Here is a 57671-nt window from a genome sequence, read left to right on the forward strand (position 1 = left end):
TACTGTAACTATTAATCCATTGCCGCCATCACCAGTTGTAACATATAATTCCCCAGCAATTATTTGTGGAGGCTCGCCAATTATTTTATCCGATAATTTATCGACAAACGTTAGTTATCAATGGTTTTTTAATAATAACCCGATTAACAACGCAACAAACAATTCTTACGCAGCTACTCAAAGTGGAACATACAAGTTAGTTGTATCTGACTTAGCAACAGGATGTTCAAGTACTTCCCAAAATGTTATTGTAGGCGAAATGCCAAAAATAATACCGGAAACTATTGTTACCTGTGGCAGTAGTACAACTATTTCTTTAACTAATCCAAATTTTAATTATTCTTCTTTGCCTTCATCTTGTAGTGTAAATATGAGTTCTGCTTCTATTGTCACTTCAACTCTGAATTCCTCTGGAGGACCTAAAGAAATTGTTTGTTATGGTGGGATTGTGAATTATGGCGGTGGCGGTGGACGCACATTTTTAGTGAATTATGGAGGAACAATTAACAGAACAGGTGGAGGAGGAAGTCAGATTTATTATATAAAATCTGGAGGTATTTTTAATAATTCAGGCGCAGGAGGAGGAAGTAATATACTTTATTACGAGTCTGGAGCAATTATAAATTCTACCGCGGGCATGAATACTATCGTTCAATGCAACAATATTGGCGTTATCTATCCCTCTAATACAACAGCATTGTGTAATAATTTAACGTATCTATGGTCAAATGGCGACACAACGCCAACAATTACTGTAAACCCTAGCGTTTCAACCACCTATTCTGTAACGGTTAGCAATGGAGCTGTTTCTTGTACAGATCAAGTGCTTGTAGTTCCAGGACTGGCAAATCCATTACCTCCAACTATAACTGCTTCAGGACCAGTTGCATTGTGCCAAGGAGAGTCTGTAGTGTTAACCTCGTCCTATCCTACAGGGAATGTTTGGTCTAATGGAGCAACTACTCAATCTATTACTGTTACGCAAAGTGGTTCGTATACCGTTTCTTATGGTAGTTGTTCAGTAACATCTTTACCTCAAGTAGTTACTGTTACTACCCCCCCAAATAATCTTACCATTTTATCCTCCGGGCCAACATCTTTTTGTGAGGGAGGTTCTGTAACGTTAAGTTTAAATAGTTTATCCTCAGTTCGCTATTTAAAATTTGAATCGTATTATTCTTCCGACAGCGGTCAAGTCAACGTGCATGAAATTCAAGCTTTTTCTAATGGGGTTAATGTTGCCTTAAACAAACCAGGTTTTGCAAATAGCTATGAATATGGTAATTGGGCAAATAATGGGATTAATGCCATCGATGGGAATTCAGGAAGTCGTTGGTCTAGTAATCGAAATGACCCTGGTCCAGATATAAATAATCCTCATTATATTGTAATTGATTTAGAAAGTCAATTCAATCTAGAATCTATACTCTTAGATATTAGTAGTTTTCAACAAACATTTAGTTTTAAAGTTTCTCAAGATAATATAAACTGGATTGAAATAGGTTCAGGTAATTCTGTTTCGGGAAGTTTTACCTATACACCTACTCTAACAAATTATTCTAGTTACTTATGGAGCAATGGCGCAACCACTCCATCTATCACAGTTTCAAACAGTGGTGCTTATTCAGTTACAGCATATATTGGTACAACATGCAGTGTAGTTTCAAATACGTTAAACGTTTCGGTAGCTTCAGCACTAGCACCGCCAACTATAACCACTTCAGGACCAACAACTATAAATCAAGGAGGATCAATTGAATTAACTTCTTCCTATCCTACTGGAAACTTGTGGTGTAATGGAGCAACCACTCAATCAATTACCGTATCACAAATAGGTTCGTATTCTGTTTCAGTTTCAAATGGTAATTGTACTTCGACCTCTCTACCAGTTGTGGTTGCATTTAATAACACACAAACACTACCTTTATTACAAAATTTTGAAGATCCAACAACTTACACTAGTGTTGTAGGATTTGAAGGAGCTGGAGCAGCTATTGTTTCTGGGATTATTTCATGTTCAGCTACTGGGAATGTATTACAAGGGACACAAAATATGGGAGGTCAAATATGGCAAGGAATAGAATTTATTTTGACTACAAAAAAGGCAAAACTAACTTCAAACAAAACAATGCAAGTAGATGTATTTGCAAATCAAGCATTAAATATTTTAGCTAAAGTTGAAATGGGAGGCCCAATTTCAGCAAATGGTCAAGCCTATACTACACCGGGACAATGGCAAACGTTAACATTTGATTTTTCAATCCCGATGGATCAAACATTTGTTGCTAATGGGGAATATGAAAAAATTATTTTCTTTGGTAATTGGAATTCTACCAACACGAATTTTAACAGCCCTCCTGTGGCTTTGACCTATCAAATAGATAACATTAGAGCTGAGCAAGTTTGCTTAGTAGCACCAGCAGCTCCCATTGTGACATATACCTCTCCAGCAGTTATTTGTGATGGAGGGTCTTTAACATTGACAGATAATTTATCAACAAATGTTAGCTATCAATGGTATCTAAATGACAGTCCAATAAGTAATGCAACAAATAATTCATACACCGCCACTGTTCCAGGGACTTATAAATTAGTAAACACCAATTTATCATCAAGCTGTTCAAGCACTTCCCAAAATATAATTGTAGGAGAAATGCCAAAAATAGTTGCAGACACAATTGTGACTTGTGGAAATAATACAACTATTTCTTTAACAAATTCTAATTTTAATTTTTCAACTTTACCGGCAACATGCAATATTGATATGAGTTCTGCCTCTATATTGACTACCAATCAATCTGGGAGTGAAAGTGGACATAGAAAAATAATTTGTAATGGAGGTATTTACACAAACAATGGTAATAATAACAAGTATGTTGTTGAAAACGGCGGGACTTTAAATTTTAATGGTGGCAGTGGTGCTTGTGTTGCATATATAAAATCAGGAGGGACTTATAATTTCATTAGTGGTGATTTCCCTACAATTACGATATATTATGAACCTGGAGCGATTATTAATGCAGGTATGACTCAAACCATTCAATGCAACAATATTGGCGTAATCTATCCTTCTAATACAACTGCATTATGTAATAATTTAACGTATCTATGGTCTAACGGTGCTACAACACCAACAATTACAGTAAATCCGAGCATTGAAACTACATACACTGTAACGGTAAGTAAAGGAGCTGTTTCTTGTACAGATCAAGTACTTGTCGTGCCAGGAGTAGTCAATCCATTACCGCCAACTATCACTACTTCAGGACCAACTGCGCTGTGTCAAGGAGAGTCTGTTGTTTTAACTTCATCGTATCCTACAGGAAATGTTTGGTCTAATGGAGCTACCACACAATCCATAACAGTCACACAAGGCGGTTCGTACACAGTTTCTTATGGAAGTTGTTTAGTTACGTCTTTGCCTAAAGTAGTTACCGTTACTACGCCCCCAAATAGCATAACCATTTTACCCTCTGGTCCAACAACAATTTGTCAAGGCTCTACGGTTTCTTTATCCTTAAATAGTTTGTCTGCAATTAGATATTTGAAATATGAATGTTATTCTAATCCTGGAGGACAAGCAAGGGTTGCTGAAATTCAAGTACTTTCAAATGGGGTTAATTTAGCTTTAAATAAACCCGGTTATGCAAGTAGTTATACTGGCACTGGCACTTGGCAAACAAATGGTAAAAATGCTGTTGATGGTTTATCAAGTACGACCTGGACAAGTAATAGTAGTTCTGTACCGAGTACTACTAATCCACAATTTATTGTAATTGATTTAGAAACATCTCAAGTAAATATAGATTCTATTCTTTTAAACATTGGTAGCTTTACACAAACATTTAGTTTTAAGGCTTCTCAAGATAACATAAACTGGGTCGAAATAGGCACTGGGACATCCGTTTCTGGAAGTTTTACCTATACACCTACGCTAACAAATTATTCTAGTTACTTATGGAGTAATGGCGCAACAACACCATCAATTACAGTTTCTGAGAGCGGTGTCTATTCTGTTACAGCATTTATTGGTACTACATGTAGTGTGACTTCTAATACTATTGCTGTAACTGCAAACGCAGTACCAACAGTGCCTACAATATCCGCTTCAGGGTCAACGTCTTTATGTCAAGGGGAATCGGTTGTGTTAACCTCTTCATATCCTACAGGAAATACTTGGTCTAATGGCGCAACTACGCAATCTATTACTGTTATACAAAGTGGTAGTTATACCGTTTCGGTGGCAAATAGTAATTGTAGTTCGGTTTCACAACCTGCAGTAGTTACTGTTACGCAAGTACCTAGCAGTATTAATGTAATTCCTTCGGGGCCTACAACAATTTGTGCAGGTTCATCGGTTTCATTATCCTTAAATAGTTTATCTGCTATTAGATATTTAAAATATGAATGTTTTTATAGCGGTACTAATAGAGCAAGGGTTGCTGAAATAGAAGCAATTTCAAACGGTGTTAATGTTGCTTTGAATAAACCAGGTTATGCAAGTAGTTATATCACTGGCACTTGGCTAACAAATGGAACAATTGCTGTTGATGGAAATGTTAATACCGTTTATTTGAGTTCAAATGTTCCAGTGCCTAGCAATAGCAATCCTCAATATATTGTTATTGATTTAGAGACGCAATATAATCTTGAATCTATACTTTTAAATATTACATCTTTTACACCACAAAGTTTTAGTTTTAAAGTTTCACCAGATAACATAAATTGGACTGAAATAGGTTCTGGCACATCAGTTTCCGGAAGTTTCACGTTTACTATTCCTCAGGATACAATTAATTATTCAGGTTATTTATGGAGCAATGGTGCAACAACCCCATCAATTACAGTTACAGAAAGTGGCGCTTATTCTGTTACAGCGTATATTGGCTCTACTTGCTCGGTTACTTCCAACACAATTAATGTATTGGTAAATCCTATACCTGTAACCCCTACAATTTCAGCATTGGGTCCTATTAATATATGTCAAGGCGAATCGGTAGTTTTAACCTCTTCATATGCAACAGGCAACCTTTGGTCTAATGGCGCTTCTTCGCAATCTATCACTGTTACACAAAGCGGTTCGTATACCGTTATTAATGGTGGATGCTCGGCTCCTTCTGATCCAATAGTTGTTGCAGTAGCATCACAAACATCCACTTTATCTGCTCCAGATAATATAGTAATTACTACTTCTCCAAATCAATGTGTAGCCAGTAATGTTAATTTAGGTTTACCTATTGGTCAAAGTTGTACAAATTATACCATTACAAATAATGCTCCTTCTAATTTTCCAATTGGAACTACTATAGTAACTTGGACTTTGTTAAATGAAAATGGCACTACAATTACAGCTAATCAAAATGTAACAGTTAATTTTAATTTTGACAGCACTAGTATATGTTATGTTACAAGTGATGAAACACTCACAAATAGGAATAGAATTTATATTAATAATTCTAATAATAATAACGTTCTAGAATATCAAATTTTAAAGGAAGTTAGTACAAATGTTTATGATGTTATTGGTAGTATCCCTCCAAACCAAAATTCATATTTAGACATAACTTCAAATAATTTGACTAACAGTAATAAATACAAAGTTAACACAGTTAGTATTTGCAATTCAAGTGATTTAAATTCCACTATACATCGTACAATTTTATTACAAAGTGGTTTAGCAGTTAACAATGCTGTTAATTTAAATTGGAATCCCTACGAAGGAATTAGTTATGGCACTTTCAAGATTTATAGAAAAATTGGTTCTGGAAATTTTGAGTTAATTGACACTATTTCAGCCTCTAATTTAATGTATAATGACATTAATGCCAATACTTTAACAAATACATATGAATATTACATAAGTATTGATGTTCCGGCTTGTAATTCTACTCCAGGAGGTAGAACTTCTGAGACTTTTACATCTAATCAATTAAGGTCTAATATTTTAAATACTAGCAGCATATTGGGATTGTCAAATCAATTGTTAGATTTAGGAGTAATGATATATCCTAATCCATCTTCAGACATCTTAAATATTAAAATAGAAAATACTTTAACCTATCTTAAAACAGAAATTTATAATATAATTGGGCAAAAAGTATCTGAATCTCAAAAAACAAATTTGGATGTTTCAAATTTACCAAATGCTTCATATTTTGTTAAAATTATAACTGAAGAAGGCACTGCTTCAAAAACATTTATAAAAAAATAATACCAGGTGGGACCACAAAAAAACAAAAAGCCTTACAGCAATGTAGGGCTTTTTTTATGGCAATTAGACTAGCAAAACATAGAAAAAGCAATTAATAAAGAACGGAACTTTAACAAGTGCTTCAAAAAAATACAAATGAAGCGCCATTATTCTTCAACGACAATCATAAATATAAAGCTTCTTTTAAAAAAATATGTTTGTTAGAAATTATAAATAAAATTATTGACAAGGAGCAGTCCGAACTGTAGAACTAAAATCCCAAGTTACTACTGCGTCTTTAGGTGAAACATCTGAACCAGTTTTTACATAGGTATTTGCGGTATTCATTTTGTACCATGTATTTGGTAGTGGTTGATACGAAATAGAATTGCCTGTATTATCAACGAAACTCATAAATATATATTCTGAACTTGTTAAATTTGTAACATTAGTGGACGGACAATTAGCTATTGCCACGCCATAAAAAGCTTTATCAGTTAAATCTTCAGGGGTTGGTGTATTATCAGTTTTGCTACATGAGGTAAAAATTATAGTATAAAGTGTAACTAACATTAAAATTTGAACTTTCTTGATTGAAATAATTTTATTCATTTTTTTAAAATTTGGAGTAAATATGATTCAAATATAGTAATATTTAAATTAAATTGATGATATCTAATATTTCAATAAATTATTGTTAATCAAACTTTGTTTAAAATTTTCTTAAAATTGTTAAACAAAATAAATTTTTTATATTTTTGTGCAATTAAAATTACATCATCATGAAAAATATTAAATTTTTACTTCTATTTATTAGCATTTTGACCACTGTATTGGTATCGTGTTCATCTGGAGATGCAACTGTTGAGACACAAAAAAGTTCTGCTCTACGAATTTATTTAAATGAATTTAAAGGAGTAAATAACATTTCAGGAAAAAGTGTCGCTACTGATTCTACAATGTGTTATGAGTTTGTTTACCCATTAACGCTTGCTTACAACAACGCAACAACAGTAACTGTTTCTAATGAAACAGAATTAATTGCAGTACTTGAAAGCGAAACGAGTCAATTGTACATTAATGGAATTGCATTTCCATTTAATTTAATTGCTCCAGGAAGTACTACTCCAATTACTATTTCAAATGAATCAGAGTTTTGGAGTGTAATCAATGCATGCAATATGAATTCTTATGATGATTATATTGCACCGGGATCTTGTTATTCATTCGTTTATCCGTTTTCATTTTTAATGAACAACAACCAAACGGTTACAGTAAACAACGATCAAGAATTAATAGACTTAGCATCACAATCAAGTGATACTAACTATATTGTCAATTTGGTATATCCATTTTCTGTGAATAATAACAATACAGTTACTCAAATTAATAACGAGTATGAGTTTGCACAGTTAAATAATGATTGTGATGATAACTCTAATTGTAATTGCCCAACAGATGTAAATCCGGTTTGTGTTAATGTAGGTGGAGTAATTATTCAATTTCCAAATGCATGTGTTGCAGAATGCGCGGGTTATACCGCAGCAGATTTTGTAAATTGTAATTAATAAAGAACATAATTTTAAATAAAAAACTCCAGCAGCAATGTTGGAGTTTTTTTATTTTTTAATATATATTTTAATAAAAAAATTTGTTGCACTACGCCCAATGAAAATAATCTAAACATTTTGTTGAAGATTAAATTAATTTACAATCGGTCAATTGATTATATTTATTTTAATATAAAATATTTAGTAATATTGCATATATTTTGTTAAAATTATTAATCAAAATAAAATATAAATTTAATAATTGTTTGAATTATGGGGGCTAAGACTAGAATATTTTTGACTGTTGTATTGGTATTGATTTTAATTATAAAATCTAATGCTCAAAATGCATTAGATAACGCTGGATTATCAGGGAACACTAATGCCTCTGTTGCCTATTCTTTGAGAAAGTTAAGTTCCAATTATTCAGGCCCTTTAGTTAGAATATTAATAGGTAATTCATTTTATGATGTATATCCTGATTCATCTGCCAATCTTTCTTTTTCTTTATCTTCTCAAATATCTGCTTCTTATTCGAATTATAATGATGCTAAAACCGGTGCAACAGCTACTTTATTAAGCAGTATAGTTAGTGGTTCAACATCTGCAAGAGTTGCTATATGGTATGATCAAAGCGGTAATGCAATAGATGTAATGACCTCTTCAACTAATGGGCCTATATTAATTTCATCTGGAGCTATTCAAACCATGAATGGTTTGCCAACTATATATTTTGCAGGCGTAATTCAAGGAACTACTCATTTATTATCAGCAGCAACAGTTAATTTCACATCTCAAACGGCGGCTACAATTAATGCAGTTGTTCAAAATGTGGGGAGTTTAAATTATATTTCAGGAATCCTATCAACAGGTAATTCAGGAGGTTGGGGTTTAATTTATGATCCCAATAATATGGGTTATTGGATTGATGGTTCAGGATGTACTAATGCTACTTCAAGTGATATATTAAATGATAGTAAAATAGTGACAGGTGTTATTGATTTGAACGCCGCTACTTCATCAATTTATGAAAATGGTGTAGTAAAACAAACTAGAAATTCAATTTGTCAAATTGCGCATTCTCCTTCAGATAATATTTGTATAGGCATTAGAGCGGCAGATGGAGGTGCAAGAATATTTGATGGTTACATTTCAGAAGTAATTCTTTTTCCTTCTTATTTAAATTCAACTGATAGAACGGCATTAGAAACCAGTCAAAATACAGCATATTTTTCTCCTAGTGTTTCGATAACTTCAAGCGCTTTAAATAATAGTGCTTGTTTAGGAACTTCGGTTACTTTCACAGCTACTTCTTCCAATGCAACCAATCCTTCATTTCAATGGTATAAAAATGGAACTGCAATTAACGGCGCAACAGGAACTACTTATACTACAACATCTTTAGTAAATAATGACGTCATTAATGTTGCAATGACCGTTGTAACGAACAACGGAAATGTAATTTCTAGTGGATTAATTCAGTATTTAAACGCAAACGATTCGTCAAGTTATAATGGTTCTGGAACTACATGGAATGATATTATCAATAATAATGATGGAACAGTTAATCCTGCTACATTTAATACATTAAACGGATATTCGTATTTTGATTTAAATAATGAAGTAATTCCAGCTCCTGTTACAAAATCTTCTTCAATGACTTTTTCAGTGTGGGCAAAAACCACTAATCCACAAGGGATGTTATTTAATTCTGGATCTGATGGCTCAGGCCCAGATCTGTTTTTTGATAATAATCAAATTTGCTGGAATGTTTGGGATAGTTTTAGTTCGCCTTTTAATGTGTCAACTTCAATTATTGATACCAATTGGCATAATTATACCGTGGTAGTTGATGCAGCCTCAAATAGTTCTAAATTGTATTTTGACGGGGTATTAGAGGGCACTGGCCCATACCATATTTCTTCTAGTACCGATTTATTTATAGGTGCTGCTGGTAGTGGCGGTGGCTATTATTGGAATGGATATGTTTCTAGTTTTCAAACATACAACAGAGCACTTACAGCAGCTGAAGTATTATCGAATTACAATGTTTTAAATGGCATTGCAACATATTCTAGTAATTCTATTTCGATGTCACTTTCAGTTGGGGCAATTAATTCTACAGCAGTTAAATTATCTACCGGGGCCACCTCTGTCATTTCATTACCAAGTAGTTCAAGTTGGTATGTTGTTACTGGCGGAAACGATAATCATGCATTATTTCAAATTACTTCTGGGCATGAGTTAAGTTTTATTAATCCAATGAATTATACAAATGGTCAAAATAACACTTATTTAGTTACGGCAACTACAGGTTGTCAAACAAGAAATCTTACAGTTTCAATTAGTCCGTTTTGCGGTACTTGGCAAACGCAGGGAAATAATGGGTTATCTCAATCAAATCCAGGAGAAAGTGCCTATCAAATAAAAAGAGACTATCCAAATTCTACTGATGGGCTTTATTGGATAGCTAACCAAAATATAAATAGTAATATTCCATTTCAAATTTACGCCGATATGACTACAAATGGTGGCGGTTGGACTTTAATAATGTGTAGCAATAGTAATAGTGGTTGGACTGGAGCTAATGCTATATTATGGAATGAAAACAATCCAACTTTAAATGGGCAGTATTCTATAATTTCGTATGCCGATTATATTAAAAAGAGCACTACCGGTTTTCAATATATGATTGACGCAACTTCAAGAAGAAGCTACGGGGGAATTTGGACAGCTAACCAAGCCTATAGTTTTACAAGTAATTCATCTGGAAATACAGATATTACCGAAAATGTAAAATTCAGTAATTGGGATTATGGTTGTGATGATGTTGAATTTAGAATGCCATGGCACAACCCTGGCGGACCAGGATTTATTACTACAGATGGATCCTGTGGTGGTTGGTGGGGAACCCTAATCACTGATGGCGGATGGAGCCCGGCTCCATGGATGGCTAATTATAATAGTAATCCAGGCATCATTTGGTATTGGGTGAGATAATAATATTATAAAACCAAAAAAGCCTTACAGCAATTGTAAGGCTTTTTTTATTCTATATTAATTTATTGAATTAATTTTTAATAAACTTCTTAATCGCTTGACCTTGAGAAGTAATTATTTTGACAAAATAGGTTGAGGTAGGAAGTTGTTCTACAGAAGTTTGTAATTCTTTAAATTCCATAACTTTTTGACCTAAGTTATTGAAAATTTCACAAGAGATAATATCATTTCCATCATTCAACTTAATGCTAAGTTCTTTGTTTGTTGGATTTGGATATATATTTACTTGGCTAGATAGATCAAAATCATTAACAGACATGGTATTTCCGATTATACCTCTATTAGATTTAATTTCTGTTAAATTGGCAGAATTATTTTTTCCTGTTGCAATACAATTTGATAAACTAATTGAAACATAATATTCATAATTATTTTGAGTGATATTTGTATTTAAATCATTGTAAGATAAGTAAGATAAACTTGAAGATGGAATTGTAGTTAATTGCTCGAAAACACCAGTATTTATTTTTCTATAAATTTTATAATCTCCATAAGTTATTCCTAGATATGGTGTCCAGCTTAAGTTAACGGAATTACCTACTGCTACATTGCTTTGAAGTAATATTGTTTTATGAAATGTTTGATTTGTATTAGATGTGTTACATATGGTATTTGTTTTAACTTTATAACTATAACTTTGACTTAGATTATTTGATGAATTATCTAAAAATGATGTTTCAGTTGGAAGTAATGTTCCAATTGATGTAAATACATTTGCACTAGTTTCTCTAAGGATTTCATAATTTGTAACATTATTTCCATCTATGTTATTAATGAAAATTCTATTTTTTGTAGGCTCTGTTGAATCGCTTGTAATATAACAAACAGAAGCATTATCTGAATTTACAGTTACAGTTACTAATTGATTATTTGAAACACTTGTACCATTAGCATCCGTTAAAGTCCATGTTACAACAGTATCACCAACAGGAAATAATAAAGGGGCATTGTTGGACACTGTATAAGTTAAGCAACTCTCTGCAATTGGAGATCCTAAATTTACATTAGTAGCTTCACAAGAGCCTTGATTTGCAACCAGAGTTAAATTGCTTGGTGCAGTAATCGATGTTGGTAATGAAGTTGCTCCATTTGAAGTTGTAACTGTAACGTTTTGTGTGGAAGTTAATGTTGTCCCATTATTATTATCTAAAGTCCATGTTACTAAAGTAGTACCTAAATTAAAAACAGATGGTGCATTATTGCTTAATGTATAGCCTGAACAACCTTGCGCTGTTGGCGTTCCTAAATTTACATTAGTAGCTTCACAAAATCCATTGTTTGCTACAACAGTAATATTAGAAGGAGCCGATAATGTTGTTGCGTTTAGGATATCTCCTGTAATTATCCAACCTCTGTTATTAATTAAATTATTTCTTGAAGCGGTATTACAATAGGTTACATTAATTGAGCTTAATTGTTTGTCTGTTAATTGTAAATTATCAAATTGTGATAATAAGGCATCATAATTTGCAATGCTCATAGGTGTGTAATCAATAAAACCATTACTGGATGTGGTTAATATTACATCTGGGTTGAATTGCCAATTACTGAAATTCTGATTTATATTGGATTGTCTAAACATTCCTCCCATATTTATAACATTACTTACATCCCAACTATCTAATGGCTGGTTAAACGCTTGAGCATTAAAAAACATCTCATTCATATTTTCTATATTGCCTACATTCCAACTATTTAATGGTTGATTAAAGGAAAGGTTTGCTCGGAACATTGCGCTCATATCGGTTACACTAGAAATATTCCAACTTGCAATTGGTTGATTAAAACTGGTGTTTTCAAACATGCCTGACATATTTGTGACATTTAATACATTCCAATTATTTATCGGTTTATTAAAAGGAGAGCCTCTAAACATGCCTAACATATTAGTGACATTTGATACATTCCAATTATTTAATGGTTGATTAAAAGATGAAAAAGTAAACATATTATTCATATTTAACACATTACTCACATTCCAATTTTCAATTGGTTGGTTAAAATTTGAGCTTTCAAACATTCTTGACATATCATTTACATTGCCAACATTCCAAGAGCTAATTGGTTTGTTAAAGGGGCAATTTAAAAACATCAAAGACATATTAGACACACTACTTACATTCCAATTACTTATATCTTGGTTAAAAGTTGAGCTTTCAAACATTCTTGACATATTATTTACATTGCCAACATTCCAAGCTCCAATGGGCTGGTTAAAGGGAGTGCTGTAAAACATCATAGACATGTTATTTACATTACTTACATTCCAAGATCCGATTGATTGATTAAAGGGTGTATCAAAAAACATCTGATTCATATTAGACACATTAATAACATTCCAGTTTCCAATAAATTTGTTAAAATTTGAGCTTTCAAACATTCTTGACATGTCATTTACATTTCCAACATTCCAAGACCCAATTGATTGGTTAAAGGGTGAATTAAAAAACATTAATGACATATTTGACACACTACTTACATTCCAATTATCTATGGGTTTGTTGAAACTTGAAGCAGCAAACATGGCATACATGTCCGTTACATTGCTAACATTCCAATTGCTTAAATCTTGGTTAAAAGTTGAAGTATCAAACATTCTTGACATATTGGTTACATTACCAACATTCCAAGCCCCAATGGGTTGGTTAAAGGGAGTGCTGTAAAACATCATAGACATATTAATTACATTACTTACATTCCAGTTCCCAATAGGCTGATTGAAACTTGAATCAAAAAACATATCATGCATATCATTTACATTACTTACATCCCAATTTCCTATAGGCTGATTAAAATTAACGCCATAAAACATTGCCCTCATGTTAGTAACACTACTTACATCCCAACTATTTATGTTAGAATTAAAACTTGTACCATAAAACAAAGCACTCATATCCGTAATTCCACTAGTACAAGTTGTAGCAGCATTTTGAGGTGTAATTTGATCTCTAGTTCTTTTTTTGTAAGTGATACCATTAACAACTCCTTCTTCACCAACAGCTGCAGTTGGACATAAACAAGTAACGCCATTTGAATGCAGAGAAAATTGTGCATTAATAGGTTGGCTTATTAAATATACTACTACTAGTAGCAATGAAGCGTAAATTTTTTTCATAAGTTTAAATTTTTAACAAAAATACAAACAATTAATTAAAAATTAAGATATTAGAAAAAATTCTCAATTTTCTGAGAAGTATGCAAGGTAATATTTTGCAAGAAAAGTAACTATATAAAACCAAAAAAGCCTTACATTGCTGTAAGGCTTTTTTTTATTTAATTTCTTTCCCTTGGCTATCAAAAAAATGATATTCTAGATACGTATACGCATCACGAGGGATAATTTTAACCCATTTTTTATGTTCAAAAAACCATTTTGAACGAATAGAAGGAAACCCTTTCTTTAAATAGGCTGCCACAAAAGGGTGAACATTTAATTTCACTTTATTATGGTCTTTGATAATTTTTTCAAGAGAGAATGTAATTTTATCTATAATTTGAATTGGAGCATCTACATCTCCGCTTAAATTATTTGGATTTTCTTCTCTTGTTTCAATATTAACTTCTGGTCTTACTCGTTGTCTTGTAATTTGAACTAAACCAAATTTACTCGGCGGTAAGATTTTATGTTTTGCCTTATCATCACTCATTTCTTCTTTCAAGAAATTGTAAAGAACCTGGCGGTTATCAGGGTTTTGCATGTCAATAAAATCAACTACAATAATACCACCCATATCGCGAAGTCTTAATTGGCGTGCTACTTCTGCAGCTGCAATCATGTTTACTTCTAGTGCGGTATCTTCCTGATTGGTTGCTTTGTTAGAACGGTTACCGCTATTTACATCAATAACATGTAATGCCTCGGTATGTTCTATAATCAAATAAGCTCCTTTACTCATAGAAACGGTTCTACCGAATGAGGTTTTTATTTGACGCTCTATATGATATTTTTCAAATAGTGGGGTATCATTTGACTGATAGTATTTCACTATTTTTTGTTTTTCGGGAGCTATTTCGGCTAAATAGTCCTTTGTTTCCTGGTACAACTCTTCATCATCAATATGAATACCTGTAAAGGTGTCATTAAATACATCTCTTAATATTGAGGAAGCTTTGTTTAGCTCTCCTAATACCTTTGACGGATGATGAGCGGTTGGTAATTTTTTACACATTGCAGTCCATCTGTTCATAAGATTCTGCAAATCTTTTTCTAATTCTGTTGTTGTTTTGCCTTCTGCTACTGTTCGCACAATAACGCCAAATCCTTTTGGTCTGACTGCTTGCACCAATTTTTTTAATCGGTCTTTTTCGGCACGGTCTTCTATTTTTTGTGAAATAGAAATACGATCAGAAAAAGGGACAAGAACTAAAAATCTACCTGCAAAAGAAAGCTCCGTGCTTATTCTTGGGCCTTTGGTAGAAATGGGTTCTTTAACCACTTGCACTAATACCGATTGATTAACGCTTAGCACATCTGCTATGGCGCCGTCTTTATCAATCTCATTTTCAAACTTAAAGGTTTTTAGTGAAAAATCTTTTATTTTACCTGTGTTTACAAGTTTTATGAATTTCAAATAAGAATGTAACGCAGGACCTAAATCGTGGTAATGTAAAAAGGCATCTTTTTCATAGCCTACATTTACAAATGCCGCATTAAGTCCGGGAACTGGTTTTCTAATTTTGGCAATAAAAATATCACCAACTAAGAAATTATCCCCTGTTTCTTTTTCTTTGTGTAATTCAATAAGTTTTCCATCTTTTAATAAGGCAAAATCTACAGCATCTTCACCACTACGGATGATCAATTCTTTATTCATGTTGTAAATTTTTATCCATGTTAGGTTATAGTTTGTAGGTTATAAATTGTAGGTTTTCACCTCCAATTTCTAACTTCCAACTTCCAACTTTAACACAGATGGATTAAACATTATTTCAGGTATTACCCGGTGAATTTTAGTTGGTAGTTGCAGTTTTCAGTTAGCAAACTGTTAACTGTTACTGAATACGGGTTACTAAAATTCTTTTTCAATGAACGTTTAAAAAGAAAAAAGTAGTTTAAAACTACTTTTTCTTTTTGTGACGGTTAGCTCTCGCTCTTTTTTTACGTTTGTGCGTCGCTACCTTATGTCTTTTTCTTTTTTTACCGCTTGGCATGGTATAATTTTTTTAGATTAATAATAATTTTTTTAAACCGCTATTTCGGTTTTAGTTTTTACTCCTTCTACAAATACTTTTGCAGGTTTAAATGCTGGAATATTGTGTGCTGGAATTTTAATTGTAGTATTTTTTGAAATGTTTCTACCTGTTTTTTCAGCTCTTGTTTTGATAATAAAGCTTCCAAACCCTCTTAAGTAAACATTATTACCATTTTCTAATGATTCTTTAACTTCTTCCATTAATGCTTCAACGGTTGCTTGAACATCTCCTTTTTCAAGGCCTAATTTTTCAGAAATTTTCGCTACGATATCTGCTTTCGTCATTTTCTTTAATATTTTAATATTTGTTGTAAATTTTTTTAAGAGTGCAAATATAGTAATTAAAAAAACAATATTTCAAGGATAATTGATTAAAATTTAATCACATAATGAATTACTTTTACCATTTTAGATTTTAAGATGCATTTTTATAACTCATTATTGGCTTGGTATTTACAAAACAAACGTGATTTACCTTGGCGAAATACCACCGATCCCTATCCTATTTGGCTTTCGGAAATTATGCTGCAACAAACAAGGGTTGCACAGGGATTACCCTATTATTTGAGTTTTATGGAGGCTTTTCCCACTGTTTTTGATTTGGCTAATGCCGATGAAGAACATGTATTAAAGCTTTGGCAAGGATTAGGCTACTATTCTCGCGCACGAAATATGCATCAAACCGCCAAAATTATTGCTCACGATTTCAACGGATTTTTCCCGAATAATTATACTGATTTATTAAAACTAAAAGGCATAGGTCAATATACCGCCGCAGCCATTGCCTCTTTTGCTTTTAACGAAGCGGTTCCTGTAGTAGACGGAAATGTTTTTAGGGTGCTGGCTCGGTATTTAAATGTAGAAACCGACATTGCATCGGCTGCAGCCAAAAAAGAATTTACAGCTTTAGCCAAAGAATTAATGCCCCATGATAATCCTGCTTTATTTAATCAAGCCATCATGGAATTTGGCGCCTTGCAATGCACTCCCAAAAATCCAAATTGCAATCAATGTGTTTTTAACTCCAGTTGTGCCGCTTTGCAAAAAGGGCTAGTAGCGCAACTTCCGGTGAAGTTAAAAAAGACGAAAGTTACCAATAGATACCTTAATTATGTTGTATTATTAGACCATGCCAATAACACCCAAATAAATAAAAGAACCGAAAAAGGAATTTGGCACAATTTATACGAATTCCCTTTTATTGAAACTGAAATGGAATTGGATTTTGATGCTATTTCCAATTTAATTTCTACAAAATTTGGTGAATTGAATATTGAATCTATAGTGCAATACAATCCCAATATGGTAATACATAAGTTGTCGCATCAAAAACTGCATATTAACTTTTATAGGGTTCAAGTTCGTGACGAAATTGCAGCCGGAATTCCTTCAGACCAAATAAAAAAACACCCATTTCCAATAGTAATTTATAATTTTATTGAAAAATATTCTATTTAATTTGTAATTTTGAAATACAATAAAAGTCTTTTATTATGTATGGAACTTTAAATAAAGTAATGTTAATTGGTCATCTTGGCAGCGAAATTAAGATGCATTATTTTGAAGGCGGCAACAGTATTGGACGATTTTCATTGGCAACAAATGAGGTTTACATTAACAAACAAACCAATGAAAAGATTACTTCAACCGAGTGGCACAACCTTGTTGTAAGAAATAAAGCAGCCGAAATATGTGAAAAATATCTTTCAAAAGGAGATAAAATTTATGTAGAAGGAAGAATAAAATCGCGCCAATGGCAAGCAGAAGATGGAACTACCAAGTCCACCACAGAAATTCAGGTTACCGAGTTTACTTTCTTGAATGTAAAAAAAGATACAGAAGCAAATAGACATTTGCAGGATTCTGATTCAAAAAACAGTACATTTGACAACTTGAATCCTCCAATTGAGAATGATTTACCTTTTTAAATAACTAATATTATTGACTTTGGACCCAGAGCCCAGTATTACACAATTTAGTTTTGACTCCAATTTTTTCATTGGAATTTTAGGAATAATTTCCTTGTTGTTTTGCACTGCAATGGTTGCAGCTGCAGAGGTAGCACTTTTTTCATTATCAAAAAAAGATTTATCCGACTTATCTCAAAACAATCCAACTAAATACAATGTTATTCATAAATTATTAGGAAAACCTAAAAAATTATTAGCAACCATATTAATTGCAAATAACTTCTTGCACATAGCCGTTGTGGTTTTGTTTTCTTTTTCGTTAGACAAATTGTTTTCAATGATTGCCATTCCTGCAGTAAAATTTGGAGTAGAAGTGCTTTTGGTTACTTTTTTAATTTTACTTTTTGGAGAGGTACTTCCAAAAGTTTATGCAAGTAGAAACAATAAAAAATTCGCAGGTTTTATTGCGTATCCTATTTTATTTTTAAGTAAAATTCTTTCTCCTATTAGTTATCCATTAAAGGGAATTAGTGGTTTTATACAAGAAAAATTAGGGAAACAAAAAACCAATTTTTCTGTTGATCACCTGTCACAAGCGCTTGAGTTAACTTCTACAGATGAAACATCGCATGAAGAACAAAAGTTACTTGAAGGAATTGTTTCTTTTGGAAATACAGACACCAAGCAGGTTATGAGTCCACGAATTGACATTTTTGCTCTTGAAATTGACGCTCCTTTTTCAGAAGTTTTACCTCAAGTTATAGAAAAAGGTTACTCTAGAATTCCGGTTTATGAAGACAATATCGACACCATCAAAGGCGTTCTGTTTGTAAAAGATTTAATTCCACATATTAATTCAGTAGATTTTGACTGGAAAACCTTACTTCGAGAGCCGTTTTTTGTTCCTGAGAACAAGAAATTGGATGATTTGCTAAAAGATTTTCAAAGTATGAAAAGCCATTTGGCTATTGTTGTTGATGAATATGGTGGGACTTCGGGATTGGTTTCTTTAGAAGATGTAATTGAAGAAATTGTTGGAGATATAAGCGATGAATTTGACGAAGATAACATTAATTATTCTCAAATAGATGAGAAGAATTTTCTCTTTGATGGGAAAATCAATCTAAAAGATTTTTATAGAATTATCTCAGTGGAGGAAGATTTATTTGAAACCCGAAAAGGAGAGGCAGAAACTTTGGCCGGTTTTATATTAGAAATACTAGGAAATTTTCCAAAAAAAGGGCAGAAAATACCTTTTGAAAATTGTCTATTTACCATTGCAATCGTAGATAGAAAAAGAATAAAACAAATAAAAGTAACCGTTGATGGGTAAATTATTTATTTATATTGGAACATCTTTATTTAGTGCATTATTGCTTGTTTCATGCAAAAATGAAGTCTTACCAAAGCCTTCTAGTCAGTTGCGATTGAATTATCCAATTGCTAAATATGCTGCTTTTGAAAATCATTGTCCGTTTACCTTCAATATTAATTCAGATGCGGAAATAAAAGAAGATAAAAATTGCGGATTTACAATAACCTATCCCAAAATGAAAGCAACAATTTATCTTACTTATAAGCCTGTAAATGGCGATATAAATAAATTACTTCGCGACGCTCAAAAGCTTACGTATGAGCATGTAATTAAAGCAGATGATATATTGGAACAACCTTTTATAAACCATGAAAAAAAGGTGTATGGAATGTTTTATAAAGTCTCTGGGAACGCAGCAACCAACGCGCAGTTTTATGCGACAGATAGTGTTAAACATTTTTTAACAGCATCAGTATATTTTTATGCTAAACCTAATTTTGATTCGATTATGCCTGCGGCAGATTATATTCGAAATGACATGCAAACCTTAATGGAAACAATAAAATGGAAATAAAAAAGGAACTCATTGAGTTCCTTTTTTATTTGTTACTTTGTTCCAATCTTCACATTTGATACTTTGTAAGATTGTCCATCACCTATAGCTTCAACAGTTTTTACAATATCTTCTGATTTAAGTTTGTCAAGATCAAAATTTACCGTTGCTAGTTTTTTGTCAAAATCTACTTTGGCATTTTGAACGCCTTCCATTTCAGATAGGCTTTTTTCGATGGTTTTCGCACAACCTTCTGGGCAAGTCATACCGTCTATTGTAAATGAAGCGGTTTCAGGTTTTACTGCAGCGGCAACTTCTTTTTTAGCATCCGATTTTGTTGCAGTTTCATCTGATTTTGAATTATTGTTTTTACAATTTACAATTAATAAAGCGGCAACTGCTATTACTATAATTGAATTTGAAAATTTCATGATTATTATTTTAGAATTGGGATAAATTATTTATTACTACAAAATTACTGTAATTTTTATTCGACAATTCATAAAATTATGTCAAATTTGTCACTTAAAATGTAAAAAATGCAAACCAAGCAACTTCAATGGACACTATTAGTAGTTCTTTCCTTAATTTGGGGAAGTTCATTTATATTAATTAAGAAAGGACTTATCGGATTGTCACCCTACCAACTGGGGGCTTTACGCATTATTTTCACTTCTCTTTTTTTGTTAATGATTGGTTTTAAAAGCTTGACTGAGATCAAAATGCACCAATGGAAATACATTGCTATAACCGCATTATTTGGCACATTTATTCCTGCGTTTCTATTTGCTATTGCTCAAACCAAAGTGAGTAGTTCTATATGTTCCATATTAAATTCACTAACTCCTTTAAATACTTTATTGATCGGTTTTGCAGTATTTGGACTTTCTTTTAAAAGGAGTCAATTTATTGGTATAATTATTGGTTTAATAGGTACTGCGGTATTAATTTTTAGTGGTAAACAAGAGACATCTGATAACAATTACTATGCAATATTGGTAATTATTGCTTCGGTTTGTTATGCCATAAATGTGAATTTGATAAAGAAATTACTTTCTGATGTGAAGCCTTTAAGCATTACCACAGGAAATTTTGTAGTGCTTTTAGCACCAGCATTGGTGGTTTTATTTTCAACTGATTTTATTTCCATTTGTACTTTACCTCAAACCCAACATGCGATGCTCTATATTATGGTGCTTGGAATTGTAGGAACGGGTATTGCAAACATTTGTTTCTTTAAGTTAATTCAAATATCTTCACCTGTATTTGCTTCATCGGTTACTTATTTAATTCCGATTGTAGCATTCTTTTGGGGGCTTTTAGACAATGAAATGCTGACACCTTTTCAGTTCTTCGGAGCATTTGTAATCTTAATTGGAGTTTATTTAGCTAATAAAAAGTAATTTTTAAGACATAAAAAAAGGCCGTCAGTTTTGACGGCCTTTTTTATTTCATTTAATTATGATTATTGAAAATCAGCATCACTTACACCTTCGTTAATTTTAACTTCAGACATTTTGAAATCCAATTCCATACCTTGATTAATGATAATTTCAAAAGGAACTTTCACACCTTTAACTTCTCTATAGTCAGTATAGTTAGTGCTTACCGTCATTTTCTTATCTCCTTTTTCAACCAACTTAGATTCAGCAAGTTTTAAACCTGTTTTTACATCATAGTATAAAGTTGTTTTACCATTTTTAATTGCATAGGCATCAGAACCGTTCATTGGCTCAATTCCATCTAAAACTAAATCTGTTTTGTTAACCAAAAGTAATTCTTCAAATGTAGTAGCAGAAGCTTTTTTCTCTGCCAATTCCTCAGCAGTTAATTCTTTTCTTTGTCCTTGATTAACAGAATAACCACCTTTAGTATTGATTACTTGTTTAGTTAATTCACCCATTCCTTCCATTTCAATCTTTAATGAAGATTGACCTTTCACATCTTTTTTAGTTGTGTATTTTAAAGGAGCAGGAGCTTGAGGAATGCTTCCAGAACCAACACTTGAAATAGTTTTTACAGCAGCAACTGCTTTTGCACCACCAATAGCTGTGATGTAAGCATCTAATACTGTTTTAACAGTAACTCCAGCTGGTGCAGGTTTTTTCATTTTTGGTTTTTCAGTAGGGTTACCAAATTTGTCAAAATAGAAAATCGGAATTTTTAATTTCTCTAATCCCGGAATTACATCAGTTCCTTTTCCTGTAACCAATATTCTAATATTATCAGCAAGAACATATTTATTCATTACACGCATCACATCGTCAGCTGTAACGGCTTGAATATTTTTGATGTAATTTTCGTAAAAATCAGCTGGTAAACCTTCCGTTTCAATGTTAAGCGCATAACGAGCAATAGTTTGTGGTTTTTCAACTTGCATTACAAATCGGCCAACATAACCTGCTTTTACATTATTTAAAGCTTCGTCTGTTACTTTTTCAGTTCTGATTCTTTTGATCTCTTTAATGAATTCTACAACTGCACTATCAGTAACCATGTTTCTAACTTGAGAATTGGCTTTAAATTTAGTTACAGTATATTTATTTACTCCAATACTTGAGCGTGCGCCGTAAGTCCATCCGTGAGCTTCTCTCAAGTTCATGTTTAAGTAACTATTAAAGTCACCACCCAATACTTGATTAGCCACAATAACTGGAAAATAATCAGGATCAGATAATTTTAAATTCACAGAGTTTACCAATGAAATTTCTGACTGCACCGCATTTGGCATGTCAACAAAGTTGATTTGAGTGTATTGAACATTTTTTGGAGCAGTGTAAGAAATATTTGGAGCACTTGCTTTTACCCATGAGCCAAATAATTTTTCAACCATTTTTTTAGTTTCTTTGAATTTTACATCTCCAATTACTACTAAATAAGCATGCTCTGGAACAAAATAAGTTTCATAGTGTGATTTTACATCTGCAAGGGAAACATTATTAATAGTTTTTTCTGATAAATATTCTCCCGCTGGATGTTCTATACCAAATACTAAAACATTCTCTACACGACCAGCAACTACAGGAACACTTTTTTCTTGTGTTTTTAAACCTTCAATTAATTTGTCTTTTTCTTTATCAAATTCTTCTTGAGTAAAGTTTGGGTTTAATGCACCATCTGCCATTAACTCTAAAATTCTTTTTGAATATTTAGAAAGACCACTTGCATAAGCACCATTAGTGCTAAAGTTGATATCAGCTCCTAAGAAATCTATTTCTTCATTAAAAGCATCTTTGGCAATTGCCATAGAACCATTACCAATTAAACTTCCTGTTAATTCATCAACTCCTTTTTTATCGCCTTCGGCATAAGGAGCATTATCAATAGATAAATTAAAAGAAACTCTAGGCAACTTGTGATCTTCTACAACTAATACTTTTAAACCATTTGTCATTGTAAATGATACCGGTTTTTTGATATTTATTGTAGGAGCTGGTCCTGGTTTTGGTTGTGGTCTGTCTTGTGCTTGCATAGTCATAGTTAAAAACAAGCCCGATAATAATATAATTGATTTTCTCATTTTCTTATTAGTTTATTTGTTTTGCTTTGCCGGTTCGCTTGGGCTCGAGTCAGCTTTATCTTTGGCAGGAATATAATCCAAAAGTAATCTTTGATTTGGATTTAAATATTTTTTTGCAACGGATCTAATTTCTTCCGGAGTGATAGAATTATACATTTCTATTTCGGTATTAATTAAATTTACATCACCATATAATAAATAATAGGAAGCTAAATTATCTGCAATTCCTTCAACGCTTGCATTTCCGCTTACATAATTATTTTCGTATTTGTTTTTTAATTTTTGAAGATCATTTTCAGAAATTAAATCAGATTGAAGTTTCACAATTTCATCATCAACTTCTTTGATAATGTCTTTTGATGTGAAATCTCCTTGAGGCATTCCATAAAGAATGTAGGTCCCGTAATCTTCTTGGTTGTAGCTAAAAGCACCAATTTGAAGTGCCATCTTTTTATCGTCTACAATTTTCTTGTATAATTTAGAACTTTTACCGTCACTTAAATAAGTAGAAATAAAATCCAAAACTCTAGCGTCTCTAGTTTTCATAGATGGTGTTCTGTACGCAGCAACTACCATTGGTTTTTGAATGTTTGGATCTTCAAAAGTAGCATTAATAGGCTCTGTAATTGGATCTTCTACATAGGTTTGACGCACAATAGCTGGTCCGCTTGGAATAGATCCAAAATATTTCTCAACCCATTCTTTTGTTTGAGTAGGGTTGCTAATATCTCCAGCAATAATTAATACGGCATTGTTTGGGATATAGAATTTTTTATTGAAAGCTTGAAATTCTTCTAAAGTTGCAGCATCTAAGTGATCCATTGAACCAATAGTAGTCCAACGGTACGGATGTTTAGTAAACATGTGCTTTTTCACTTGCGGAATTAATTGTCCGTAAGGACTGTTATCATAACGCAATCTTTTCTCTTCTTTTACTACTTCATTTTGAGTATCCACTCCAATTTGATTAATTACCGGATGCATTAATCTTTCCGATTCCATCCATAATCCTAATTCTAAATTGTTTGAAGGGAAAACCTCGTAGTAGTAAGTTCTGTCTTCTGTAGTGTTGGCATTATTTGTCCCTCCATTAGAAGTAACAATTTTAAACCATTCGCCACGTTTAATGTTTTCTGTACCTTCAAATAAAAGGTGTTCAAAAAAGTGAGCGAAACCAGTACGATCTGGTTGTTCGTCTTTAGCACCTACGTGGTACATAACCGAGGTTATTACTACTGGCGCTGATGGATCGTTATGTAAAATAACGTGCATTCCATTTGCTAAATCATATTCCTCAAAAGCAACCTTTTGGGCATGAGCTGTTCCTCCGAGCATAAGCATTAAACTTAAAGCGATTAAAGATTTTTTCATAAAACTATTACATAATTAGTTGATAGTGCAATTAGTATGTCTATTGCAAAAAAAGTTACACGAAGGTAGACAAATTTTTATATATAAATGAAATAAGGGTGTTAAAAAATAATTACTTACGTTAAGAATCATATAATTAACAAAAAAAACTTTTTAAAAATTGAGTTGTAAGTCTAATTTTTATTTATATATTTGCATCCTTAAAAAAATTAACTAAACAATTTGTTATGTACGCAATCGTAGAGATAGCAGGGCAACAATTTAAAGTAAGCAAAGACTTAAAGGTTTATGTTCACCGTTTATCTAATGAAGAAGGTTCAAAAGTTTCTTTTGACAAAGTTTTTTTATTAGATGACAATGGCACAATCACTTTAGGCGCCCCAGCTATAGAAGGTGCTTCAGTAGAAGCAAAAGTGTTACAACACTTAAAAGGTGATAAAGTAATCGTTTTCAAAAAGAAAAGAAGAAAAGGTTATAAAAAAAGAAATGGTCACCGTCAGTATTTAACGCAAATCCTTATTGAAGGTATTAGTGCTACTGGTGGAAAGAAAGCGGCTCCTAAAAAAGAAGCAGCTCCTAAAGTTGAAAAAGCAGTAGAAGAAGTAGCAGCTCCTAAAAAAGCAAAAGCGGCTCCTAAAGCAGAAAAAGCAACAGAAAAAGTAGCAGCTCCTAAAAAAGCTAAAAAAACAGATAGTCAAGAGTAATAACTTATAAAACCAAAACATCATGGCTCACAAGAAAGGTGTCGGTAGTTCGAAGAATGGTAGAGAATCACACTCAAAACGTTTAGGCGTTAAGATATATGGTGGTCAAGCTGCTATTGCTGGTAACATTATCGTAAGACAAAGAGGTTCAAAGCATAATCCAGGAGAAAATGTATATATTAGTAAAGATCATACTTTACACGCAAGAGTTGATGGAATTGTTAAATTCCAGAAAAAAGCTGGCGATAAATCGTTTGTTTCTATTATTCCTTTTGAAGCATAATCTAAATTATTTTAGATACCAAAAAAACCCGTTCTAAAAGAACGGGTTTTTTGTTATTCTTTCATTTTGAATGTATCCATAAACGCTGTAGTGTAATTTCCTGCAACATATTGTGGGTCTTCCATTAATTGTCTGTGAAATGGAATAGTTGTTTTTATCCCTTCGATATAAAATTCATCTAACGCACGCTTCATTTTGTTAATTGCCTCTTCTCTTGTTTGAGCCGTGGTAATTAATTTAGCAATCATGGAATCATAATTTGGCGGAATAGTATATCCTGCATAAACATGAGTATCTAATCGAACTCCGTGACCTCCTGGTGAGTGTAAAACTGTAATTTTACCTGGAGAAGGTCGGAAGTCATTGTAAGGATCTTCTGCGTTTATTCGGCACTCTATTGCGTGTAGATTTGGGAAGTAATTTTTTCCTGAAATTGGCACACCAGCAGCAACCATAATTTGTTCTCTAATTAAGTCGTAATCTACAACTTGCTCTGTAATTGGGTGTTCTACTTGAATACGTGTATTCATTTCCATAAAGTAGAAATTTCTATGTTTATCAACTAAAAATTCTACGGTTCCAGCACCTTCATATTTAATATATTCTGCAGCTTTTACTGCAGCTTCTCCCATTTTATTTCTCAATTCATCAGTCATGAATGGAGAAGGAGTTTCTTCTGTTAATTTTTGATGACGGCGTTGAACCGAGCAATCTCTTTCCGACAAGTGACATGCTTTTCCATAAGAATCTCCAACTACTTGAATTTCGATATGGCGAGGTTCTTCAATTAATTTTTCAAGATACATTCCGTCATTACCAAAAGCAGCAGCCGATTCTTGACGTGCACCTTCCCATGCTTTTAATAAGTCTTCTTGTTTCCATACCGCACGCATTCCTTTTCCACCACCACCAGCAGTTGCTTTAAGCATTACAGGGTAGCCAAATTCATTAGCTAATTTCTCAGCCTGTTCATAAGATTCAAGAATTCCAACAGAACCTGGTACACATGGAACACCTGCTTCAATCATGGTGGCTTTAGCCGAAGCCTTGTCACCCATTCTATCAATCATTTCTGGTGCCGCACCAATAAATTTGATTCCGTGCTCTTGGCAGATTTTAGAAAACTTAGCATTTTCTGATAAAAATCCGTAGCCAGGGTGAATTGCATCTGCATTTGTAATTTCTGCTGCAGCAATAATATTTGGCATTTTTAAATAGGACAAATTACTTGGTGCTGGTCCAATACAAACCGCTTCGTCTGCAAATTTTACGTGCAAACTTTCTGCATCAACAGTAGAATAAACCGCTACGGTCTTAATGCCCATTTCTTTACAGGTTCTAATTACTCTAAGAGCAATTTCCCCACGGTTGGCAATTAATATTTTTTTAAACATATTTTTTTAATTAGATAATTAGACAATGTGTCAATTAGACAATTTATGAAGAAAGAAAACTTCTAACTTCTAACTTCTAACTTCTAACTTTTTAAGATGGATCTACTAAAAATAATGGTTGATCAAATTCAACTGGTGACATGTCGTCAACAAGAATTTTTACAATTTTTCCAGAGATTTCAGCTTCAATTTCATTGAATAATTTCATTGCTTCAACTACACAAAGCACATCTCCTTTTGCAATTGAAGAACCTACTTCAATAAAAGATGGTTTATCTGGTGATGGTTTTCTATAAAAAGTTCCAATCATCGGTGATTTAATAGTCACATATTTAGAGTTATCCTCAGATGCTGCAGGAGCCGCTGGTGCTGCAGGAGCCGCAACTGGCGCAGGTGCAACAGCTTGTGGCATAGCCTGAGCCATAGGAGCTTGTTGTAAATAAGTGATTTCTGGAGAGTTTCCTTCTAGCGTAGTTCTAATAGTAATCTTTACATCTCCTGTCTCTAATTTTACTTCTGCAACTCCCGAATTGGAGACAAATTTTATTAGATTTTGAATTTCTTTTAAATCCATAATTAATTGTTTTAGTTATAGTTTATTTTTTGTTATAAGCCCATTTAAGGTAGATAGAACCCCATGTAAATCCGCCGCCAAAAGCAGCAAAGATAAGGTTATCTCCTTTTTTAAATTTATCTTCAAAATCACTTAGCAACAAGGGTAATGTTGCTGAAGTGGTGTTCCCATATTTTTGAATATTTACCAATACTTTATTTTCATCAAGGTCCATTCTAGAAGCGGTAGCGTCAATAATTCTTTTGTTTGCTTGATGCGCAATTAACCAATTTACATCCTCTTTAGTTAAATTGTTGCGTTGCATAATTTTTTCACTCACATCTGCCATTCCTGAAACTGCATATTTGAAAACAGTTTTTCCGTCTTGGAAAACAAAGTGTTGACTGTTTTCAACGGTTTCTTTTGAGGCTGGAAGTATAGAACCACCAGCATCAATTTTTAAATATTCTCTACCAATTCCGTCAGAGCGAAGGAATTCATCTTGTAATCCTAATCCTTCATGGTTAGGTTCAAATAATACAGCTCCAGCTCCATCTCCAAAGATGATGCAGGTTGCTCTATCAGTATAATCAATAATTGATGACATTTTATCGGCACCAATTAATAAAACTTTTTTATATCTACCCGATTGAATATAGGCAGCAGCAGTTGACATTCCGTAAAGAAAACTAGAACAAGCAGCTGATAAATCGTATGCAAATGCATTCACAGCGCCAATTTGAGTTGCAACATAAACTCCGGTTGTAGCTACTGGCATATCAGGAGTTGCAGTTGCCATAATTACTAAGTCAATTTCGGCAGGATCAATATCCCCTCGTTTAATTAAATCTTGTGCAGCTTTTATTGCTAAATAAGAAGTTCCTTTTCCTGGTTCTTTAAGTAATCTTCTTTCTTTTATTCCGGTTCTTGTTGAAATCCATTCGTCATTAGTATCTACTAAAGTTTCTAGAACTTCATTAGATAAAACAAAATCTGGAACATACCCACCGACAGCGGTAATTGCAGCTGTAATTGTATTCATATTGTTGTTTTAGCGCCTCTTTAAATTTGAGGTTAAAAAGAGGTGGAATTTACAAAAAAATATTTAGTTATAGTCCAAAATTTACAAAAAACAAAAAACTCCCACAGAGTGAGAGTTTAAATGTAAATTTAAATATAGATTAAGCAACAGCTTCTGATTTATCAATAACCACCTGTCCTCTATAGTACATTTTACCTTCATGCCAGTAGGCTCTGTGGTATAAATGTGCTTCTCCTGTAATTGGACAAGTTGCAATTGTTGCTGCAGTTGCTTTGTAATGTGTTCTTCTCTTATCTCTTCTTGTTTTGGAGATTTTTCTCTTAGGATGTGCCATTTTACTATATTATTTATCCGTTAATAGTTGTTTTAATTTGTCCCATCTTGGGTCAATATTTTCTTCTTTTTTATTTTCTAATTTTTGTTCTTTTATTGTAAGTTCAGAAAGTTTTTGCAATGCTTTTGTTTGTAAAGTTCCATCTTTTATACCTGGATGAATTCTTTTTAACGGAACCGATAGTACAATCATTTCATAAATATATTGTGCAATATCTATTTGATGTTCGCCGTGAGGCAATACTAATAGTTCTTCATTATCATCATTGAATTCTTCCCCAAATGTTACTACTAAATTAATTTTCCCTTTAATAGGTAAATCGAAAATCTCATTAGTTAAATCACAAGGAACAGTTACGGTGCCTTTGTGTTTAAAGGAAAGCTCCAACATGGTGCTTTTTTTTTCTAAAATTACATTTACTTGAATAGCACAATTTTCATATTCGTGGTATTCAAATTTTTCAAAGAACGCTTGATTAATTTGAAATTCAAATGGATGTTTTCCTAACTTTAATCCTATAAAAGGAATTAAAAATTCATTTGTAACTTTCATCATTTCATCAATTTGCCCTAACTGAAGATTCAGCTTTGGGAGTGCAAAGATATAAATTTATTGTAAATCTAAAAGACTTATCAGCATTTTTTTGAAACTAACTACTTTTCTTTTGTTTTTAGAGGGTTTTTAGTCAAATTGGCATACTCATTTCTTGAGTTATAAATGTCAATTGCCAGATAAACAGCTTCTTTAAATGATCCAAAATCGGCCACTCCTTTTCCGGCAATTTCATAAGCAGTTCCGTGATCTGGAGAAGTTCTAATTTTATTTAACCCTGCAGTATAGTTAACCCCAACGCCAAATGACAATGTTTTGAACGGAATTAATCCTTGATCGTGATAAGATGCTATAACGGCATCAAATTTCTCATATTGTCCACTTCCAAAGAAACCATCAGCTGAATACGGCCCAAAAGCAAAAATTCCTTTTTCAAATAATTTTTTTATTGCAGGTTTCATTATGGTTTCTTCTTCATTTCCAATAATTCCGCTATCACCTGCATGTGGATTCAATCCTAAAATAGCAATTTTAGGTTTATTTATTTTGAAATCTTGTTTAAGAGACAGATTTATAGTTTCAATTTTTTGAGTAATTAGCTTTTCCGTTAAGTGTTTTGCTACATCTGTAACAGGCACGTGATCTGTTAACAATCCAACCCTTAAGTTATCTTGAACCATAAACATTAAGGCATTTCCTTCTAATTCTTTATCTAAATAATCGGTATGTCCTGGAAATTTAAACTCATCCGATTGGATGTTGTATTTATTAATTGGCGCAGTTACAAGAACATCTACCAATCCTTCTTTTAAAGCTGCTGTAGCTGAAGTAAATGATTGTATAGCATATTTACCAACTGCTTCATCATTCTGACCGTAATTTATATCAACTCCTTCTTTCCAAACATTTAGCACATTAATTTTTCCTTTAACTAATTGGTCAATTCGATCAATCCCGTGAAGTGCCACTTCAGAATTTAAGTTTCTTTTTATGAATGATACTATTTTCACATTAGCAAAAATTACAGGCGTGCAAAGCTCTAACATTCGATTGTCCTCAAATGTTTTTAGAATTACTTCGCTTCCAATACCGTTTAAATCTCCTATTGAAATTCCAACGATAATATTTTCTGCTTTTTTCATAGGAGTTATTTCTTATTTATTGCTAATTTTGAAATGCAAATTTAGTAAAATAAAACGACAAATGTTTACAGGAATTATTGAAACCCTCGGAATTGTAACAGGCCTTAACAAACAAGATGGAAACTTGCATATTTCGGTAAGTAGTTCCATTACAAATGAGTTAAAGATAGATCAAAGTGTTGCCCATAACGGGGTTTGTCTTACGGTTATAGCTATTGAAAATGATATGTATACAGTAACCGCCATTCAAGAAACAATTGACAAAACTAATGTTGGAAATTGGAATGTTGGAGATAAAGTCAATTTAGAACGTGCTATGAAATTAGGCGATAGGTTGGACGGGCATATTGTTCAAGGACATGTTGATCAAACGGGCATTTGTAAATCAATAGTTGAGACGAATGGGAGTTGGCTTTATACATTTTCTTACGATGCCTCTTTAAATAATATCACTATCGAAAAAGGATCAATTACTGTTAACGGCGTGAGTTTAACGGTAGTAAATTCTTTGCTAAATGAATTTAGTGTTGCAATAATTCCGTATACCTACGAACATACTAATTTTCATAATTTTAAAGAAGGAACAAAAGTTAACCTTGAATTTGATGTTATTGGGAAGTATGTTTCAAAATTACATTCACTAAAGTAAAAAATTATTGCAATTATTGAATCTGAAAATCAAAAAATTAACAATTCTATGCCGTAATTATTTTATTATAAAGCACTGCATTTCCATCTGTTAATAGTGATACAAAATGACAAATATGCAACAACCTTTCATAAAGCGTTTCTTTTTTTACCAAATGTTTTTCAGGGAGAATTTTTAGCAATAAAGAATCAAAATTGGTTTTGGAATTATCAAAATCATTGTTGTATGCAGTGCAAAATTTATCCAATAAATTATTGATAATTTGATATCCGGTAATTTCTTTTTCAATTACTTCTCGACTTTGATAAATCTTCTTAACGCTAAGCTGAATGATATCATCTATTTGCGCTTTATATTTACTTTTATCCATTAAAGCATAAGAAAATTCCCCTTTTAATATGGCTTCTTCATTTTCTATAAAAACGCGTACCGCATCATTAATTAAATTTCCAATTGCCAATGCGCGCAGGTAGCTTATTCGATCCTCTTTATTAGTTAAGGTTTGGTATTTTGGAGTGTCAATAGTGTCTTTTACTAATTTTATTAAATATTCAAGGGCAAAATCTTCCGAAACTAAACCCAAGTTTATTCCATCTTCAAAGTCAATAATGGTATAGCAAATATCATCAGCAGCTTCAACTAAATAGGCCAACGGATGTCTTTCATAGCCAACATCATCACCTGTTTTATTTGGGATTAATCCCAATTCTTCAGCAACTTCTTTAAAAAACTCTTTGTCTGATTGAAAAAAACCATATTTTTTATCAGAGATATTTTGGGTTGGTTTTTTGGGTAAACTTTCTTTTGGATATTTCATAAAAGCGCCTAACACCGCATAAGTTAATCGGACACCACCTTCAATTCCCAAACGTGAACTTGTTAATACTGAAAAGCCATTGGCATTACCTTCAAAATCGATTAGGTCTTGCCACTCTTTTGCGGTTAATTGATCTTTGTATTTTTTGCCATTTCCAATAGAAAAATATTCTCCTATTGCTTTTTCTCCCGAATGTCCAAAAGGCGGATTTCCAATATCGTGGGCTAACGAAGCCGCTGCTACAATGGCTCCAAAATCATTGGCTTGAAATCCGTGAATTTCTTTTAGATGCGGGTATTTTTCAATAATCTTTTTTCCAACCAATCTTCCAATTGATCGGCCTACAACTGAAACTTCCAAACTATGCGTTAATCTGGTATGCACAAAATCGGTTTTAGAAAGCGGAATAACTTGCGTTTTATCCTGCAAACTTCTAAAAGGTGCCGAAAAAATAATTCGATCGTAATCTACTTCAAATCCCAGTCGAGTGTCATCTTGCTCTTTGCGTAATCGCTTGCTTGTGTCCCCTTGTCTTTTTAAGGATAATAATTGTTCCCAATGCATCATAGTTGTATGTGTTTATTTCTTATCGTTAGCCAAAAAGAAATTTCTAGATTTTTTTGGATATTGATTGTAGCTTTTATCACTCGGATTTGCAATAACCGTTTTTATATTAATCTCGTCGCCTAGTTTAAAACTGGCTTCGGTATATTGGTAATCTAATAAGTAGTCACCACAAAAATAATTTCCGTTTTCATCCTTTTCGATAATTCCTGTATAAACGCCTTTTTCTTTTGCCATTGTTTTTTATTTATTCAAATGTACGAATCTAAAACAAAAACAGCCATCTATCGACAGCCGTTTTATATTTGAATTCTAATACTATAATTTAATTAAGAACCACACATTTCGCAGTCATCGCCTCCGCTTCCGGCAGCATTTCGAGCGCGTTCTACCATTGCAGCAAAATCTTCTGCAGTCATTTCTCCGTTTTCAACTGGAGCAATAACTTCTACTGCATCAGCAGCAGGTTTATCTACAATAATTGGTTCTTCTTTCTTATCGTTATTTAAAGTAAACTTAATAGCATCAACTGCCGCTTTCGTTCTTAAATAATACATACCTGTTTTTAAGCCGCTTTTCCATGCATAAAAGTGCATCGAAGTAAGTTTTGCATAGTTTGCATCTTGCATGAACAAGTTCAACGATTGCGATTGGTCAATGAAGTAACCTCTATGACGACTCATGTCAATGATGTCTTTCATAGACATTTCCCATACTGTTTTGTATAACTCTTTTAAATCTTCTGGAATGTTTAGATCTTGAACCGATCCGTTGTTACGCATCAATTCTTGCTTTAAAGATTCTGTCCATAAACCACGCTCAACCAAATCATTTAATAAATGTTTGTTTACAACAATAAACTCTCCAGATAATACTCTACGAGTATAAATATTTGATGTATATGGTTCGAAAGCTTCGTTGTTTCCAAGAATTTGAGAAGTAGATGCAGTTGGCATTGGAGCAACTAAAAGTGAGTTTCTAACTCCGTTTTTCATTACTTCTTTTCTTAATCCAGCCCAATCCCATCTTCCAGAAAGTTCTTCATCTTTAATGTTCCATAAGTTGTGTTGGAATTCTCCTTTAGAAATTGGAGAACCTTTAAAGCTAGAATAAGGACCTTCTTCTTTTGCCATTTCCATAGAAGCCGTTACCGCAGCAAAGTATAACGTTTCAAATATATCTTGGTTTACTTGTTTTGCCTCATCACTTGTAAAAGGCAAACGCATCATGATGAATGCATCTGCTAATCCTTGAACTCCCAATCCAACTGGACGGTGACGCATGTTTGAATTTTCTGCTTCAATTACTGGGTAGTAATTACGGTCAATTACTTTATTTAAGTTTTTAGTAACTCGTTTGGTTACATTAAACAACAGTTCGTGATTGAATTGTCCGTTTTCAACAAACATTGGTAACGAGATAGAAGCTAAGTTACATACTGCAATTTCATCTGCAGAAGTGTACTCCATAATCTCTGTACAAAGGTTGGATGAACGAATCGTACCTAAATTCTTTTGATTTGATTTTCTATTTGCTGCATCTTTATACAACATATAAGGAGTTCCCGTTTCAATTTGAGATTCTAAGATTTTCTCCCAAAGTTCACGAGCCTTAACTGTTTTTCTACCTTTTCCTTGCGCTTCGTATGAAGTATATAAAGCTTCAAATTCTTCACCATAAACGGTATCTAATCCTGGGCATTCGTTCGGGCACATCAAAGTCCAAGTAGTATCTTCTTCTACTCGTTTCATGAATAAATCGGAAGTCCACATAGCAAAGAATAAATCTCTTGCACGCATTTCTTCTTTTCCGGTATTTTTCTTTAAATCTAAAAAGTCAAAAATATCAGCATGCCAAGTTTCCAAATAAATTGCAAAGCTTCCTTTTCTTTTTCCACCACCTTGATCTACATAACGAGCCGTATCGTTAAATACACGAAGCATTGGAACAATTCCGTTTGAAGTTCCGTTAGTACCACGAATATAAGATCCGGTTGCACGAACATTATGAATTGCTAAACCAATTCCTCCCGCCGATTGCGAAATTTTTGCAGTTTGTTTCAATGTGTCATATATACCATCAATACTATCGTCTTTCATTGTCAATAAGAAACAAGACGACATTTGAGGCTTAGGAGTTCCAGCGTTGAATAAAGTTGGCGTTGCGTGCGTAAAGAATTTCTTTGACATTAAGTCGTATGTTTCAATTACCGCTTCCAAGTCATTCATGTGAATTCCTACAGCAACACGCATTAACATATGTTGCGGGCGCTCTACAATTTTGCCATTAATTTTTAGCAAATACGAACGCTCTAAAGTTTTAAATCCAAAGTAATCGTAATTAAAATCACGGTTGTATATGATGTGAGAATTTAAAAATTCTGCATTTTCCTGAATTACATTATGTACCTCTTCCGAAAGTAAAGGTGCTTGTTGATTAGTTCTCGGGTTTACATAATGATACATTTCGTTCATTGTTTCCGAGAAGGATTTATTAGTATTTTTATGCAAGTTAGAAATTGCAATTCTTGCAGCCAATTGCGCATAATCTGGATGCGAAATTGTCATTGACGCCGCAGTTTCTGCAGCTAGATTATCTAATTCCGACGTAGTAACTCCGTCATAAAGACCTTCAATTACTCGCATTGCCACTTTTACAGCATCTACCAAATCATTTAAACCATAGCATAGTTTTTTAATTCTATCTGTGATTTTGTCAAACATTACTGGCTCTTTGTGGCCGTCTCTTTTTACTACGTACATAATTTTTCGTTTTTTGAAATAGAAAATCCCTTCTCTATTTCGGGTTATTTGTTAATTTTTTGAAGCTTATCCAGCTTTCCGTTGCAATCTTTTATTTTTTTCAATGAAAAAATAAAAGGATTTTCTCTGCAATCTGGGCTAACCCAAATTGTAACTAAAATTTTAATTGATGAAATATAGTTCCGAATTAAAAATCGGCGTCGAAACTAATTTTGCCAGATTCTGAATCCGAATTCATAACTCCAGCTTTTTGGTATTCGGCAACTCGTTTTTCAAAGAAATTAGTTTTCCCTTGAAGTGAAATCATGTCCATAAAATCAAATGGATTCGAAGAATTATAAACTCTATCACATCCTAATTCTACTAACAATCTGTCCGTAACAAACTCTAAATATTGCGTCATTAACGCTGCATTCATTCCAATTAAACTCACAGGAAGTGATTCGGTAATGAATTTTCTTTCAATATCTAACGCATTGGTAATAATTTCGGTAATTCTTGCTTTTGGCACTTTATTTACCAAATGGTGGTTGTGTAAATGCACTGCAAAATCACAATGAAGACCTTCATCACGAGAAATAAGTTCGTTTGAGAAAGTCAATCCCGGCATTAAACCTCTTTTTTTCAGCCAAAAAATAGAACAAAAAGAACCAGAAAAGAAAATTCCTTCAACAGCGGCAAAGGCAATTAGTCTTTCAGCAAATGAATCGGATTCAACCCAACGAAGAGCCCAATCTGCCTTTTCTCTAATTGCAGGGAAATTATCTATTGCATGAAATAACTCGTCTTTTTCTGCCTCATCTTTTACATAAGTATCAATTAAAAGAGAGTAGGTTTCACTGTGGATGTTTTCCATCATTAATTGAAACCCGTAGAAAAATTTTGCTTCAGGATATTGAACTTCACTTACAAAGTTTTCAGCTAAATTTTCGTTTACGATACCGTCAGAAGCAGCAAAAAATGCTAAAATATGCTTGATAAAATATTTTTCATCTGCACTTAATTTGTTATTCCAATCATTCAAATCGGTATGTAAATCAATTTCTTCGGCAGTCCAAATACAAGCCTCTTGCTTTTTATACCATTCCCAAATATCGTGATGCTTTATAGGAAAAATCACAAAGCGATCTTTGTTTTCTTTAAGAATTGGTTCAATGAAAGACATAATCTATTTATTTAGGGTTTTTTACTTTTTTCAACTGTTACAAAGGTTGACAATTTTAAATAAAAATGAAAGTCAAACTTATTCACAATCGCCTTTAGTTTTTAACAATGTATATAAATTAAGGGTTTCCAATGGTTTTGCATTAATCCCTTGTTTAACAGTTGTTTAAGTATATAGAAAAATACTAAAATCCAATAAAATAAGGGGTTTGTAGTTTTAAATTCAAATTTTTTATTTTAAAAAAAGCAAAAAAAAATCACGGAACAACCGTGATTTTTCAATTTATAAAATGAAAGAAATTTATTTTGCAGCGTCTTTATCAATATAGGTTTTATTTCCGTTTTTATTGATGTAATATTTGCCTCCATTTGGTCCAGTAAATACTTTATTTCCGTTATACATCCCGGATGCTTTATCACTAACTTTTGTTGCTTTTTCTTTAACAGATGTTACTTTTTCTTTAGCCTCTTTTTGAGAAGAATCAACTTTGTCTTTTACAGCTTTTGTTTTTGAATTAACTTCTTTTTCAACTTTTTGAACTTCTTTTTTTGTTCCTTTTTTAGTTTCAGTTACTTTTTCTTTAACGGTTGTTACTTTTTCTTTTTTTTCTTTCACCACTTTTTCAGCAGTTGCTTTTGTTTTTTTAGCTTTTGTTTTTTTGTCTTGTGCATAAAATGTATTTGAGAAAACAAAAACCAAACACAATAAAATCAATTTTTTCATAGGATTAATTATTTTAAATTATCCTAAAAGTTACGGATTGTTTTAAAAAATATAGCAATTTTAAAGTAGGTGTTGCCGAAAGTTTTTTTCTGAAATTCAGGTAATTATTAATTTCAAAGTTTGAAAATTTTTAAAATTGGATTCAATATTATTTTATCAAACACTTGTTTTTAAACGGTTTACAATTAAATAATAATTAAAAAAACGCTCTTAATTGCACATTACCTGTGTGAATAATTTGACTGTTGTCTGATTTTCGACCTTGATAATTAATATTTAAATCTAAATATTGCGTAAGGTTTTTCTGTACAAGCAAGCGCCAAGTTGAATTTTTTCCTGCCTGTAATCCTTCAAGCATTTGAAATGCAACTGGAGATAATTGGTCGCCAATAAATGCATTGTCATATAAGGAGTATTCTCCGTTTATAGTAATTTTCTTTTCTCCAGAGTAGGTAAAAGTAGCTCCAAGTCGTTGTTGTTTTAATTGTTCTAAATTATTAATGGTATTTTCCTTGTTTTTGTATTCATATATAAAGGACAAACTGACATTGCTATTAAACAAATACGAAATTTTTGGGCCTACTGAATAATTATTTATTTCGAAATTTCTCGAAGCATAATTATCCGAAACACTGGATGTTTTTGATTGAGAGGTGTCTAAATTAAACAACCAACTCTTTTTATATAAATGGGCATATTGCAATTGATTGGATTGCGAAGTATTTTCTTGCGACCCTATAGACAGCAAACTTTTTACATGACTATTTAAAAAAGTATACGTAATGGAATGGTCTTGTTTTCCGCGATTATAAAACAAACTATTTCTGAAATTCGTGTTCAATCCTAATAAATTATCCGAGCTAGTTGAAAATGGATTGAGGTTAAAATTATATGAATCTCTTAGAATTTTTCGATCTATAGAAAACGATGTTTGGTTGTAAAAATAGGATAGCACTTTTTTAAATCCTTTTTCATTTATCCACTGCGATGGTGATAATGTAATAGATTGCGAAAATTTATTTTGATGGGTTTTAACAAAAATTTGATTTGGTAAAAACACCCGAATGTATTTGGCCTGATCTGGAAATGGCGCTACTTCAAACTCTTGTAATTCTTGAATTCCGTTGCCATTGTAATCGTTCCACATGAAAACGCCCTGCCCAGGATTGACTTGTAAATAGGTAAATTCTTGCTGGGCAATGGTTCCCGAAGCCGTTTCGTAAGCCGAAGTAACTTGAATTTTTTGTTGAAAATAAGAATCGTTATACAAAATTCTAGAATTCAATGAAGGCTCTGTGCTCCTTGTCGGATCAGTATAAGTTAAGCGTCTGTAATTTACAAATGCCGATAAATTGGTTCTTTGATTTTGAATTAATTTCGATTTAATATAATAGGAGTCGGAGGTATTAACCCGTTTCAAAAATCCATTCTGCACACTATCGTTGGTTCGATGTAAATAACCCGCTTCGGCATAAACTTTCAAGCTGTCTCCGCGTCCAATAAAACTTCCAAACTCAGCATATTTTTGACTCAAAGCACTTAAATTATTGGTCGCGACTAATTTTTCTTGGTTGTCTTCTGCACTAAAACTTCCGCCAATCCAATTTTTTTTAAAATGATATTTTGCTAAAGTTTGATTTCGAGCAAAAGTAGAAGTTGAAATTGTGCCCGAACTTTTTAGGTAGCTTCCATTTTGGGAAACTACCAAATGATTTTTTTTAATATTTGCCTGAATCAAATTTCGAGTACCCGAAAAGCTGTCGGCAAAATCTAGTTTTTCTAATTGGTATTTAATTGCTCCGTTTTCTTTTAAATCAAAATTCAAACCGGTAACAAATAAACTTTGATTTCCAGATGGATTGACAATGTTCCAATCACGGTTGAATTCTATAGTAAACAAGCGCTCAATGGTTTTATAATTACTTTGAATTTGTTGAAAATTTGCAAATGCATCCACATTAAATTTACCAGAATACAATCGTTGTTTGGCATTAAATTTTGCGGCAATTCCGTGGTTATTGGAATCATCTAGATTGGAAAATAAATTCATATCATTATTGCTTACGCCCAATTCAAAATCAAAATTTGTTTTTTCTGAAGGATTAAACTTTCCTAAAACAGTAGCAATTTGAAGTTTGGTTGGCGCCACTAATTTGGTTACGGGCTCATAATTTCCTTGAAGAATTCCATTTATTGGAGCAATATATTCATAGATTTTTCCAACAGCAGCGCTATTTGAAAGAATATAATTTCCTAAATTATTTCCAACCAAAGTAAATTTCACATTGTATAAAACATCGGTAGCAACATTCGAATATTGAAAGACTTCGATTCCTCCTAAATTGATTTTTTTGTACAATATTTTATTTTCAGAATAACTGTCTATATATGCAGAAGGTGCCGCCATTAATAAAGAATCGTCTCCAGCATTCATTAAAACATTGACCTGGTCAGTGGTAAGATTTTGTTGCAGTGGTTGATTTTTCACATCATTTTCAGAGTACAAAAATCCGCCAATGCTCCATTTTTCTTGTTCGTGCGTGGCTCCTGCATAAGTAACAAACCGGGTATAACTTCTTTCGGAATATTGGTATTCAATCACAATTCGCATTTCGGAAGTAATTGGAAAAAGAGAAGTAAATTTGATTTCTCCTGCGTTATAATCAATTACATAATCGTTGTTTTCTCCTCTTTTAAGTAGTATTCCGTTCACATAAACCCGCTCCGAACCTGAAATCACCAAAACATACAATTCGCCGTTATTACCTTTTAACTTATAAGGACCCTGATTTCCCTCTTTTCCTGTGAAACTACTTTTTGCATATTGTCCTCTAACTAGAGCGGCCGAAGCAAATATATCCGTTTTGTTTTCAGAGGTTCCAAGGGTGAAATGCGTTGATAATCCTTGTACTTTCTTATTAAAATTTAGAAATTTGGATTGCCTATTTTCTAGAAATAAATCTCCGGCTCTAATGCTCCACTTGTCCGAAAATAATTCGATAAAAATTTGATCAAATTCATCTAATTTTTGCGAATAACCACCACTTTGCAAAGGGATGTTGGTGTCTTGTATGGAAGCTCTAATCGAAACTTTATTTGAAATCCTTCCGGTAATTTGTAAATCGAGATTAGAATTTAGTGTTGAATTTTGGTTGTTACCAATGGTTATTCCACGGGTAATACTTCCTGAAGTATTGAGGCCATCAAAGGGCTTGAAGGGTTTTATATTTTCTCTTTTTAGAGCATATAAATTTCCCGCTTCATTTGGGATTATTCTAGCATCATCATAAATCGAATAGGATTTGGTAAGAAATTCCGGAAATTTTAAATACCGAATGGTAAGTGAATCTTGGGCAACATAATTGTTTTTAAAAATTAATTTGCCCTTTTGAAAATCCATTTTATAAAATGTGGTATCTACAAGATTTCCTTGTTTGTCAATAATCTTAAAAAAAGATTGATTGATACTTACTTTATCAATGGTGATGGTGTCTTTTGAGAAGGCAATTTTTTTGTTTTTATAGGGTGTTTCTATTTCTTGAGCAAAAATGCCCGAAAAGCAGAATAACAACATCCATAAAAAACTATTTTTTAACATAAATAAGATAACTCCTAAATGTCAAAAGTAGTATTTATTATCCGAAAAATTGTTGAGGAATTTATTCCTTGGTAACCACCTGCATGGTTTCTCTAGAAATTTGTTTCAATAATACCACTTTGTCTTTTTCTACCATTTCGGCAGCGTCTTTAGTAAAGTGACGAATGGTATATAAAGAGACATTTTCGTTATACGAAACCTTAAATTTCTTAGCAAGAATTGCTTTTAATTCGTTGAAATTTTCAAATTTATCTTCCATACATACCGAGAAACTAATCGCCGAATTTTGAATTAAGCTCACTTTCATTTTGTATTGGTGAAACAAAGAGAAGATTTCGCTGATGTTTTCCTCCATAATAAATGAAAAATCAATAGAAGATAAGGACAGCAACAACTGGTTTTTCTTTACAATAAAACACGATGTTTTAGGTTCTAAATCTTCGCCTTTAGAAACGCTAGTTCCAGGCAGTAAAGGGTTGATAAACGATTTTACATACAACGGAATTTCTTTTCTTTGAAGTGGTTGTAATGTTTTTGGATGAATAACAGATGCTCCATAAAATGCCAATTCAATAGCTTCTTTGTAGGATATTTGATTCAGTAAAACCGCATTTTCAAAATACCTTGGGTCGGCATTCATTACCCCGGGAACATCTTTCCATATTGTAACGCTTTCAGCACTAAGGCAATATGCGAAAATTGCAGCCGTATAATCAGATCCCTCACGACCTAAAGTAGTTGTAAAATTATTAGCATCCGAACCGATGAAGCCTTGTGTGATGTTTATGGTTTTTTTCTTAATCCCTTTTGAAATTAATTTTTGAGTCTGCTCCCAATCTACATTGGCATCCCGATAATTAGTATCGGTTTTAATGAAATTTCTAACATCTATCCAATTGTTTTTAAGTCCTTTTTCATTTAGGTAATAGCTCACAATTGTGGTAGAAACAATTTCTCCGTAACTGATTACTTGATCGTAAACAAAATTGTAATTTGGCGATTTATTACTGCGTAAAAAATATTCTAAATCGGCTAAGTGGCTATTTACAGTAAAGAACACTTCATGATCTTCATCTTCAAATAAATCTAACAATATTTGGTTGTGGTATTTGCGCACTTCTTGTAATGAGGCATGAAATGCACTCGATTTTTCAAAGTAGTTTTTAATCACAACTTCTAGCGCATTAGTAGTTTTTCCCATTGCCGAAATCACTAAAAGCACCTCTTCAGCACCTACTTTATTTAATAAATCAAATACATTTTTTATTCCTTCTGCATCTTTTACAGAAGCACCACCAAACTTAAAAACTTTCATGTGCTTAAAAATTCCAATTGTTTAATTCCAAATTTAAAATATTTCCCAAAGCTATTAAAAACAAATTTAAAAGTTACGAATTTGATTTTAAAAATGCTGCTATTCCTTGTTCATCCATTTGAACTAAACGCCAATCTGATAAAACTTTAGCGCCCGTTTTTTCATAAAAATCGATAGCATTTTGATTCCAATCCAATACCGCCCATTCAATTCTTCGAACTCCGTCTTTTTCACCTTGTTTAATCACTTCTTTGTAAAGTGCCATTCCGGCGCCAATTCCGCGTTCTTTTTCTCTCACAATTAAATCCTCAAGATGAATTGTTTTTCCTTTCCAAGTAGAGTAACGATAATAATACAATGCAATTCCAATAATTTGATCATTTAATTCCGCAACAAAACAATGAAAAAGTGGATTTGGTGAAAACCCATCTCTTACTAAATCTTCTTCAGTCACCACAACGGCATCAGGTTCTTTTTCAAAGACCGCTAATTCTTTAATTAAAGATAAAACAGCGGGCATGTCAGTTGGGGTTCCTTTTCTAATTATCATAGCTATAAACAGTAATTATTTGATTTTTGAATCAAAACAAAGGTAATTTTAATTTTGTAAAAAAAGATGACATAATTCCCTACATTTCTTATGTTATTTTTAAATATTAAATTACATTTGCGGTCTAACTACAACGATTTCGTAAAATGGAAAACAAGAACACTACTTTGGGTGAATTCATCATTGAAAACCAAAATGCTTTTCAATATTCTTCTGGGGAATTATCTCGAATTATTAACTCGATTCGGTTGGCCGCCAAAGTGGTAAATTATAAGGTAAATAAAGCCGGGTTGGTTGATATTGTAGGCGCTGCTGGAGAACAAAACATTCAAGGGGAAGACCAGCAAAAACTAGATGTTTATGCCAATGAAGTTTTTATTCAAACATTGATTAATCGCGAAATTGTATGTGGAATTGCATCTGAAGAAAACGATGATTTTATTACCGTTGCCGGAAACGATCAAAGCCATAACAATAAATATGTAGTTTTAATGGATCCTTTAGACGGGTCGTCCAATATTGATGTGAATGTTTCTGTAGGGACTATTTTTTCGGTATATAGAAGAATTACTCCTTTGGGCACACCAGTAACCGTTGAAGATTTTTTACAAAAAGGAATTAACCAAGTTGCTGCCGGATATGTAATTTATGGTACTTCAACCATGCTCGTTTATACTACTGGACATGGCGTAAATGGGTTTACCTTAAATCCAGCAATCGGAACTTTTTATTTATCACATCCCAACATGCAGTTTTCTAAAGATGGAGTTATTTATTCTATCAATGAAGGAAATTATGTTCACTTTCCGCAAGGAGTAAAAAATTATATTAAATATTGCCAGTTAGAAGAAGGGGATCGCCCTTATACTTCAAGATATATTGGAAGCTTAGTTTCAGATATTCATCGAAATATTATTAAAGGCGGAATATACATTTATCCAACCAGCTCAAAAGCTCCAAATGGAAAACTTCGATTGTTATACGAATGCAATCCTATGGCATTTATTGCCGAGCAAGCTGGCGGAAAAGCAAGTGATGGCTATCAAAGAATATTAGAAATTCAACCAACTGAACTGCACCAACGCGTTCCGTTTTTTTGCGGAAGCTACAATATGGTTAAAAAAGCAGAAGAATTTATGCTTGAATTTAAATAAGAAATATTTTGTATGTTTACCTTTATTAAATTTAAAAGACATTTTATATGGATGAATTTTTAATTTTTGTCAAAGTTGGACTCGAACATGTATTAAATATTCATGCTTACGATCATTTGTTATTTTTAATAGCATTAACCGTTCCCTATGTTGCAAAAGACTGGAAACGGATAATTATTTTGGTTTCCTGTTTCACTTTGGGACATACTATTTCGTTGTTACTATCGGTTTTTAATATCATAACGGTAAAAAGTGATTGGGTAGAATTACTAATTCCTATCACCATTTTTATTGCCGCATTATCTAACATAATTTTTGCAGGTAAGGCTTCAAAAAACGGAACAATTACATTTATAGGCGCAGTTACTGTGTTTTTTGGAATTATTCATGGGCTCGGATTTTCTAATTATTTTAACACCTTATTGCCAGGAAAATCAACAGATAAGTTACTGCCGCTTTTAGAATTTGCACTTGGGATAGAAGGTGCTCAAATAGTAGTTGTAATTGCGGTTTTGATATTAGCATTTATTGCACAAACACTTCTAAAGTTTAATAAAAGGGATTTTAATTTAATAATGTCTAGTTTTGTTCTTGGAGTTGTGGTTCCCTTAATAATAGAAAATCCTATTTGGAAGAAATAAATTGTTTGGTTTATTTTTGGGTTAGTATATTTGCAATCCAAAAAACAAATGAACTTCATACTTTGTATCAAACAAGATGAAAGAAAAAAAGCAAAATAAATATGACAAGGCTTACTTAAGAATTGCTGCCGAATGGAGCAAGTTGTCTTATTGTAAACGCAAACAAGTTGGAGCTATAATCGTTCGTGACAAGATGATAATTTCTGATGGGTATAATGGAACGCCATCTGGATTTGAAAATTGTTGTGAAGATGAAGAAGGGTTAACCCAATGGTATGTGCTTCACGCAGAAGCAAATGCTATTTTAAAAGTGGCTCGATCTACTCAAACTTGTGAAAATGCTACCTTGTATATTACACTTTCACCATGCAAAGAATGCAGTAAATTAATTCACCAATCTGGGATAAAAAGAGTGGTTTATAAAGATGGTTATAAAGACACTTCTGGATTAGATTTTTTGACTAAAGCCGGAATTGAAGTAGCTCAAATTGAAGATTTAGAGTAACTAAATCCTTGACTATTGATTGTTTAGTTTATCGTCTATTTTTTTAGATAACTTAAAAATAAGTAGAATAAAAATAGCACAAAAAGAAGCAACTACACCAATTAGCGCAATACTACTATTTCCTTCAAATGGCTTATTAAAATCTATCATGGTAAGATTAAAAATGATTAATCCGATGGCCATTACAATAAGTAAGGAAGTAAAAATTTTCATAACTTTAATTTAAAGTGTAAAAATAAGAAAAAAGGAATTAATGAAATAATCCTTTAACATTCGCGGCAAATAATTTAACAGCAATTGCCAAAAGAACAACTCCAAAAGTTTTTCTAATTACTCCCAATCCATTTTTACCTAGCATTTTTTCAATTTTAGCAGAGGATTTCAAAACAATAAAAACCAAAATAATATTAAAAATTATTGCAATTACAATATTTATGGTTTGAAATTGAGATTTTAAAGATAATAAAGTGGTCATTGTTCCTGCGCCAGCAATAAGAGGAAATGCTAGAGGCACAATAGAAGCAGAGCTGGCTTCTTCTTCTTTATAAAGTCGGATTCCTAAAATCATTTCGATTGCTAGAAAAAACAATACAAACGATCCAGCTACAGCAAAAGAGTGAACATCAATACCAATTAAATTTAGCAGTTCTTCTCCAACAAATAAAAAGGTGATCATTATTATTCCCGCAGCTAGTGATGCTTTTTCAGATTCAATATGACCGTATTTTTGTCTTAAATCTACAACAATTGGAATAGTTCCAACGATGTCAATTACTGCAAAAAGCACCATTCCTATGGTTGCAATTTCTTTAAAATCAAATCCTAGCATAATAAAAATATTTATACGGCAAAATTACTTCTTTACAATTAGTAACCAACAATTGGCAGTATTAATTTTAGATTAAATTGTACTTGTTAAAACATAAAAAACCTTTGTACCTTTGACCGATTAAAAAAGTAATCCACCATGTTTCAGTTAGGGAAAACCATAGTTTCGGAAGATATTTTAGAAAAAGATTTTGTTTGCAATCTATCAGCTTGCCATGGAGCTTGTTGTGTTGACGGAGATGCAGGCGCTCCATTGAGTTTGGAAGAAACTAAAATATTGGAAGAAATTTATCCAATGGTAAAACCTTTTCTTCGTAAAGAAGGAATTGAAGCAATTGAAAAATTAGGAACTTGGGTAAAAGGTACCGAACAAGATCTTGAAACACCACTTATTGATGAAAAAGATTGCGCTTATGTTATTTTTGATGGAAAAACAGCACTTTGCGGAATTGAGCAAGCTTATAATCAAGGGGTAATTTCATGGAAAAAACCGGTTTCTTGTCATTTGTATCCAATTCGGGTTAAAGACTTTACCGAGTTTGCAGCAGTTAATTACGACCGCTGGGATATTTGTGATGATGCCTGTTCTTTAGGAAAAGAACTTCAAGTCCCAATTTATAAATTTGTGAGGGAAGCACTGGTTCGAAAATTTGGAGAAGATTGGTATATGGAATTAGAAAAAGTAGCTGAAGAATTAAAAAACGAAAAGTAAAAATAAATATTATTTAAAAACCTTAACCTCAATAAATGCTGAAGTTAAGGTTTTTTTGTGGAGAATACCGGAGTCGAACCGGTTACCTCTTGCCTGCCAGGCAAGCGCTCTAGCCAAATGAGCTAATCCCCCATTTTTTAGCAAATATATTTATTTACAAAGGTATTAGTGTTTTTTTCTCATCAAATTTTCAATAATATATAATTTTATTCAATTAATTTCCCTATAATTGCATTGCGAATCAATTATTTATAGGATTAACTAACAAAACACTCTATGAAAAAAATTACTTTATTATTATTATTTTTTATTGTTTTTCAAAGCAACGCGCAAGTGGTTGCTTCACAAAATTTCGATACTGCATTAGGTTGGACTTCTACCACTGTTACTAGTGATGCTGGAACTACAATAAGCGCTTGGGCAAGAAGAACTGCTGGTACTACTCCTACTTGTACTCCATTTGCAGGAGCAGGTATGGCACGATTTATTTCTTATAGTATTCTTAGTGGAGGAACTGGTAGGTTAACATCTCCAGCGATTACTTTTGCAGGGGCAAGCTATAGAGTTAACCTAAAAATGTTCAGAGATTCTGGATACCCTACTGCTGCTGACAATATTAAAGTTTACTACAACACAACAAATGCTGCTGGGGGAACTTTATTAGGAACTGTAAATAGATCAAAAAGCTTAGCGCCTATTGTGACAGAAGATGGATGGTATTCTTATACTTTTTTTATTCCAGGCACACCTTCAGGAACAGGTTATATTAATATCTTAGGAACTTCTGCTTACGGAAACAATATCTTTATCGATGAAATTGTTGTTGATCAAATTCCAGTGAATGATGCTGATATGAGCGTTTTAAATGTGAACTCAATTATCCCTAATGGAGTAAGCTCTACTGCTATTCAAGGAACAATAAAAAATAATGGATCAACTACTTTAAATTCAATTGACATAAAATGGCAAGTAGACTCAGGGACGATATATACACAATCATTATCGGGATTAAATTTAGCAATTAACCAAACCTATGATTTTACTCATAATACACAATGGAATACAAGCTTTCCCGGTTTATATTCTTTAAAAGTTTGGGTTTCTAATATTAATGGAGGAAGTACAGATGCAGATGCATCTAATGACATGATTACAAAATCAGTATCTGTAGCAAGTGGTTCAACTACCAGAGTTCCTTTATATGAAAAATTCTCAAGTTCAACTTGTCCTCCATGTGCAAGTTTCAACGGCACCTATTTCAGCCCATTTTTAGCAAATCATCCAAACGAATTTTCTTTGATTAGCTATCAAGTAAACTTTCCAGGATCAGGTGATCCTTATTATACTCCAGAAGTTGGAACAAGAGTTTCTTATTATGGAGTAAGTGGAGCACCAACTTTATATGTAGATGCAAAAGAAGGAACAAATTTTAACGCTGCAGCTTTAGAATCAGATTTAACTAATGCAGTTGCATCTCCTGCTTATTTTGCAATTAATGCTTCTAAATCATTAGTTGGAAATGACATGTCTGTTCAAGTAACTACAACGCCATATTTAACAGGAAATTATAAATTATATGTTGCAGTGGTAGAAAAACTAACTACTGGAAATTTCGCTTCAAACGGAGAAACAGAATTTCATAATGTATTTATGAAAATGATGTCTAGTGCAAGTGGTGATTCGGTAAGTTTTACTCATGATGTTCAAGCTGTAAATAATTTCCAAACTACTTTAACAGGATTAAATATTGAAGAAATGTCAGATTTAGAAGTTATTGTATTTATTCAAAATCCTGCAACAAAAGCGATTATGCAATCAAAAATTGCCGCAGAAGGTTTGTCTACAAACTCATTTGATAGTGCTTCTAAATTTAAAGTATATCCAAATCCTTCAAACGGAATTGTGAAAATTAAAACAGAATCTCCAGTAGATGTTGTTGTTATGGATATTACTGGAAAAACAGTTTACACAATGAATCAGGTAACTAGCGATAGTCAATTAAATTTATCTTCTTTGCAAAAAGGGATCTATATGGCTAAAATTATGAGTGAAGGAACTGAAGAAACACAAAAAATAATTTTAAAATAATTCTTTAAATTCTGGAAGTTGAATTGTCAACTTCGAGAAAAATAATATAAATATGAAAAAATTAGTACAATTATTACTACTTTTAATTAGTGCAATTGGTTTTTCACAAATTTCACTATCAAGACACAATTTAACTCCGCTAACCGACGGTCAAGTAGTAGCATTTAATACTATAGCTTATCCTGCAGCTGAATTAGATTTTTATGTGAAAAATAATTCAACAACTGCATCTACTAATATTAAGATAACTTGTACTGCATTAGTAAATAACGATGGAACTGGCTTTGAATTATGTTTTGGGCCTGATTGTCTTTCTAGTGTAGAGGTAGGCGCAACTTATCCAGTTAATCTTCCTTATGTGACTTTAGCTCCAGGTCAATCAAGCGGTAATGAAGGACATTTCTTAAACACAACCATTGGTTCAGGGACGTATCCAAAAGATTATTCATTTAGATTTTACCAAGCAGGTAATCTAAACGGAAACACTATTGATATTACTTATAGATTTGATCCAAACTTATCTTCAGATGAAATCAATCAATTAGAAACTTCAGGAGTTATATTAAAATCATCAGTTGTAGATTCTCAACTGGAATTAGATGTTTTAAAAGCAACTAATATGGAGATTTTTGATTTTAATGGCAAACAATTACTTACAAATAGATTAGAATATGGAATCCAAACGATTGATATTTCTAGTTTTGCTTCAGGAGTATATTTGATAAATTTTGTAAATGAAAAAGGGGTAAATTCCTCAATGAAATTTATTAAAAAATAAATAAAATAACAATTCTAAAAAGTTCGCTTCTAGCGGACTTTTTTGTTTTAGAATAATTCCAATTGTATTCTAAAAAATAAGTATTTTTATACTTTAATTAGATTATGTCATTATCAAACATTAAAATCCTTCATTTAGACAGTAATCATCCTTTGTTATGGCAACAATTGGAAGAAGCTGGTTTTAACAACGAACAAGATTTTACTTCTACAAAAGAAGAAGTAGAAGCTAAAATTCTAAATTATCACGGTATTGTAATTCGTAGTCGATTTAAAATTGACCGCACTTTTATAGATAAAGCTAAAAATTTGCAATTCATTGCTCGACTAGGTGCAGGATTAGAAAGTATCGATTGTGAATATGCAACGTCAAAAGGAATACATTTAATTGCTGCTCCCGAAGGAAATAAAAATGCCGTTGGAGAACATGCACTCGGCATGTTACTTTCTTTAATGAACAAACTCAATCGTGCCGACAGATTAGTTCGAGAAGGAAAATGGATTCGGGAAGGTAATCGTGGCTATGAAATTGAACACAAAACAATAGGTATAATTGGTTATGGAAACATGGGGAAGTCATTTGCCAAAAAACTGCAAGGATTTGATGTGGAAGTTTTGTGTTATGATATACAAGAAAATGTAGGAGATCAAAATGCTACCCAGGTTAGTTTGAAAGTAATTCAAGAAAAGGCCGATGTTTTAAGTTTACATATTCCTTGGACCCCTGAAACGGATAAGATGGTAAATTCTGAATTTATTAATTCATTTGCTAAGCCTTTTTGGTTTATAAATACTTCAAGAGGGAAAAATGTAGTTACGGCCGATTTAGTAGACGCCTTAAAAACCAAAAAAATATTAGGGGCCGCTTTGGATGTGTTAGAATATGAAAAACTGTCTTTTGAAAATTTATTTATAGATACCGAAAAACCAGCAGCTTTCAACTATTTGTTAGAAGCAGAAAATGTTTTACTTACCCCTCATATTGCAGGCTGGACTCATGAAAGCCACGAAAAGTTAGCACAGACCATTGTAGATAAAATAAAAGCTATTTATTTCAAATAATTTTTCTATATTAGTGATCTAAATCAAATTAAAAATAAAATTATGGACGCACAAAAAGTTGACATGTATATGATGATGAATTCAAAATACTTTGAAAGTTATCATTTAAACGCTGTAAGAGAAAAATTATTAAGTTTAGATGATTCTAAGTCAGGAATCGTTCACAGTCTTCAATTTAAAGAGCCAACAACTGCTTTAATTATATCAATTTTCGGTGGAGCATACGGAATTGACCGTTTCTATATTGGTGATACGGGTATGGGAGTTGGAAAACTATTAACTTGTGGTGGATTAGGAATTTGGGCAATCATTGATTGGTTCATGATTCAAGGTGCTACTCGTGAAAAAAACATGCAAATCTTTCAAAACGCATTATATTAGTAAATGTCTAAAAACAAGTTATATCTGTATATTCTTATAGCTTGTTTTACAGGGCTTAGTTATCTGTTTTATAAAACTATTTATTCCTATCAAGAGACTTCAATAAGTACTTGTATGGTAAAAAATATAACAGGTTATCCTTGCCCTTCCTGTGGAACAACTAGAGCCATCCAATTGCTTTTAAATAATGATTGGATGGCTTCTTTGCAAATGAATCCTTTTGGCATACTAGTTGCATTAATGATGTTTGGTTTTCCTATTTGGATTGTATTTGATCTAATTTTTAAAAAAGAATCTTTTTATAAATACTACCAAAAAGCTGAAGGCATAATTAGATCTAAATGGGTTGCAATACTATTAATTATTCTAGTTATTGTTAACTGGATATGGAATATTAAAAAAGAACTATGATTCAAAACTCCAACTTTGTTTACCAGCCAACCGATCATGAATCGGAAAAAGCATCCAATAGTTATTTAATGTCTTTAGTGGCATTAGTTGCTGGGTTGCCCTTACCAATTATTAATTTAATTGCCACATTTTTCTTTTTTATTGCTAATAGAAAAGGCACTTATTTTGTGCGTTGGCATTGTACTCAAGCCTTAGTATCGCAAGCTGCTTTATTATGCATGAATAGTTTTGGTTTTTGGTGGACTGTTTCAATTGTATTTGGCGACGAACAAGTGAGCAATCGTTATTTCGCCTATATGATTACAGCTTTTTGTTTTAATGTGTTTGAATTTATTTCAACTATTTATTGCGCAGTTCAATCTCGAAAAGGAAAACATGTGCAGCAGTTCTTTTTTGGAAATATAACTAACTTAATTTGTCGTGCAGATGTTAAATAAAACCATTATTCAAGGGCTAATTATTTTAGCTTTATTTTTCGGATTATTTTTCGGATTATCAAAAGTTGATTTTGTGGGATTGATGCAAATTGAGAAGAATACTACTTCTGCCGAAAATAAAATTGGTGATTTAATTTGGGATAATATTCAAGAAACTGAAGATATTATTACAAACGATTCCATTGTAAAAACTTTAGATAGTTTGATAGTACCTATTTGTAAAGCAAATAAAATTGAAAGAGATTCATTAAAAATTCATATTGTAAAAAATGATGAAGTGAATGCTTTTGCTTTGCCAAACAAGCATTTGGTAATTTATACCGGTTTGTTACTAGATTGCAAAAAACAAGAAGCAGTTCAAGGAGTTATTGGACATGAAATAGCCCATATTGAAAACAATCATGTAATGAAGAAGTTGTCAAAAGAAGTTGGTCTTACGGTATTACTAACTGCTGCTTCAGGCGGAAAAGGAGGAGAAATAATAAAGGAAATATTCAAAACACTATCTTCTTCTGCTTATGACAGGACTTTAGAAAAAGAAGCCGATATGGAAAGTGTAAATTATTTGCTTAAAGCAAATATTAATCCCGAGCCGATGGCCGATTTTATGTTTCAATTGGCGCAACAAGAAGCATTACCAAATGCTTTTTCTTGGATTTCGACTCATCCCGAGTCGGAAGAAAGAGCTAAATATATTTTAGATTATTTGAAAGGTAAGAAATACCAAAATAAACAATCAATTTCAGAAACTAATTGGGTTTTATTTCAAGAAAAGATAAAGAATAATTAGTGTTTTAGCACTTCGACAGGCTCAGTGTGACACCAATTTATGAATCAACAATTAGTTAAGATCGATTCAGTGTGACACCAATTTAGGAATAAATATTAGTTAATATAGGCTCGGCGCCACCATTAATAAACAAAAATTAGTTAAGATAGACTAATTGTGACAACAAGTTTTGGTTCAATTGAAAGGCGTGAACCAAATGTCAGTCTGAGCTTGTCGAAGACCTAATTAAATTAAACCTTTATTTTTCAGGCTTAATAGGATTACCAAATTGAGAATAGTTTTTTGAATACAATACCAATTTGTCCCAATCTTGTAGTATTAACGCTTCTTTTTTTCTTCTACTCCAGCCTTTGATTTGTTTTTCTGTTTTAATAGCATTTGTCACATCATTAAATATTTCAAACCATACTAACTCAATTGGCAGCCTTTTATAAGTGTAACATTCATTATTTAGACCAGATTTATGTTCTAATATTCTTCTTTCTAAATTATTTGTGACACCCGTATAATAAGAGTCATCAAAACACTTTAGTATATAAACAAAGTAAGATTTCATATTAATTTATTTTAGCACTTCGACAGGCTCAGTGTGACAACATGAGTGCAATAAATTATATGGTAAGATTTGGAGTGAAATGAATTAGTATTACAATTTTTCGCCAAGTTTTCTCTCTAATTCGGCTTGAAATTCTTCCATTACTGGTTTCATGGTACTTTCTGGTATATCGGCAATTCGAATATACATTAAACCATCAATGGCATTGTTAAATAGGGGATCTACATTGAACGCCACCAAACGAGCGTTTTGCTTAATGTATTTTTTTATCAATACCGGAAGTCGCAAATTGCCAGGTTCTAGTTCGTCAATTATTTTGTCAAACTTATTTAAATCGGCTTCTGTTTCGTCAAAAATAAAGTCCTTGTCGGCATCCTTAAGTTTTACTTTAAATTCTTTTTTTGGATGAACATATTGGGCAATATAAGGATCATAATAATTTGATTTCATAAATTCAATCATCAACGATTTTGAAAAATCAGAAAATTGATTGCTAATGCTCACGCCACCTAATAAATATTTATGCTCTGGATAACGAAGTGTAGTGTGAATAATTCCTCTCCACAATAAAAACAAAGGCATTGGTTTTTGTTGGTATTCTTTAATGATAAATGCTCTTCCCATTTCGATAGAATTATGCATTATCTCATGAAATTCACTTTCAAATCGGAATAAATCATTCAAGTAAAATCCGGCCATGCCGTGCTTAGGATAAATCTCTGAGCCCAATCCCATTCTATAAGCACCGGCTATTTTTTTAGCATCTTCATCCCAAAGAAACATGTGACGGTAATATTGATCGTATTTATCTAAATCAATCGATTCATTCGTTCCTTCACCAACCTCTCTAAATGTAATTTCTCTCAATCTTCCTATCTCATGTAGTATATTAGGAATAGCATCTGCCTTTGCAAAAAATACTTCATAGTTTTTACTTTGAAAATAGCGGCAATCGGTTTCTCTTAATTTGGCAACCTCGGCAATCATTGCTTCCTCATTTGCAGGAGTAACAATCTTTTTAGGACTTTTTTGAGGTTTTAAATTGGGGACCGTTAATAATTTATTTTCTTTATTAAACGAATTGGCAAGCATGTAGGTTTTCTTTCTCAAAAACTCTGAATAATCTTCAATAGTTTTATATTCATTTTGCTCGTTAACCGAAATTGGTTTACCAATACGAACTTTAATTACTCTGTCTTTTTGAGAAAATAATTCCGATGGCAACTTTGCTGTTCTTAAAGTGCTATTTATTTTAGATAATAAATAAAATAATCCACTGTTTTTAGCATGAAAATAGATTGGAACAACAGGGACTTGAGCTTTTCTAATTACCTTTATTGCTCCTTCTTCCCAAGGTTTATCTACAACTAATTTTCCGTCTTTGTAAGTTGAAACCTCTCCTGCTGGAAACATCCCTAAAGGTTTCCCATCACTTAAATGCCGGAATGTTTCTTTTAATCCTATCACACTAGATTTTACATCTTTATGATTTTCAAAAGGATTAACAGGCATTATATATTTTTTGAGTGGCTCAATTCGATGCAATAAAAAATTAGCAATTATTTTAAAATTAGGTTCTTTTTCAAGCATTAATTTTAATAATAACACGCCATCAATTCCACCAAGAGGGTGATTAGAAATGGTAATATATGCTCCGTCTTTTGGTAATCGCTTTAAATCTTCCTCTGGGATTTCAAATTTTATTTGTAATTCATCCAAAAGTGAATTTAAAAATTCAATTTCTTCTAGATTTTTATTCCTGTCATATAATTTATTCAAAGTAGAGATCTTAAGCACTTTCATTAATACCCATCCAGCGAATGTGCCTAAAACACCATACTTATCGGCATTAATTGCTTTTGAAACTTCTTTTGCAGTGACTAAACCCATTTACAATTTTTTCTTTTGTGAACAAGAAACAAATATAGTAAATCTATTGCAATGGAATTTTAAAAAATTATTAAATCCTAAAGAGGTTAAAAAAATATTATAATTTTGGATAAATAGAGAAAGGATAAATGAATTTTACATACTTTTGAAAAACTAAAAAAATAAAATGAAAATCATTTCTTATAATGTAAATGGTATTCGTGCTGCAATTACAAAAGGATTTCTTGAATGGCTTCAAACTGCAAATCCTGATGTAATTTGTTTACAAGAAATAAAAGCTACCGAAGACCAAATTCCTACTCAAGATATTACTGCTGCTGGTTACCCTTTTCAATATTATTTTCCAGCTACAAAAAAAGGATATAGTGGAGTAGCAATTTTATCTAAAATAGAACCTCAAAAAATCGTTTATGGCACGGGAATTGAGCATATGGATTTTGAAGGTAGAAATTTAAGAGCCGATTTCGAAAATTTATCGGTTATGAGTTTGTATTTGCCCTCAGGAACAAATATTGATCGATTGGGCCATAAATTTAAATACATGGATGATTTTCACAATTATATAATGCATTTAAAAAAAGATATTCCAAATTTGGTTATTTGTGGAGACTATAATATTTGCCATGAAGCCATAGACATTCATGATCCTATTCGAAATCAAACTGTATCCGGATTTTTACCTCAAGAGCGTGCTTGGCTTGATGCCTTTATGAAATCGGGGTTTATTGATAGTTTTAGACATTTTAATAAAGAGCCTCATAATTATTCTTGGTGGAGCTATAGAGCAGGTGCAAGAGGTAATAATAAAGGTTGGCGTATTGATTACAATTTAGTTAGCGAAAACCTAAAAGAAAGAATGACTAGAGCAGTAATTTTACCCGAAGCAAAACATTCAGACCATTGTCCAATAATGGTGGAAATAAATTAATAATTAAACACCCAATTCTAACCTAAAATTAAACAACAATGATAAAAAAAATCGCCTTAGGTCTATTAGTATTAGCACTTTCTACTTCTTGTGTATCAAAAAAAATATACCAAGATTTAGAAAATAAATTTGCCGATTTAAAGAAAGAAAATCGAAAATTAGCTGATGATAACGAAGAATTAAATAAAGTTAAAAATCAACTAGAACTTGATGGGAGTAAGCTTAAGGCTGAATACGATAAGCTTAAAGCTGATTATGAAAAATTACAAGCAAATTGTGCTGCAACCGAAAAAAGTTTAAAAACCTTGCAAGCTTCTTACAATGCTTTAGAAAAAGACAGCAATGAAGCGCTTACAGCAAACATAAATAAAAACAGAGAATTGTTAGCTCAGCTTGAAGCTAAAGAAAAAACTATGGCGGCAGAGCAAGCAAGACTTAATAAATTAAAAGCCGATTTAGATGCTAGTTCAAAAAGATTAAGCGAATTGGAGGCATACATAGCTGCAAAAGATGCTAGTATGAAAAAATTGAAAGAAACATTATTAAAATCTTTAAAAGCATTTGATGGAAAAGGATTAACCGTTCATGAAAAAGATGGAAAAGTATATGTTTCTATGGAAAACAAATTATTATTCCAAACTGGAAGTTGGGCTGTTAATGGTGAAGGAAAAACTGCGGTTGTTGAGGTTGGAAAAGTTTTAGCTCAAAATCCAGATCTTTCCGTATTAATTGAAGGCCATACCGATGATGATAAAATCACAGGAAATCTTGGAGGCGGAATTGAAAGCAACTGGGATTTATCTACTAAAAGAGCCACTGCAATTGTGAATATTCTTTCTGAAAATAAAGGGATAAATAAACAAAATCTTACTGCAGCAGGTCGTGGAGAATTTGCACCACTAATGAGTAATGATACTCAAGAGGGGAAAGCTAAAAACAGAAGAATTGAAATTATTCTTACTCCAAAATTAGATGAAATATCTAAAATGCTGAAAGACTTTTAAAAGTCATTTATATTAATTAAAAAAGACTCTAATTTTCTTAGGGTCTTTTTTAATTATTTTAATTTTGTTTTACAAATGTTAGCCATTTAAAGTCTTTTTTATAATGTACTTTTGTAATTCAAATTCTATATTTTACAAATGAATTATATCTTACTTCCAAATTCCGAGTTAAAAGTTAGTACGATTTGTCTGGGCACTATGACTTTTGGTAATCAAAATACCGAAGCTGAAGCGCATGCTCAGTTGGATTATGCAATCGAAAAAGGCATAAATTTTATCGATACTGCCGAAATGTATCCTATTGGCGGAAACGCTCAAATAGTTGGAAGTACCGAAAGACATATTGGGAGTTGGTTACATAAAATTGGCTCTTCAGAAAGAGAGAAATTGGTAATTGCAACTAAAATTGCAGGGCCAAATCGCGGTTTGGAGTACATCCGTCAGCCTTTAGATTTTTCTAAAAAAAGCATCCATGATGCGGTAAACTTGAGTTTAAAAAATTTACAAATCGACACTATTGATTTGTATCAAATGCATTGGCCAGAACGCGTTATGAATATGTTTGGCCAACGAGGGGTGACTCAAATTGACACCAATTGGAAAGACAATATTTTTGAAGTGTTAACTATTTTTGAAGGATTAATTAAAGAAGGCAAAATAAGAAACATCGGAGTTTCAAATGAGAATCCTTACGGAGTG

General features: G+C 32.4%; 50 protein-coding genes and 1 tRNA gene (1 of these 51 running past the window's edge). 25 read left to right on the plus strand and 26 right to left on the minus strand.

All coding sequences use genetic code 11. From position 1 onward, the window contains the following. Positions 1-19 precede the first annotated feature (19 nt). A complete protein-coding gene (locus ABWO08_RS06500) occupies positions 20-6211 on the plus strand; it encodes a discoidin domain-containing protein (RefSeq protein WP_353084463.1) in 6192 nt (2063 codons plus the stop codon). 219 nt (positions 6212-6430) lie between these two features. Here the strand turns inward: ABWO08_RS06500 and ABWO08_RS06505 are convergent, their stop codons facing one another. Continuing rightward, on the minus strand, positions 6431-6763 hold the full coding sequence (locus tag ABWO08_RS06505) for a hypothetical protein (protein WP_353084465.1): 333 nt from the start codon (positions 6761-6763) through the stop codon (positions 6431-6433). A 209-nt stretch (positions 6764-6972) separates the two neighbouring features. Between ABWO08_RS06505 and ABWO08_RS06510 the strand changes: the two genes are divergently transcribed. Together ABWO08_RS06510 and ABWO08_RS06515 are read left to right on the plus strand one after the other, a co-directional pair. Beyond that, a complete protein-coding gene (locus ABWO08_RS06510; RefSeq protein ID WP_353084467.1) occupies positions 6973-7758 on the plus strand; it encodes a hypothetical protein in 786 nt (261 codons plus the stop codon). 255 nt (positions 7759-8013) lie between these two features. Further along, entirely contained in the window at positions 8014-10740 is a 2727-nt protein-coding gene (locus tag ABWO08_RS06515; RefSeq protein ID WP_353084469.1) for a LamG-like jellyroll fold domain-containing protein, read from the plus strand. Positions 10741-10810: 70 nt separating this feature from the next. On the opposite strand, the gene ABWO08_RS06520 is transcribed toward ABWO08_RS06515, so the two are convergent. From ABWO08_RS06520 to ABWO08_RS06530, 3 genes are all read right to left on the minus strand, one after another. After that, the gene (locus ABWO08_RS06520; RefSeq protein WP_353084471.1) at positions 10811-13915 is read right to left on the minus strand and encodes a BspA family leucine-rich repeat surface protein; all 3105 of its coding nucleotides are present in this window, start codon (positions 13913-13915) and stop codon (positions 10811-10813) included. A gap of 154 nt (positions 13916-14069) precedes the next feature. Beyond that, positions 14070-15614: an Rne/Rng family ribonuclease gene (locus ABWO08_RS06525; RefSeq protein WP_353084473.1), complete on the minus strand. Its 1545-nt coding sequence runs from the start codon at positions 15612-15614 to the stop codon at positions 14070-14072. A gap of 369 nt (positions 15615-15983) precedes the next feature. Further along, the gene (locus ABWO08_RS06530; RefSeq protein ID WP_353084567.1) at positions 15984-16328 is read right to left on the minus strand and encodes an HU family DNA-binding protein; all 345 of its coding nucleotides are present in this window, start codon (positions 16326-16328) and stop codon (positions 15984-15986) included. Between the two features lie 84 nt (positions 16329-16412). On the opposite strand from ABWO08_RS06530, the gene mutY reads away from it, so the two are divergent. The 4 genes from mutY to gldD are packed head-to-tail and all read left to right on the plus strand — an operon-like array spanning position 16413 to position 19791. Further along, on the plus strand, positions 16413-17450 hold the full coding sequence (gene mutY, locus ABWO08_RS06535; protein ID WP_353084475.1) for an A/G-specific adenine glycosylase: 1038 nt from the start codon (positions 16413-16415) through the stop codon (positions 17448-17450). A 35-nt stretch (positions 17451-17485) separates the two neighbouring features. Then, the gene (locus ABWO08_RS06540) at positions 17486-17920 is read left to right on the plus strand and encodes a single-stranded DNA-binding protein (RefSeq protein ID WP_353084477.1); all 435 of its coding nucleotides are present in this window, start codon (positions 17486-17488) and stop codon (positions 17918-17920) included. Between the two features lie 19 nt (positions 17921-17939). Further along, the gene (locus ABWO08_RS06545) at positions 17940-19235 is read left to right on the plus strand and encodes a gliding motility-associated protein GldE (protein ID WP_353084479.1); all 1296 of its coding nucleotides are present in this window, start codon (positions 17940-17942) and stop codon (positions 19233-19235) included. After that, positions 19228-19791 (plus strand): gliding motility lipoprotein GldD, encoded by a 564-nt coding sequence (gene gldD / locus ABWO08_RS06550; RefSeq protein WP_353084481.1) that lies wholly within the window; start codon positions 19228-19230, stop codon positions 19789-19791. The genes ABWO08_RS06545 and gldD overlap by 8 nt, the downstream gene beginning before the upstream one ends. Positions 19792-19823: 32 nt before the next feature. Here gldD and ABWO08_RS06555 read toward each other — a convergent pair whose 3' ends face one another. Next, on the minus strand, positions 19824-20201 hold the full coding sequence (locus ABWO08_RS06555; protein ID WP_353084483.1) for a heavy-metal-associated domain-containing protein: 378 nt from the start codon (positions 20199-20201) through the stop codon (positions 19824-19826). A gap of 108 nt (positions 20202-20309) precedes the next feature. Between ABWO08_RS06555 and ABWO08_RS06560 the strand changes: the two genes are divergently transcribed. Next, entirely contained in the window at positions 20310-21173 is an 864-nt protein-coding gene (locus tag ABWO08_RS06560) for a DMT family transporter (RefSeq protein ID WP_353084484.1), read from the plus strand. Between the two features lie 62 nt (positions 21174-21235). Here ABWO08_RS06560 and ABWO08_RS06565 read toward each other — a convergent pair whose 3' ends face one another. Together ABWO08_RS06565 and ABWO08_RS06570 are read right to left on the minus strand one after the other, a co-directional pair. Continuing rightward, entirely contained in the window at positions 21236-23290 is a 2055-nt protein-coding gene (locus ABWO08_RS06565) for a M16 family metallopeptidase (protein ID WP_353084486.1), read from the minus strand. Between the two features lie 12 nt (positions 23291-23302). Beyond that, on the minus strand, positions 23303-24661 hold the full coding sequence (locus ABWO08_RS06570; protein ID WP_353084487.1) for a M16 family metallopeptidase: 1359 nt from the start codon (positions 24659-24661) through the stop codon (positions 23303-23305). 227 nt (positions 24662-24888) lie between these two features. Here ABWO08_RS06570 and rplU point away from each other — a divergent pair, with 227 nt between their 5' ends. Next, a complete protein-coding gene (gene rplU / locus ABWO08_RS06575) occupies positions 24889-25365 on the plus strand; it encodes a 50S ribosomal protein L21 (RefSeq protein ID WP_353084489.1) in 477 nt (158 codons plus the stop codon). Positions 25366-25387: 22 nt separating this feature from the next. Beyond that, on the plus strand, positions 25388-25648 hold the full coding sequence (gene rpmA / locus ABWO08_RS06580; RefSeq protein ID WP_353084491.1) for a 50S ribosomal protein L27: 261 nt from the start codon (positions 25388-25390) through the stop codon (positions 25646-25648). Positions 25649-25701: 53 nt separating this feature from the next. Here the strand turns inward: rpmA and accC are convergent, their stop codons facing one another. The 6 genes from accC to pdxA form a co-directional block, all read right to left on the minus strand. Further along, the gene (gene accC, locus ABWO08_RS06585; protein ID WP_353084493.1) at positions 25702-27042 is read right to left on the minus strand and encodes an acetyl-CoA carboxylase biotin carboxylase subunit; all 1341 of its coding nucleotides are present in this window, start codon (positions 27040-27042) and stop codon (positions 25702-25704) included. A 91-nt stretch (positions 27043-27133) separates the two neighbouring features. Next, positions 27134-27616 carry an acetyl-CoA carboxylase biotin carboxyl carrier protein gene (gene accB, locus ABWO08_RS06590; protein WP_353084495.1) on the minus strand — a complete coding sequence of 161 codons (483 nt, stop codon included), beginning with the start codon at positions 27614-27616 and terminating at the stop codon, positions 27134-27136. A gap of 22 nt (positions 27617-27638) precedes the next feature. Further along, on the minus strand, positions 27639-28637 hold the full coding sequence (locus ABWO08_RS06595) for a beta-ketoacyl-ACP synthase III (protein WP_353084496.1): 999 nt from the start codon (positions 28635-28637) through the stop codon (positions 27639-27641). A 139-nt stretch (positions 28638-28776) separates the two neighbouring features. After that, positions 28777-28971 (minus strand): 50S ribosomal protein L32, encoded by a 195-nt coding sequence (rpmF, locus tag ABWO08_RS06600; protein ID WP_353084498.1) that lies wholly within the window; start codon positions 28969-28971, stop codon positions 28777-28779. Positions 28972-28980: 9 nt separating this feature from the next. Beyond that, positions 28981-29523 carry a YceD family protein gene (locus ABWO08_RS06605; protein ID WP_353084569.1) on the minus strand — a complete coding sequence of 181 codons (543 nt, stop codon included), beginning with the start codon at positions 29521-29523 and terminating at the stop codon, positions 28981-28983. Between the two features lie 101 nt (positions 29524-29624). After that, positions 29625-30665 carry a 4-hydroxythreonine-4-phosphate dehydrogenase PdxA gene (gene pdxA, locus ABWO08_RS06610; protein WP_353084500.1) on the minus strand — a complete coding sequence of 347 codons (1041 nt, stop codon included), beginning with the start codon at positions 30663-30665 and terminating at the stop codon, positions 29625-29627. A 61-nt stretch (positions 30666-30726) separates the two neighbouring features. Between pdxA and ABWO08_RS06615 the strand changes: the two genes are divergently transcribed. Further along, positions 30727-31314, plus strand: coding sequence for a riboflavin synthase (locus ABWO08_RS06615; RefSeq protein ID WP_353084502.1), 588 nt, complete (start codon positions 30727-30729; stop codon positions 31312-31314). A gap of 46 nt (positions 31315-31360) precedes the next feature. On the opposite strand, the gene ABWO08_RS06620 is transcribed toward ABWO08_RS06615, so the two are convergent. The 8 genes from ABWO08_RS06620 to ABWO08_RS06655 all read right to left on the minus strand — a co-directional run bounded on the left by ABWO08_RS06620 (position 31361) and on the right by ABWO08_RS06655 (position 42808). Continuing rightward, positions 31361-32695 carry a deoxyguanosinetriphosphate triphosphohydrolase gene (locus ABWO08_RS06620; protein ID WP_353084571.1) on the minus strand — a complete coding sequence of 445 codons (1335 nt, stop codon included), beginning with the start codon at positions 32693-32695 and terminating at the stop codon, positions 31361-31363. A gap of 15 nt (positions 32696-32710) precedes the next feature. Beyond that, the gene (locus ABWO08_RS06625) at positions 32711-32932 is read right to left on the minus strand and encodes a hypothetical protein (RefSeq protein ID WP_353084504.1); all 222 of its coding nucleotides are present in this window, start codon (positions 32930-32932) and stop codon (positions 32711-32713) included. Positions 32933-33024: 92 nt separating this feature from the next. Next, complete coding sequence (locus ABWO08_RS06630; RefSeq protein ID WP_353084506.1) at positions 33025-35457, minus strand: ribonucleoside-diphosphate reductase subunit alpha; 2433 nt, start codon at positions 35455-35457, stop codon at positions 33025-33027. Positions 35458-35644: 187 nt separating this feature from the next. After that, positions 35645-36622, minus strand: a complete 978-nt coding sequence (locus ABWO08_RS06635; protein WP_353084508.1) for a ribonucleotide-diphosphate reductase subunit beta — start codon at positions 36620-36622, stop codon at positions 35645-35647. Positions 36623-36922: 300 nt separating this feature from the next. Next, a complete protein-coding gene (locus ABWO08_RS06640; protein WP_353084510.1) occupies positions 36923-37345 on the minus strand; it encodes a hypothetical protein in 423 nt (140 codons plus the stop codon). A gap of 196 nt (positions 37346-37541) precedes the next feature. Continuing rightward, on the minus strand, positions 37542-40943 hold the full coding sequence (locus ABWO08_RS06645; RefSeq protein ID WP_502902959.1) for a DUF8818 domain-containing protein: 3402 nt from the start codon (positions 40941-40943) through the stop codon (positions 37542-37544). A 61-nt stretch (positions 40944-41004) separates the two neighbouring features. Further along, complete coding sequence (locus tag ABWO08_RS06650) at positions 41005-42258, minus strand: aspartate kinase (RefSeq protein WP_353084515.1); 1254 nt, start codon at positions 42256-42258, stop codon at positions 41005-41007. A gap of 73 nt (positions 42259-42331) precedes the next feature. Continuing rightward, positions 42332-42808, minus strand: a complete 477-nt coding sequence (locus tag ABWO08_RS06655) for a GNAT family N-acetyltransferase (protein ID WP_353084517.1) — start codon at positions 42806-42808, stop codon at positions 42332-42334. Positions 42809-42954: 146 nt separating this feature from the next. Here ABWO08_RS06655 and fbp point away from each other — a divergent pair, with 146 nt between their 5' ends. The 3 genes from fbp to ABWO08_RS06670 all read left to right on the plus strand — a co-directional run bounded on the left by fbp (position 42955) and on the right by ABWO08_RS06670 (position 45108). Next, the gene (gene fbp / locus ABWO08_RS06660; RefSeq protein WP_353084518.1) at positions 42955-43962 is read left to right on the plus strand and encodes a class 1 fructose-bisphosphatase; all 1008 of its coding nucleotides are present in this window, start codon (positions 42955-42957) and stop codon (positions 43960-43962) included. Positions 43963-44009: 47 nt separating this feature from the next. Next, positions 44010-44603, plus strand: coding sequence for a HupE/UreJ family protein (locus ABWO08_RS06665; RefSeq protein ID WP_353084520.1), 594 nt, complete (start codon positions 44010-44012; stop codon positions 44601-44603). 76 nt (positions 44604-44679) lie between these two features. Next, complete coding sequence (locus ABWO08_RS06670; RefSeq protein WP_353084522.1) at positions 44680-45108, plus strand: deoxycytidylate deaminase; 429 nt, start codon at positions 44680-44682, stop codon at positions 45106-45108. 12 nt (positions 45109-45120) lie between these two features. Here ABWO08_RS06670 and ABWO08_RS06675 read toward each other — a convergent pair whose 3' ends face one another. Together ABWO08_RS06675 and ABWO08_RS06680 are read right to left on the minus strand one after the other, a co-directional pair. Beyond that, complete coding sequence (locus tag ABWO08_RS06675; protein ID WP_353084524.1) at positions 45121-45321, minus strand: hypothetical protein; 201 nt, start codon at positions 45319-45321, stop codon at positions 45121-45123. Positions 45322-45358: 37 nt separating this feature from the next. After that, on the minus strand, positions 45359-45937 hold the full coding sequence (locus ABWO08_RS06680; RefSeq protein WP_353084525.1) for a MarC family protein: 579 nt from the start codon (positions 45935-45937) through the stop codon (positions 45359-45361). A gap of 138 nt (positions 45938-46075) precedes the next feature. On the opposite strand from ABWO08_RS06680, the gene ABWO08_RS06685 reads away from it, so the two are divergent. Then, complete coding sequence (locus ABWO08_RS06685) at positions 46076-46648, plus strand: DUF3109 family protein (protein WP_353084527.1); 573 nt, start codon at positions 46076-46078, stop codon at positions 46646-46648. Positions 46649-46706: 58 nt separating this feature from the next. On the opposite strand, the gene ABWO08_RS06690 is transcribed toward ABWO08_RS06685, so the two are convergent. Beyond that, positions 46707-46780: transfer RNA gene (locus ABWO08_RS06690), tRNA-Ala, on the minus strand. Between the two features lie 144 nt (positions 46781-46924). Between ABWO08_RS06690 and ABWO08_RS06695 the strand changes: the two genes are divergently transcribed. The 7 genes from ABWO08_RS06695 (at position 46925) to ABWO08_RS06725 (ending at position 52594) form a co-directional block, all read left to right on the plus strand. After that, a complete protein-coding gene (locus tag ABWO08_RS06695; protein WP_353084528.1) occupies positions 46925-48736 on the plus strand; it encodes a T9SS type A sorting domain-containing protein in 1812 nt (603 codons plus the stop codon). A 52-nt stretch (positions 48737-48788) separates the two neighbouring features. After that, entirely contained in the window at positions 48789-49514 is a 726-nt protein-coding gene (locus ABWO08_RS06700) for a T9SS type A sorting domain-containing protein (RefSeq protein ID WP_353084530.1), read from the plus strand. Between the two features lie 104 nt (positions 49515-49618). Beyond that, positions 49619-50575 carry a 2-hydroxyacid dehydrogenase gene (locus ABWO08_RS06705; RefSeq protein ID WP_353084532.1) on the plus strand — a complete coding sequence of 319 codons (957 nt, stop codon included), beginning with the start codon at positions 49619-49621 and terminating at the stop codon, positions 50573-50575. A 42-nt stretch (positions 50576-50617) separates the two neighbouring features. Next, complete coding sequence (locus tag ABWO08_RS06710; protein WP_353084534.1) at positions 50618-50956, plus strand: TM2 domain-containing protein; 339 nt, start codon at positions 50618-50620, stop codon at positions 50954-50956. A 114-nt stretch (positions 50957-51070) separates the two neighbouring features. Further along, complete coding sequence (locus tag ABWO08_RS06715; protein ID WP_353084535.1) at positions 51071-51367, plus strand: DUF2752 domain-containing protein; 297 nt, start codon at positions 51071-51073, stop codon at positions 51365-51367. After that, positions 51364-51804, plus strand: a complete 441-nt coding sequence (locus ABWO08_RS06720) for a magnetosome magnetite crystal formation protein family (RefSeq protein WP_353084537.1) — start codon at positions 51364-51366, stop codon at positions 51802-51804. The genes ABWO08_RS06715 and ABWO08_RS06720 overlap by 4 nt, the downstream gene beginning before the upstream one ends. Then, the gene (locus tag ABWO08_RS06725) at positions 51794-52594 is read left to right on the plus strand and encodes a M48 family metallopeptidase (RefSeq protein WP_353084539.1); all 801 of its coding nucleotides are present in this window, start codon (positions 51794-51796) and stop codon (positions 52592-52594) included. Before ABWO08_RS06720 ends, ABWO08_RS06725 begins: the two co-directional genes overlap by 11 nt. 238 nt (positions 52595-52832) lie before the next feature. Here the strand turns inward: ABWO08_RS06725 and ABWO08_RS06730 are convergent, their stop codons facing one another. Both ABWO08_RS06730 and ABWO08_RS06735 read right to left on the minus strand, forming a co-directional pair. Next, a complete protein-coding gene (locus tag ABWO08_RS06730) occupies positions 52833-53150 on the minus strand; it encodes a GIY-YIG nuclease family protein (RefSeq protein ID WP_353084541.1) in 318 nt (105 codons plus the stop codon). Positions 53151-53240: 90 nt separating this feature from the next. Beyond that, complete coding sequence (locus tag ABWO08_RS06735; protein WP_353084542.1) at positions 53241-55040, minus strand: GNAT family N-acyltransferase; 1800 nt, start codon at positions 55038-55040, stop codon at positions 53241-53243. A gap of 166 nt (positions 55041-55206) precedes the next feature. Between ABWO08_RS06735 and ABWO08_RS06740 the strand changes: the two genes are divergently transcribed. The 3 genes from ABWO08_RS06740 to ABWO08_RS06750 form a co-directional block, all read left to right on the plus strand. After that, on the plus strand, positions 55207-55968 hold the full coding sequence (locus ABWO08_RS06740; protein ID WP_353084543.1) for an exodeoxyribonuclease III: 762 nt from the start codon (positions 55207-55209) through the stop codon (positions 55966-55968). 38 nt (positions 55969-56006) lie between these two features. Beyond that, positions 56007-56972: an OmpA family protein gene (locus ABWO08_RS06745; protein WP_353084545.1), complete on the plus strand. Its 966-nt coding sequence runs from the start codon at positions 56007-56009 to the stop codon at positions 56970-56972. A 138-nt stretch (positions 56973-57110) separates the two neighbouring features. Then, positions 57111-57671, plus strand: partial view of an aldo/keto reductase gene (locus ABWO08_RS06750; protein ID WP_353084546.1) — the 5' portion only. Its footprint extends 480 nt past the window's final position; 561 of the gene's 1041 nt are visible here — the first part of the coding sequence; the start codon lies at positions 57111-57113; its stop codon lies beyond the right edge, outside the window.

Origin of the sequence: Flavobacterium sp., assembly GCF_040383245.1 — a bacterium.
In the GTDB taxonomy this organism is placed as follows: domain Bacteria; phylum Bacteroidota; class Bacteroidia; order Flavobacteriales; family Flavobacteriaceae; genus Flavobacterium.

Excerpts from the sequence above, each read along its gene's own strand:
- ABWO08_RS06505 (WP_353084465.1), bottom strand. The coding sequence starts at position 6,763 with ATGTTAGTTACACTTTATACTATAATTTTTACCTCATGTAGCAAAACT.
- ABWO08_RS06510 (WP_353084467.1), top strand. The coding sequence starts at position 6,973 with ATGAAAAATATTAAATTTTTACTTCTATTTATTAGCATTTTGACCACT.
- ABWO08_RS06515 (WP_353084469.1), top strand. The coding sequence starts at position 8,014 with ATGGGGGCTAAGACTAGAATATTTTTGACTGTTGTATTGGTATTGATT.
- ABWO08_RS06520 (WP_353084471.1), bottom strand. The coding sequence starts at position 13,915 with ATGAAAAAAATTTACGCTTCATTGCTACTAGTAGTAGTATATTTAATA.
- ABWO08_RS06525 (WP_353084473.1), bottom strand. The coding sequence starts at position 15,614 with ATGAATAAAGAATTGATCATCCGTAGTGGTGAAGATGCTGTAGATTTT.
- mutY (WP_353084475.1), top strand. The coding sequence starts at position 16,413 with ATGCATTTTTATAACTCATTATTGGCTTGGTATTTACAAAACAAACGT.
- ABWO08_RS06540 (WP_353084477.1), top strand. The coding sequence starts at position 17,486 with ATGTATGGAACTTTAAATAAAGTAATGTTAATTGGTCATCTTGGCAGC.
- gldD (WP_353084481.1), top strand. The coding sequence starts at position 19,228 with ATGGGTAAATTATTTATTTATATTGGAACATCTTTATTTAGTGCATTA.
- ABWO08_RS06555 (WP_353084483.1), bottom strand. The coding sequence starts at position 20,201 with ATGAAATTTTCAAATTCAATTATAGTAATAGCAGTTGCCGCTTTATTA.
- ABWO08_RS06560 (WP_353084484.1), top strand. The coding sequence starts at position 20,310 with ATGCAAACCAAGCAACTTCAATGGACACTATTAGTAGTTCTTTCCTTA.
- ABWO08_RS06565 (WP_353084486.1), bottom strand. The coding sequence starts at position 23,290 with ATGAGAAAATCAATTATATTATTATCGGGCTTGTTTTTAACTATGACT.
- ABWO08_RS06570 (WP_353084487.1), bottom strand. The coding sequence starts at position 24,661 with ATGAAAAAATCTTTAATCGCTTTAAGTTTAATGCTTATGCTCGGAGGA.
- rplU (WP_353084489.1), top strand. The coding sequence starts at position 24,889 with ATGTACGCAATCGTAGAGATAGCAGGGCAACAATTTAAAGTAAGCAAA.
- rpmA (WP_353084491.1), top strand. The coding sequence starts at position 25,388 with ATGGCTCACAAGAAAGGTGTCGGTAGTTCGAAGAATGGTAGAGAATCA.
- accC (WP_353084493.1), bottom strand. The coding sequence starts at position 27,042 with ATGTTTAAAAAAATATTAATTGCCAACCGTGGGGAAATTGCTCTTAGA.
- accB (WP_353084495.1), bottom strand. The coding sequence starts at position 27,616 with ATGGATTTAAAAGAAATTCAAAATCTAATAAAATTTGTCTCCAATTCG.
- ABWO08_RS06595 (WP_353084496.1), bottom strand. The coding sequence starts at position 28,637 with ATGAATACAATTACAGCTGCAATTACCGCTGTCGGTGGGTATGTTCCA.
- rpmF (WP_353084498.1), bottom strand. The coding sequence starts at position 28,971 with ATGGCACATCCTAAGAGAAAAATCTCCAAAACAAGAAGAGATAAGAGA.
- ABWO08_RS06605 (WP_353084569.1), bottom strand. The coding sequence starts at position 29,523 with ATGAAAGTTACAAATGAATTTTTAATTCCTTTTATAGGATTAAAGTTA.
- pdxA (WP_353084500.1), bottom strand. The coding sequence starts at position 30,665 with ATGAAAAAAGCAGAAAATATTATCGTTGGAATTTCAATAGGAGATTTA.
- ABWO08_RS06615 (WP_353084502.1), top strand. The coding sequence starts at position 30,727 with ATGTTTACAGGAATTATTGAAACCCTCGGAATTGTAACAGGCCTTAAC.
- ABWO08_RS06620 (WP_353084571.1), bottom strand. The coding sequence starts at position 32,695 with ATGCATTGGGAACAATTATTATCCTTAAAAAGACAAGGGGACACAAGC.
- ABWO08_RS06625 (WP_353084504.1), bottom strand. The coding sequence starts at position 32,932 with ATGGCAAAAGAAAAAGGCGTTTATACAGGAATTATCGAAAAGGATGAA.
- ABWO08_RS06630 (WP_353084506.1), bottom strand. The coding sequence starts at position 35,457 with ATGTACGTAGTAAAAAGAGACGGCCACAAAGAGCCAGTAATGTTTGAC.
- ABWO08_RS06635 (WP_353084508.1), bottom strand. The coding sequence starts at position 36,622 with ATGTCTTTCATTGAACCAATTCTTAAAGAAAACAAAGATCGCTTTGTG.
- ABWO08_RS06640 (WP_353084510.1), bottom strand. The coding sequence starts at position 37,345 with ATGAAAAAATTGATTTTATTGTGTTTGGTTTTTGTTTTCTCAAATACA.
- ABWO08_RS06645 (WP_502902959.1), bottom strand. The coding sequence starts at position 40,943 with ATGTTAAAAAATAGTTTTTTATGGATGTTGTTATTCTGCTTTTCGGGC.
- ABWO08_RS06650 (WP_353084515.1), bottom strand. The coding sequence starts at position 42,258 with ATGAAAGTTTTTAAGTTTGGTGGTGCTTCTGTAAAAGATGCAGAAGGA.
- ABWO08_RS06655 (WP_353084517.1), bottom strand. The coding sequence starts at position 42,808 with ATGATAATTAGAAAAGGAACCCCAACTGACATGCCCGCTGTTTTATCT.
- fbp (WP_353084518.1), top strand. The coding sequence starts at position 42,955 with ATGGAAAACAAGAACACTACTTTGGGTGAATTCATCATTGAAAACCAA.
- ABWO08_RS06665 (WP_353084520.1), top strand. The coding sequence starts at position 44,010 with ATGGATGAATTTTTAATTTTTGTCAAAGTTGGACTCGAACATGTATTA.
- ABWO08_RS06670 (WP_353084522.1), top strand. The coding sequence starts at position 44,680 with ATGAAAGAAAAAAAGCAAAATAAATATGACAAGGCTTACTTAAGAATT.
- ABWO08_RS06675 (WP_353084524.1), bottom strand. The coding sequence starts at position 45,321 with ATGAAAATTTTTACTTCCTTACTTATTGTAATGGCCATCGGATTAATC.
- ABWO08_RS06680 (WP_353084525.1), bottom strand. The coding sequence starts at position 45,937 with ATGCTAGGATTTGATTTTAAAGAAATTGCAACCATAGGAATGGTGCTT.
- ABWO08_RS06685 (WP_353084527.1), top strand. The coding sequence starts at position 46,076 with ATGTTTCAGTTAGGGAAAACCATAGTTTCGGAAGATATTTTAGAAAAA.
- ABWO08_RS06695 (WP_353084528.1), top strand. The coding sequence starts at position 46,925 with ATGAAAAAAATTACTTTATTATTATTATTTTTTATTGTTTTTCAAAGC.
- ABWO08_RS06700 (WP_353084530.1), top strand. The coding sequence starts at position 48,789 with ATGAAAAAATTAGTACAATTATTACTACTTTTAATTAGTGCAATTGGT.
- ABWO08_RS06705 (WP_353084532.1), top strand. The coding sequence starts at position 49,619 with ATGTCATTATCAAACATTAAAATCCTTCATTTAGACAGTAATCATCCT.
- ABWO08_RS06710 (WP_353084534.1), top strand. The coding sequence starts at position 50,618 with ATGGACGCACAAAAAGTTGACATGTATATGATGATGAATTCAAAATAC.
- ABWO08_RS06715 (WP_353084535.1), top strand. The coding sequence starts at position 51,071 with ATGGTAAAAAATATAACAGGTTATCCTTGCCCTTCCTGTGGAACAACT.
- ABWO08_RS06720 (WP_353084537.1), top strand. The coding sequence starts at position 51,364 with ATGATTCAAAACTCCAACTTTGTTTACCAGCCAACCGATCATGAATCG.
- ABWO08_RS06725 (WP_353084539.1), top strand. The coding sequence starts at position 51,794 with ATGTTAAATAAAACCATTATTCAAGGGCTAATTATTTTAGCTTTATTT.
- ABWO08_RS06730 (WP_353084541.1), bottom strand. The coding sequence starts at position 53,150 with ATGAAATCTTACTTTGTTTATATACTAAAGTGTTTTGATGACTCTTAT.
- ABWO08_RS06735 (WP_353084542.1), bottom strand. The coding sequence starts at position 55,040 with ATGGGTTTAGTCACTGCAAAAGAAGTTTCAAAAGCAATTAATGCCGAT.
- ABWO08_RS06740 (WP_353084543.1), top strand. The coding sequence starts at position 55,207 with ATGAAAATCATTTCTTATAATGTAAATGGTATTCGTGCTGCAATTACA.
- ABWO08_RS06745 (WP_353084545.1), top strand. The coding sequence starts at position 56,007 with ATGATAAAAAAAATCGCCTTAGGTCTATTAGTATTAGCACTTTCTACT.